The sequence below is a fragment of the Prauserella sediminis genome (assembly GCF_014195435.1).
GTDB lineage: Bacteria > Actinomycetota > Actinomycetes > Mycobacteriales > Pseudonocardiaceae > Prauserella > Prauserella salsuginis.
Genome location: NZ_JACIBS010000010.1, coordinates 1 through 56,571, shown reverse-complemented (window position 1 = coordinate 56,571; position 56,571 = coordinate 1). Strand labels below are relative to the sequence as shown.

The window sequence follows — 56,571 nt, the reverse complement described above, 5'->3', positions numbered from 1 at the left end:
CCCAGGCGACCGCCGTGGTCTTCGCCGCCGTCGTGGTGATCAGCTTCGCCGCGACCACGATGGACACCGGGGTGCGCCTGCAGCGCTACATCGTGCAGGAGATCGCCGAGATCGTCCGCATCCGTGCCATCTCACGCAACCTGACCCTGGCGGGGCTGATCGCCGTGCTCATCCCGCTCGTGCTGGCGCTGCTGCCCGGCGGCGGCGACGCGGGCTACACGTTCGGCGTGCTGTGGCAGCTGTTCGGCACCACCAACCAGCTCACCGCGGGCCTGGCGCTCGCCGTCATCGCGGTGTGGGTCACCAAGAACCGCCGCAACCCGATCGCCGTGCTGGTGCCGCTGGTGTTCCTCGTCGTGATGACGACGTGGGCGCTCATCCAGAACCTCATGACGTTCATCGCCGAGAGCGAATGGGTGCTCGCGCCGCTCGACGCGATCATCTTCGTGCTGGCCGTGTGGCTCATCGTCGAGGCGGCGCTCGCGCTGCGCCGGGCTCGCGGTGCCGCCGCCGACGCGGGTGATCCCGAGCCGACGGAGCTGACAGAGCGGTGACCGCAGGCGGGAGGTGGCGGCGGCTCGGCGCCCGGTTGCTCCGGTACTGGCGCCGGTTCGAACGGGGCCACGAGCTGCTGCTGGTCTCCCGCTGGCGGCAGGGTCTGCGCAAGGAGGCGCGCCGTCGCGACGACACCCTGCGCACACTGCTGCTGCTGGAATCGCTGGGCGTGGACAATCCGGTCGCCTACGAGACGCTCGATGCCGTTCCGTATCTCGTGGCCGACTTCCACGCCTGGCACCGGCGCATGGGACGGGACGAGTTCGGCGACGCCGGAGTGTGCTGTTGATCCGGTTCTTCGGCGGCAAAGGCGGGGTCGGTAAGACGACGCTCGCCGCGGCGTTCGCCGTCCGGCAGGCGCGCCGCGGTGTGCGCACGCTCGTCGTGTCGACCGATCCGGCGCATTCGCTGGGCGACGTGCTCGGTGAGTCGCTGTCCGACGAGCCGCGGTCGGTCGGCGAGTCGCTCCTGGCCGCCGAGATCAGTGGTGAGCGGCAGGCGAGCAACCGGGTCGCCGAAGTCCTCGAGGACGCCAGGCATGCGGTCCCCAGGGAGGTGCTGCCGGCCGTGGAGCGGCACCTGCGCAGGGCGGTCGACAGTCCCGGAACCGTCGAATCGGCGTTGCTGGACCGGCTCACCGACCTCGTCGAGCGCACCGGCCGGGACTGGGACCTGTTGGTCGTCGACAGCGCGCCGACGGGGCACATGTTGCGGCTGCTGAGCCTGCCGGAACTGCTCACGCCGTGGATCGAAGGCCTGGCCCACAACCGGAAACAGGCCCGCGACGTCGACCGGTTCGCCGACGGGCTGCTCGGCGAGGTCGGACCGCAAAATGACCCGCTGCTGGAACGGTTGCAGAACCGCCGCCGGCGGCTGGAGGCGTTGCAGAGCCGGCTGCGCGAGGACGCCCGTGTGCACCTCGTGCTCGTGCCGGAGCGGCTGCCGCTGGCCGAGACCGAACGGGCCGCCGACCAGCTGGCCGAGGCGGGAGTGTCGCTCGGGGCGGTGCTGGTCAACCGGGTCGCCTCCGGCGACGAGTCCGGGGTGCTCGCCCGCCGCCGGACCCAGGAACGCGCCGTGCTGGCACGCGTCAGGGAACGCTTCGGCGGTGAGGAGACCGGCGTGCTCACCGTGCCGCTGCTGCCCGGTGAGCTGACCGGCGTGGCCGACCTGGCCGAGGCGAGCGGCTGGTTGCAGTCCCTGGACCCGCCCGGTCCGCGGGAGGCGTGACGACCGCGCTGTGTCCGGGGAGCCGGTGGGCAGCACGCGCTTGCCTGCCCGCCGGTGGGACACTGGGGACGTGAGCACCCCGGACGATCTTCACCTGCCCGACTTCGCCCTGCAGGGGCTCGGCACGAGGCCGTTCGGGGTGTACGTGCACGTGCCGTTCTGTGCGACCCGCTGCGGCTACTGCGACTTCAACACCTACACCGCCGGCGAACTCGGTTCCGGTGCGGCGCCCGAGGACTGGCTCGAAGGACTGCGCAAGGAACTCGACCTCGCCGCACAGCGCCTCGGGAGGCCGCCGGCCGCCGACACCGTGTTCGTCGGAGGCGGCACCCCGTCGCTGCTGGGCGCCGACGGGCTGGCGGCGGTGCTGGACGCGGTGCGGCAGTCCTTCGGACTCGCCGCCGACGCCGAGGTCACCACCGAGTCCAACCCGGAATCGACGTCGCCGGAACTGTTCGCCGGAATCCGCGACGCCGGGTACACGCGGGTGTCACTGGGCATGCAGTCGGCCGCGCCGCACGTACTGCGCGTGCTCGACCGCACGCACACGCCGGGCCGTCCCGTCGCCGCCGCTGCGGAGGCCCGAGCCGCAGGATTCGACCACGTCAACCTGGACCTCATCTACGGCACGCCCGGCGAGCGCACCGAGGACCTGCAGGCGTCGCTGGACGCGGTGTTGGAGGCCGGCGTCGACCACGTGTCGGCCTACGCGCTGATCGTCGAGGACGGCACCGCGCTGGCGCGCCGGGTCCGCAAGGGGGAGATCCCGATGCCGGACGACGACGTGCTGGCCGCCGACTACGAACTGCTCGACGCGATGCTCGAGAAGGCGGGCCTGCGGTGGTACGAGGTGTCCAACTGGGCCGCCTCCGAACAGGCGCGCTGCCGGCACAACCTCGGCTACTGGCTCGGTGGCGACTGGTGGGGCGCCGGTCCCGGAGCCCACTCGCACGTGGGCGGGGTGCGGTGGTGGAACGTCAAGCATCCGGCCCGCTACACGGCGACGCTCGCCGACGCCGCGTTGCCCGTCGGCGGACAGGAGAGCCTGACCGCCGAGGACCGGCAACTCGAACGGGTCATGCTCGAACTCCGCCTCGCCGACGGTCTTCCGCTCGACGCGCTCGACGACGACGGTGCGCGGGAGGCCCGGCGCGCCGCCGCCGACGGCCTGCTGTCCACTCGGGACCTCGACGGCGGCCGTGCGGTACTCACCGACCGGGGCCGACTGCTCGCCGACGCCGTCGTCCGCCGCCTCGTCAGCTGAGCTCACTCGCTCCCGGGTCTCGCTCGCACCCAACCCTGCCGTCACCGCAGGATCACTCGTCGAGGACGCGGATGCGCAGCCCCGCGTTCTGCAGGCGTGTGACGAGGGAGTCGCCCATCGCCACGGCGGTCGTCACCTGCCCCGCGGTGTCGGGTAGTTCGTCGAAAGCCAGGCACAGCGCCGATTCGGACAGCATCTTCGCGGTCTCGTCGTAGCCGGGGTCGCCGCCCGCCACCTCCGTGACGACGCGCTGCCCGCCTGCTTCGCCGGTGAACCGCACCTGGAACCACGACCGCGCCCGGCGCTGTGCGCTCGGCCCGTCGCCAGGCTTGCGGATCTTGCCGAGCGCGCTGCGCACCGGCGGGATCTGCGCCGCGACCGCCAGCACGCCGAGGCCCGCACCGGTCGCCACGAGCGTCGTCAGCCGCTTCATCGCCGCGGACTGGCGATAGGTGAACGACGTGCCGTACCGGGGCAGCGTGGCTGCCGAGCGGGCCACGATCTGCGGGTCGAGCGTCGGCATCGGCACGAGCCACCTGCCGGTCTCGGAGTCCCGGGTGGGTGGCCCGGAGGGGGTGCGGATCTCACGGTCGGCGGGGCGCGGGTCGGCGCGGCGGCGGCGCTTGGCCACGTCCGTCATGTGGCGGGCACGGGAGAAGGCCGTCAGGGCCGAGGCGAACGTGCCGCCGGAGAACTCGGCGTTCGCGCGGATCTGGGCGTCGACCGTCGTCGGCGCGTCGTCGGGCAACTGGCCGACCGTGAAGTAGGCGCCCAGGTCGTAGGGGATCGAGTCCAGTCCGCACGCGTGGACGAGCCGGGCGCCGGTGCGCCGGGCGGTCTCGTGGTGGGCGAGGTACATGCGGTCGACGAACTCGGGTTCGCCGGTCAGGTCGACGTAGTCGGTGCCGGCCTCGGCGCACGCCGCGACGAGCGGTTCGCCGTAGTTCAGGTACGGGCCGACGGTCGTGACGACGACCCGTGCCGACTCGGCGACGGTGCGCAGCGACGCGGCGTCGGTGACGTCGGCCTGCAGCAGCGGCAGGTCGGCGCAGGCGGGATCGATGGAGCTCAGCCGCCGGCGCACGGCCTCGAGCCTGGTGGTGTTGCGGCCCGCGAGTGCCCATCGGCAGCCGTCCGGCACGTGGGCGGCGAGGTACTCGGCGGTCAGACCGCCGGTGAACCCGGTGGCGCCGAACACCACGATGTCGTATTGCCGCTCGCTCATGCGCATCCTCCGGCGTCGTCGCTGCAGTCTGGCCGGAGCGTACCGGAGGTATGTCGGGTCCGACCGAACCCGTGAGCGGCGGCCACGGGATCCGGGTGATCGAACCGTGATTGAACACCGCGCAGGCGGGGTATCACGTCGATCATGACGGAGAACCACGATCTCGCACCGGCCTCCGATGTCGACGAGCAGCGGCGTCCGGTCGTCGACGACTTCGAGCGCGGCGAGTTCACCGACGACACCGGCGCCGGGGACGAACCCGGACCGGCGGGGGTTTCCGTCCCATTGGACGCCGATCCCGCCGATGTCGCCGACCAGGCGGAACCGGTGGCCGTCGACGACGACGAGTACCGCTGACGTACGGCAGGTGTGATTTCCGCACCGGCCGGGTACACCGCGCATCGCACATCTTCACGGAGGTGATCACCATGGCCGACACGTCCCGGCTGCCGACCCCGGTGGCTGAGGTCTGGGAATGGCAGCGCAACGGAAATTGCCGCAATCTGGACAGTGCAGTGTTCTTCCATCCTGACGGCGAACGCGGTTTCGCGCGAGCCGACCGTGTGGCGCGGGCCAAGGAGGTCTGCCGCACGTGCCCGGTGATCGTCCAATGTCGACACCACGCGCTGACGGTGCAGGAGCCGTTCGGAGTGTGGGGAGGGCTCGACGAGACCGAACGTCGTGAGGCCATCGCCCGCCGCAAACGGATCGGTGTCGAAGAAGAGCCCGAGCCCACACCGGCGCTGCGCTGACGCCGGCGGCGCCGATATCCGCAGCGCTGACGTTTGCAGTGCCGAGACCGCAATGCCGATCTCAGCAATGCCGATCTCAGGAGTGCCGATGTCAGTGCCGATACCTGCTGTGCCGATGTCCGCTCCAACCGGCCTCGCTGTGCCGCGGGCGGCACCAAGGCCCGCGGCACTACAAGGCCCGCGGCACCAAGGCTCGCAGGACGCAGGCCCGCAGCACTGAGGAACGCAGTATCGGCCTGCGCTCCCACGGCCGCCCGTGCGGTGCAGAGGCCGCTCGGGCGGGTGCCGGCGTGGCTGCCGGTGAGGGCCGGGAACCGTCGTGACGATGAGGAGGGGCCGGCCACGGCCGGCCACAGGGGAGACGTGTGCGTTTCGGTTATACGTTGCTGACCGAGCAAGCCGGCCCGCGCCGGCTCGTTGCCGATGCGGCGCGAGCCGAGCGGGCCGGTTTCGCGTTCGAGGTGATGAGCGACCACTTCTCGCCGTGGCTCGACGAGCAGGGCCACGCGCCGCACGCGTGGTCGGTGCTCGGCGCGGTCGCGGAGGTCACCGGCGACGTCGAGCTCATGTCGCTGGTGACCTGCCCGACGATGCGCTATCACCCCGCCGTGGTGGCGCAGCAGGCGGCGACCGTGCAGGAGCTGTCCGGCGGGCGATTCCTGCTGGGCCTCGGCTCCGGCGAGAACCTCAACGAGCACGTGGTCGGCCGGGGATGGCCGCCGGTCAACGTGCGGCACGACATGCTCGCCGAGGCGCTGCAGATCATCAACGATCTTTTCGACGGCGGGTACACGAACCGGGCGGGCGAACATTTCCGCGTGGACTCGGCGAAACTGTGGGACCTGCCGCAGCGGCGGGTGCCGATCGGGGTCGCGGTCTCGGGCGCCCAGTCGGTCGAGAAGTTCGCGGCGGCCTCGGAGGCGCTGATCGCCGTCGAGCCCGCAAACGAGTTGTGCCACCACTGGGACGACGTGCGTGGCCAGCTCGGGTTGTCGCCGTCCCGGAAGATCGGCCAGCTGCCGGTGTCGTGGGGCCGGGACACAGGGGAGGCCGTCAGGCGCGCGCGGGAGCAGTTCCGATGGTTCGCCGGCGGTTGGAAGGTCAACGCCGAGCTCCCAGGGACGCAGGCGTTCGCGGCCGCGACGCACTACGTGCGTGAGGAGGACGTGGCCGCGGCGATCCCGTGCGGCGGGTCGGTCCAGGCGGTGGTCGACGCCGCACGGCCGTTCCGCGACGCGGGGTTCACCGATCTGGCCCTGGTGCAGGTCGGCGGTGACCACCAGGACGAGTTCCTGGACGCCGCCGAGTCCGAGTTGCTGCCCGAGTTGCGCCGCCAGCTGCGGTAGCAGGGCCGCGGATCAGTGGCCGATCGTGAGCGCGGCGAGCAGTGCCGCGAGGCTCACCACGGTCGTGGCGGTGACGAGCAGGGCGGCCGTCGCGGCGAGGGACAGCGGCAGTGGGGCGGTGCTGCGGCGCAGTCGTCTGCCCCGGCTCGTTCCCGCGGCGGCGAGGACGACCGTGGTCACGAGCGAGACCGGGAGGGCGATCGCCGGTGCGGCGTGGCCGGTCGTGAGCGCGGCGTGCAGCAACAACCCGCTGCACGCGGCCGAGGCCAGCGCGGTGCGCTGCCACGCGAGGCCCGTGCGTTCCGGCTGGTCCCCGTTCATGCCGTGATCACCAGCACGAGTGCGAGCGCCGTGATCACGGCGATGCCGAATCCGAGCACCGGCAGCAGGACGTTCCGCGGCAGCGGCCCGCCACGGGACATCGCCCGCTGCACCGTCCGCCAGCGCGGATAGGCGGCCGCGGCGATCACCAGGGCCAGCCCGATGCACAGCGCCGCGAGCACGGTGCGGGTCACCTCGGAGGCCAGCCCGGGCACGAGCTGCTGAATCGCGACGCCTCCGGCGACCAGCCCGAGTGCCGTGCGCAGCCACGCGAGGAACGTGCGTTCGTTGGCCAGCGTGAACCGGTGGTCGGGCTCGCCGGCGGTCCCGTCGTCCTCGTCGTGGGACGCGTGGTCGGGCGGCTGCTGCATCCTCACCGGGTCACCTCGGGGTCACGGCTCCAGACGAACACCCACGAGCGCAGCACGAGGAAGCGCAGCACTCCGCCGACGAGGCTGGTCGCGACCAGCACCGTCGTCTCGGTCATCGGCGACGGGTGTTCGGCCAGCAGATGCAGCAGGCCGAGCGCCGTCGTGCCCGCGCACGCGTAGAACAGGAACGTGCCGACGGTCTGCAGGTGCTGCCGGCCTCGAGGCCCCGTGACGTCGGCGAACGTGATCCGCCGGTGGAACTCGGTGTTGAGCACCGTGGTGACGCCGATGGCGACGGGATTGGCGGCCGCCGGGGTCAGCGGATCGCGGAGCAGGAGGAACAGCAGGGCCTGCAGCCCGGTGCTGACGGCCCCGCCCAGCACATATAGCGGTACGTGCCGGGCGAGTTCCGGCTGATCCCTGGCACTCGTCCGGGCGAGTTCCCACGCCGCCACGCGCGCCCTGGCCAGTACACAGCTCATACCCGAACGATACGTCGCCGACGGTGCCGGTCACGTACACCTCGCGCCGTGGCGATCGTCGCATTCGGCCGGGCGGCTGCGGGTGAGTGCGGACGCCCGGCCGTGACAGTGGGCCGGGGCCGTGGCGGGTGTGCTTCGCGCGGCCGGATCACACGGCCGATACCGCCGAGTCGACGCCGTCGTGCACGGGGATCTGCTCGGCGAGGCCGGTCGCCTCCAGCGGGCGCAGCACGACGCGGGTGCTCGCGACGATCGCCCAGTTCAGTTGGTCGCCGGCGGCCTGTTCGGACAGCTCGGCGAGTACGGACAGGCCCGCCGAGCCGAGGAAGTCGACGCCGTCGAGGTCGAGCACGAGCCGTGCGGGTGCCGGGAGCTCCTCGTGGATCCACTTGCGCAGATCCGGTGCGGACAACAGATCGAGTTCGCCGCTCACGCGGGCGTGCACGATGCCGTCGGCGCGCCGTTCGGCCTCGATACGCATGCCGGAGGTGCCGACGGTGTCCACGGGGCCGGTCTGCTCGTGAGGCGTGCCTGCCGGGGTGAGCGCCGGTCCGAACGCCGGGTCACCGGCACCGGACGGGCCACTGGTCGGGCCGGTCAATGGGCCGCTGTCCTGGGAATGGCTGGGTCGCACTGCGGTATCCCTCCGTCGGGTCGGCGAGCGCGGGATGAGATTGGACATCCCGGTGCTGTGCATTCGTCCGGACGGGATCCATCCGGGCGGAAATCTGCGTCCGCCTTGCCTTTTCCACCGTAGGAACATCTGCGTGGGCTTTCAACAACAGGGTGGCGTCTGACGTGTGAGGTTCCTGTGGTGTGGCGGACGTTTATCGCGTCCGTGCGGGGGTATCGCGGAGCTGCCGGAAAAATTCCTGCCAGGAACTTTCGGAAAGTGCGCGGTGGCCGGGTGTCGAAGCCGGGTGCGAGGGGGCGATACCGGAAACTCGATCGAGTGACGGGTCGGCGGAGGCTCGTTGCCGCGTAAGGGTTTCCCGGTGGGCACGGACCTATTCCCGGGTTCGGCCGATGATCTCGCCACGTGCCCGCACGCATGGCTGCGGGGCTGCCGTGGGAAATCGCCAGGAATGGACGAGCACCGCCGTTCTCGTGGAATTTCCTGACGAGCCCGGGGGTGTGCCGAAATGGGCGTGCCGGTAGGGCGATCGACGTGGCCGACCTTTACGGTGGGAATGGCAGCCCAAGCAACCGAAGGGAAATAGCGACCATGCTTGCGATGACTGACGCTGCCGTGGAGGCGATCAGCGCGCTGACCGCCCAGGACGGTCAGGATGCCGCCGGTCTCCGGTTCGCGGTCCGGGAGGAGACGGAAGAGGGCGCTCAGCTCGCGCTTTCGGTCGCTCCTGGCCCCGAAGAGGGCGACCAGGTGCTGGGCACCGAGAGCGGTGCGCGGGTTTTCCTCGAGGAGAAGGCGTCGTCGTTCCTCGACGACAAGGTGCTGGACGTCCAGCAGGACGAACAGGGCCAGCTGAACTTCGCGGTGATGCAGCAGCCGGAAGGCGAAGGCTGACGCACCCGCTGTCGAGCGCGAGGCCGGCATCCGGAGATCCGTCCGGATGCCGGCCTTCGTCGTGTCAGGGGCGTCGTGTCAAGGGTGTCGTGTCGGGGGGCCGTGTCGTTGCTCGCCCGCGGCTCGCCGGGTCCGTCAGGGGTGTGGGTTCAGCCGGACCGAGCCAGGTCGGCGCTGTGGCGGCGGAGCAACGCGGCGGCATCGCGCACGGCGACCTCCACCGACGGTGCGTGGTCGGCGAGCGCGACCGCTGCCGTGATCCCCGCTGCGGTCAGCTCCTCGGACGGCAGCGCGACCCGGCCCGCGATGGCGGCGACCCGGGCGCCGTGGCGCCGCGCGATGGCGGCGATCCCGGCGGGCGCCTTGCCCGCGAGGCTCTGTGCGTCGAGCGAGCCCTCGCCGGTGATGACCAGGTCGGCGCCCACGATCGCGTCGGCCACCCCGGTGAGCTCGACGACGAGGTCGAACCCCGACTCTGCGCTCGCGCCGAGCGCAGCCATCGCTCCGCCGGAGATGCCGCCGCCGGCACCCGCGCTGGTCCGGTCCGTGAAGCCGAGTGCCTCCGCCCACCGCTCGAGATGTGCCCGCAGCGTCGAGACCTCCGCCGGGCCCGCGCCCTTCTGCGGGCCGAACACGGCGGCCGCACCGTCGGGGCCGTGCAGCGGGTTGGTCACGTCCGTCGCCACCCGCACCCGCGCGTCGCCGAGCAACGCGCGGGTCTCGGTCAGGTCGACCGAGACGACGTCGGCGAGCGCCCCGCCGCCGAGACCCACGGGATTGCCGGTGCTGTCGGTGAGGCGCGCACCGAGCGCCTGCAGCATGCCGCTGCCGCCGTCGGTGCTCGCGGTACCGCCGACGGTCAGCACGATCTGCCGGGCACCCCGCCGGAGCGCGTCGGCGATCAGCTCGCCGACACCGTGCGTGTGGGCGGCCAGCGCCACGTCCGGTGAGGGCGTGACGTGCTCGATTCCGCAGGCGCGGGCCGACTCGACGTAGGCGGTGCCGTCGAGCATGACGTACCAGGCGTCGACCGGATCGGACAGCGGACCCGACACACGCCGGTCGACGCGGGATCCGCCCGCCGCCAGCAGCACGTCGAGTGTCCCCTCGCCGCCGTCGGCGACCGGGCACAGCGCGACGTCGGCGTCGGGGAGCGCGTCGCGCACCCCCGCGCCGATGGCCTCGGCCGCCTCGACCGCGGTGAGACTGCCTTTGAACTTGTCCGGTGCGACGACTACGTGCTGGGGGATCGGTGCGGTCACGGTGTCACCTCGGTGAGCGGCGTTTCGCCCGCCAGCACGGCGAGCACGTTGCGGGCGGCCAGGGTTGCCATGGCGGTGCGGGTTTCGACCGTCGCCGACCCCAGATGCGGGGCCATCGCCACGTTGTCGAGGTCGAGCAGCCCGGGGTGGACGTCGGGTTCGTGTTCGAAGACGTCGAGCCCGGCGCCCGCGATGGTGCCCTCGCGCAAGGCCTCGGCGAGTGCGGCCTCGTCGACGACGGGGCCGCGGGTGGTGTTGACCAGGAAGGCCGTCGGCTTCATCGCCGCGAGCGCCTCGGCGTCGATCAGGTGGCGGGTCTCGGACGTGAGCGGGCAGTGCAGCGACACGACGTCCGCGGTGGCGAGCAGTTCGTCCTGTGGCAGGTATGTGGCGTCGAGGTCGGCTTCGACCTCGGCAGGCGCGCGGCGGCGTCCCGTGTAGACGATCGACATCCCGAACGCCCGCGCCCGCGTCGCCATCGCACGGCCGATCTGCCCCAGCCCGACGATGCCGAGCGTCTTGCCCTGCACACCGGAGCCGAGCATGAACCCGAGGTGGAACGACCACGGTGTGCGCGAGCGCAGCAGGCGTTCGCCCTCACCGAGGCGGCGCGTGACCGACAGCAGCAGGCCGAACGCGATGTCGGCGGTGGCGTCGGTCAGTACGCCGGGTGTGTTGGTCACCGTGATGCCGCGTTCGGCGAGCGCCGGGACGTCGATGTTGTCGTAGCCGACCGCGACGTTCGCGACGACCTTCAGCTGTGGTCCGGCGGCGTCCGCGAACGCGGCGCCGGCGTGCTCGCTCAGCGTTACCACCGCGGCGTCGGCCCCGGCGACGACCTCGTGCAGCTCCGCAGCGGGGAGCGCGCGGTCCGGTTGGGGAAGCCACACGTCACCCGCCTCGCGCAGCAGTGCCACGGCGTCGTCCGGGATCCACCTGCTGACCACGATCCGTGGTCTCGTGCCGGTCATCGCATCGCTCCTTCGTCGCACGCGCCCGCCGTAGCTTATCGAGGAGTGCGGCAGCCGTGTCGCCGCCGGTGCGATCCAGGGGGCGACGGACGGGAGCAACGCGGCTCAGGGGAGGTGTGTCGTCACCTCCGGGCCTCGTGTTGTCGATTCCGGGGGTCGTGGTGGCGATTCAGGGAACAGTGTTTCCGATCCTCGTGCTGGTGTCGTTCGACCGCATGCCGAGGGTGTCGACATGCGTGTGCCGTCACCCGCGGCGCAACACGGCCTGGTGGAACACGGAGGCGCCCCGGAAGGCGCAACACGAGGCCCGGGAGGCGCAACACGGGCCCGGGAGGTGCAACACGAGGCCTGGAAAGCGCAACACGGGCCCCCGGGGGTGCTGCACGGATCACCCGAGGCGTTCGATGATCGTGACGTTGGCCGTGCCGCCGCCCTCACACATGGTCTGCAGGCCGTAGCGGCCCCCACGGCGTTCGAGCTCGTGCAGCAGGGTGGCCAGGAGTTTCGTACCGCTGGCGCCGATCGGGTGGCCGAGTGCGATCGCGCCGCCGTTGACGTTGACGCGGTCGGGGTCGGCGCCCGTCTCGTCGAGCCACGCCAGCACCACGCTCGCGAACGCCTCGTTGACCTCGAACAGGTCGATGTCGCCGGTCGACAGTCCACTCCGGCGCAGCGCCCGCGACGTGGCGGGGATCGGGCCGGTGAGCATCCACACGGGGTCCGCGGCCGACACCGACAGGTGGTGGATCCGTGCCCGCGGGGTGATCCGGTGTTCGCGGACGTAGGCCTCCGACACGACGAGTGCCGCGCTCGCTCCGTCCGATATCTGGCTGGCCGTCGCCGCGGTGATCCGTGACTCCTCGGCAAGGGGTTGCAGCTGGGCCATCTTCTCCGGCGTGGTGCCACGGCGTGGGCCCTCGTCGGCTGCGAGGCCGGCCACGTCGGTGAGCTCGCGGTCGAAGACCCCTTCGTCGGCGGCGCGCAGCGCGCGCTGATGGCTGCGGTAGGCGTAGGTCTCCATCTGCTCGCGGGTGATGTCCCAGTGCCGGGCGATCATGTCGGCGCTGCGGAACTGCGAGATCTCGATGTCGCCGTAGCGCTTGTGCCAGCCCTCCGAGCCGGAGAACGGATCCTCGAAGCCGTACTCGCGGCCGGCCAGCATCGCGGCGCTGATCGGGATGGTGCTCATGTTCTGCACGCCGCCCGCGACCACCGCGTCCGCCGTGCCGGACAGCACCGCCTGTGCGGCGAAATGCACCGCCTGCTGACTCGACCCGCACTGTCGGTCGACGGTCACGCCCGGCACGTGATCCGGCATACCCGCGGCCAGCCACGCCGTCCGTGCGATGTTCCCCGCCTGCGGGCCCAGCGTGTCGGTGCAGCCGAGGATCACGTCGTCGACCGTCGCGGGGTCGATACCCGTACGTTCCACGAGCGCTCCCAGCACGTGCCCGCCGAGATCAGCGGAGTGCATAGTGGACAGTGCGCCGCCGCGTTTGCCCACGGGGGTGCGGACGGCGTCGACGAGGTAGGCCTCGGCCATGGTTCCTCCTACGGGTGCTGGCTCGACACGGACACGGTCTCGCCCGTGAGATAGGTGGCGTAGCCGGACGCGAGCCACACCATGACGTTGGCGATCTCCCACGGCTCGGCGGCGCGGCCGAACGCTTCGCGGCCCGCGAGCTCGGTCAGCAGCTCCTCACTGGTGACCTTCGCGAGAAACGGATGTGCGGCCAGGCTCGGAGCGACGGCGTTGACGCGGATGCCGTGTGCGGCGACGTCCATCGCCGCACAGCGGGTCAGCGCCATCACCCCGGCCTTCGCGGCCGCGTAGTGCGCCTGGCCCTGCTGCGCCCGCCAGCCGACGACGGAGGCGTTGTTCACGACGACCCCGCCGCCGCCCTGGGCGACGAACCGCCGGGTCGCCGCGCGCGTACAGCGGAACGTGCCGCTCAGCGTGATGTCGAGTACGCGGGACCATTCCTCGTCAGACATGTCCAGAATGGACTGCGTGCCGCCCAGTCCCGCGTTGTTGACCATCACGTCGATCCGGCCGAAACGGGTGCACGCCGCGTCCACGAGCGCGACGACCTGGTCGTCGTCGGTCACGTCGCACGGGACCGCGTCCACCTCGCCGAATTCGGCCAGCTGCTCGGCTTTCTCGGCCAGCCTGCGTTCGTGCCAGTCGCTCACGACCACCCGCGCGCCCTCCTCGAGACACCGCCTCGCCGTGGCCGAGCCGATCCCCGTGCCCGCCGCCGCCGTGACCACGACGACCTTGCCCGCCAACAGGTCATGGGGCTTCGGATACTCCGGTGGCTGTGCGTGCTCGGGTGGCTGTGCGTGCTCGGGCGGTTCCGTGTGATCGGCTGCCGTCGCAGGCCGTTCGGTCATCGGCGTTCCTCCGTGTTCCTGGGTTCCTTCGGCAGTCCGAGCACGCGCTCGGCGATGATGTTCCGCTGGATCTCGTCGGAACCGCCGTAGATGGTGTCCGCGCGGCTGAACAGCAGCAGCCGCTGCCACTCGTCGAGATCGCCGCCCGTGATCAGGCCGCGCGCGCCGCGCGCACGCATCGCCAGCTCGCCGAGCCGCCGGTGCCAGGTGGCCCACAGCAGCTTGCCCACGGCGACGTCCGGCCCCGGCTCCCGCTCGAGCGTGCGCAGTGCGTGGGCGCGCAGCACCCGCAGGTCGACCCGCGCGCGGACGAGATCGTCGCGCAGTACGGGGTCGTCGATCGTGCCCGTCGCGCGCGCCTGCGCGACGATGCCGTCCAGCTCGCGCCGGAATCCGATCTGCTGGCCCAGCGTGGAGACGCCGCGTTCGAAACCGAGCGTGCCCATCGCGACGCGCCAGCCGTCGCCCGGCTCGCCGACGACCATGTCGGCCTCGGTGCGGGCGTCGTCGAAGAACACCTCGTTGAACTCCGAGGTCCCGGTCAGCTGCGTGATCGGACGGACGGTCACGCCCGGCTGGTCCATCGGCACCAGCAGGTACGAGAGCCCGTGATGCCGGGTCGACCCCGGTTCGGTGCGCGCGAGGACGAAACACCAGTCGGCGACGTGCGCCAGCGAGGTCCAGATCTTCTGTCCGTTGAGCATCCACGCCTGCTCCTCGGCGCCGCCGCCGTCGGGTTCGAGCCGGGCGGTGGTCGACACCGCCGCCAGGTCCGATCCGGCTCCCGGCTCGGAGTAGCCCTGGCACCACAGCTGCTCCACCGCGCGGATCGCGGGCAGGAACCGGCGTTGCTGTTCCGGGGTGCCGAACGCGATGAGCGTCGGACCCAGCAGCTGCTCGCCGAGGTGGCTCACCCGCGCGGGCGCACCCGACGCCGCGTACTCCTCGTGGAAGATCACCTGCTCGGCCAGCGACAGGCCGCGCCCGCCGAACTCGGTGGGCCAGCCGACACACGTCCAGCCCGCCGCCGCGAGATGTCGTTCCCACGCGAGCCGTTCGTCGAACGCCTCGTGTTCGCGGCCCGGTCCGCCGAGGCCGCGCACGCCCGCGAACTCGCCGGTGAGGTTGTCGGCGAGCCAGGTGGCCACCTCTCGCCGGAATCGCTCGTGGTTCTCCACTCACACCTCCTGCTACCGTGCGCTAGCATAATAAGAACACGTTCTAGATTTCTCGTCCAGCAAGGGAGCGGGATGAGTGAGGCAGGAACTCCGGTGACGATCCCCAAGGCGCTCCAAGCAGCGTCGGAGCGGTTCGGTGACCGGGAGGCAATTGTCGACGGGCATGTGCGGATCACGTTCGATCGGCTTCTGGAACACGTTCGCGTCATGGCGCGCGTGCTGATGGCGCGCGGCGTCCGCAGCGGCGACCGGGTGGCCGTGAACTCGCCCAATACGCACCACTGGGTGATCGCCGCGCTCGGGGCGCAGTACGCCGGGGCGACCCTGGTGCCGATCAACACCCGGTTCACCGGGGCCGAGGCGGTCGATCTGATCCGCCGCAGCGAGGCCACGGCTCTGGTCGTCGCCGGGGACTTCCTGGACACCGACCGGCTCGCCGGCATCCGGGCCGCCGCGGCGGACGGTGACCTCGACACCCTCCGCCTGATCGTGCGGGTGCCGCTGCCGGGGCCACTCGCACCCGACCCGGTCGCCGTGGACTGGGACGACCTGGCAGACGTGGCGGCGGCCGTCGACCCGGCCGAGGCCGACGCCCGGGCCGCCGCCGTCACCGGCGAGGCCATCGCCGACGTCCTGTTCACCTCCGGCACGACCGGCCGCAGCAAGGGCGTCCTGTCGGCGCATCGGCAGTCGCTCGCCGTCGCCGCGGCATGGGCCGACCGCGGCGCCCTGACACCCCGCGACCGGTACCTCGTCGTCAACCCGTTCTTCCACAGCTTCGGCTACAAGGCGGGCATCCTCGTCGGCCTGCTGACCGGTGCGACGCTGCTGCCACAGGCCACCTTCGACGCGACCGCCGCGCTCGAGCTGATCGAGCGAGAACGGGTATCGGTGCTGCCCGCGGCACCGACGGTGTTCCAGACACTGCTCGACCACCCCGGCCGAGAGGCGGCGGACCTCTCGTCGCTGCGGTTGGCGGTCACCGGCGCGGCGACCGTGCCGGTGACGCTCGTCGAACGGATGGGCGGCGAGCTCGGATTCGACACGGTGCTCACCGCGTACGGCCTCACCGAAGCGGTCGTCGCGACGATGTGCGAACCCGGCGACGATCCGGCCACCATCGCGCGTACGTGCGGAAGGGCGGCCGCCGGCTTCGAGGTGCGCATCGGCGACCACGACGAGGTGCTCCTGCGTGGGCCGAACGCGATGCGCGGCTATCTCGACGACCCGGAGGCGACGGCGCAGGCGATCGACGCCGACGGCTGGCTGCACACCGGTGACGTCGGCCGGCTCGACGAGGCGGGCAACCTGTCGATCACCGACCGGCTGAAGGACATGTACATCTGCGGCGGTTTCAACGTCTACCCGGCCGAGATCGAACAGGAGATGTCCCGTGTGGACGGTGTGCGGGAGGTCGCGGTGATCGGTGTTCCCGATCCGCGGCTCGGCGAGGTGGGGAAGGCCTTCGTCGTGCGTGCGGACACGGCCGGAGGTGATCCGCCGTCGGAGGAGTCGCTGCTCGAACACTGCCGGCAGCGGCTCGCCAACTACAAACGTCCCCGCTCGGTGGAGTTCGTCGGCGAACTGCCGCGGAACGCGTCGGGGAAGGTCCTGAAACGCCTGCTGGGCAAGGAGAAAGTGGCATGACCGAGGAGAACAGCGCCGCGAGCACCGACGAGGAGACCGTGCGCTACGAACGCCGCGGCGCCGTCGCCGTGGTGACGATGAACCGGCCGGAGTACCGCAACGCGCAGAACTCGGTGATGACCTACGCGCTCGACGCCGCGTTCGCACGTGCGGTCGACGACCCCGACGTGAAGGTGATCGTGCTGGCAGGAGAGGGAAAGCACTTCTCGGCGGGACACGACATCAGTTCGCCGGGCCGCGACGTGGACGTCAGCTACGACCGCAAGGCCGTCCTGTGGTGGGACCACACCGACCGCGAGGGCGGGGACCGGCGGTTCGCCAGGGAGTCCGAGGTGTATCTCGGCATGTGCCGGCGCTGGCGGGAGATCCCCAAGCCGGTGATCGCGTCGGTGCAGGGCGCATGCATCGCAGGCGGCCTGATGCTCGCGTGGGTGTGCGACCTCATCGTCGCCTCCGAGGACGCGTTCTTCGCCGACCCGGTGGTGCGGATGGGCATCCCCGGTGTCGAGTACTTCGCCCACCCCTGGGTGCTCGGTACGGCCGCCGCCAAGGAGGTCCTGCTGACCGGACAGCGGTTCAGCGCCGCGCAGGCCAAGGAATGGGGCATGGTCAACCGGGTCGTGCCACGCGAACAGCTGCAGGACACGGTCTTCGGCCTCGCCGACACGGTTGCCGAGATGCCGGCGTTCGGCCTGACGTTGGCGAAGAAGGCCGTGAACCAGGCGCAGGACCTGATGGGCATGCGCTCGGGGATGGACGCGGTGTTCGGCCTGCACCACTTCGCCCACGCCCACAACGCCGAGACCGCGGAGGATCCGCTGGCGGGGCAGACGGCGAAGTCGATGCGGGACGCCGGGAGCCGCTGATGGACCTCGACATCGATCCGGAGTCGGCGGTCTTCCGCGACGAGGTCCGCGCGTGGCTCGCCGACAACGTGCCGCGGCAGGGCCTGCCGTCGATGGACACGGCCGAGGGGTTCGCCGCACACCGGGAGTGGGAGGCGCGGCTCGCCGAGGAGCGCCTTTCGGTCGTCACCTGGCCCGTCGAGTACACCGGCCGGGAGGCGTCACTGTTGCAGTGGCTGCTGTTCGAGGAGGAGTACTACGCGGCCGGCGCACCCGGGCGCGTGGGACAGAACGGCATCTTCATGCTCGCGCCGACGCTGTTCGCCCACGGCAGCACCGAGCAGCGGGACCGCATCCTGCCGGCGATGGCGCGCGGTGAACAGGTGTGGGCTCAGGCCTGGTCCGAGCCGGAGGCAGGCAGCGACATCGCGGCCCTGCGCAGCAGCGCGGTCCGCACCGAGGGCGGCTGGCTGGTGTCCGGGCAGAAGACGTGGAGCTCGCGGGCCGCGTTCGCCGACCGTGCATTCGGCCTCTTCCGCAGTGACCCGGACTCGGAGCGGCACCGCGGGCTGACGTACCTGATGATCGACCTGCGCGCCGACGGCGTGACCGTGCGGCCGATCCCGCAGCTGGACGGCGAGCCGGGGTTCGCCGAGCTGTTCTTCGACGAGGTGTTCGTGCCGGACGAGGACGTGATCGGCACGCCGGGTGACGGCTGGCGGGTGGCGATGACGACCGCCAACAACGAACGCGGGTTGTCGCTGCGTAGTCCGGGCCGGTTCCTGGCCTCGGCGGACCGGCTGGTGCGGCTGTGGGAAGCGTGTGGTGAGCCCGCGGCGACGGCCTCGCGGGTCGCGGACGCGTGGATCGACACCCGTGCTTACCAGCTCTACACCTACGGCACCGCGACCCGGTTGGCCGACGGCGAGCAGCTGGGACCGGAGTCGAGTGTGAACAAGCTGGCCTGGTCGAGCGTCGACGTCGCACTGCACGAGACGGCGCTCGACGTGCTCGGCGCGGACGGCGAACTGGCCTCGCCGTGGGTGGAGGGCTACCTGTTCTCGCTGGCCGGTCCGATCTACGGCGGCACGGACCAGATTCAGCGGAACACGATCGCCGAGCGAGTGCTGGGCCTGCCACGGGAGGAGCGTCGATGAGGTTCGCGTTGTCGCCGGAGCAGCGGGATTTCGCCGCGGCGCTGGACGAACTGCTGGCGGGCGCCGACACGCCGGGCGTGGCACGGGAGTGGGCCGAGCGGCGGTTCGAGCCCGGCCGGAAACTGTGGCGGGAGCTGGCCGACCTCGGGGTGTGGGGCCTGCTGGTGCCGGAGGAGCACGGGGGAGCGGACGCCGAGCCCGCGGACGCCGTGGTGGCGCTCGAGGCGTGCGGGTACCACGCGGTGCCGGGCCCGGTCGTGGAAACGACCGTGGTGGCGCCGCGGTTGCTCGGCGGTGACGAGCTGGCGCGCGTCGCCGCGGGGGAGTCGATGGTGACGGCCGCGATCCCGCCCGAGGTGCCCCGGGCCCTGGACGCCGACGCGGCGGATGTCGTGCTGCGGTTGGACGGGACCGCCGTTCAACGGATCTCGTCCGATATGGACTCCGGGGGCCGGATGCCGTCGATCGACGCGACGCGGGGCCTGTTCCCCGCCGCCGAGCACGGGGAAGTGCTCGGCGCGGCGCGGCCGCACGCGTTCGCGCTCGGCGTGCTCGGCGTGTCCGCCCAGCTGCTCGGCGCGGCTCGGCGGATGCTGGCGATGGCGACCGAGTACGCGTCGCAGCGGCGGCAGTACGGCAGGGCGATCGGGCAGTACCAGGCCGTCAAGCATCTGCTCGCCGACGTCACGGTGAGCCTGACGATGGCGCGGCCACTCGTCGACGGGGCGGCGGTGACGCTCGCCTCCGGCGCAGCCGAGCCCGTGGTGATGCGGGACATCTCAGCGGCGAAGGTCGCCGCGACCCGTGCGGCGTTGCTCGCCGCGCGCACGTCGCTGCAGGTGCACGGCGCGATCGGCTACACGGCCGAACACGACCTCGGCCTGTGGCTGACGAAGGTACGCGCGCTCGCGGGCGCATGGGGCACCGCGGACGCGCACCGCACCCGCGTGCTGACGGCCGTGCGAGGTGAGCATGCCGACTGACGACGGGGCGGCGGAACGCGAGGCGCTGCGCGAGGCCGTGCGCGGACTGCTGGAGAAACACTCCGAGATCCGCGACGTGATGGCCTCCCCCGGCGGGTACGACCCCGCCGTGTGGTCGATGCTGTGCGACCAGATCGGTGTCGCCGGACTCGCCGTCCCCGAGCGGTACGGGGGCGCGGGTGCCGGACTCGCCGAGATCGGCGTCGTGGCCCACGAGCTGGGCCGCACGTTGACGCCGAGTCCGCTGCTCGGGTCCTCGGTGCTGGCCGCTCGCCTCGTCAGGGAGGCCGCCGACGAACCGGCCTGCGCCCGGCTACTGCCGGGCCTCGCCGACGGGAGCCGCGTGGCCGCAGTGGTGTGGACCGGTGAGGACGGCACGTGGTCGGACCGGCCCGTCGTCACCGCCCGCCTGCGCGGTGCGGACGGCGCGGCGTCGACGGTGTTGCACGGCACGGCTTCGTACGTGCTGGACGGGGACGAGGCGGACACATTGCTGGTGCCGGTCGCCGAGAGCGACGACGGGCCACCGGCACTGTACGAAGTGGACGCGGGAGCTGCCGGAGTCAGCCGCCGCGACGCCGAGGCGTTGGATCCGCTGCGCCGTCTCGCCACCGTCACATTGTCGGAGGTGGCGGGGACGCGGCTGGGCGAGCTGCCGGGGGACGCGCTCCGGCGGGTGCGAGCCGAGGCGGTGGTCGTGCTCGCCGCGGAGCAGACCGGTGCGGCCGAGCGGGCCCTGGAACGGACGGTGGAGTACACGCTGCAGCGCCGCCAGTTCGGCAGGCCGATCGGAAGCTTCCAGGCGGTCAAGCATCGGCTGGCCGATGCGTTCGTCCGGTTGGAAACGGCTCGCTCTGCCTGCCATGCCGCGATCGCGTCCGCGGCGCGCGGTGACGGTCCGGACGATGAGGACGCGGCGGTGGCCAAGGTCGTGTGTTCGGAGAGCCTGCAGCACATCGCCGCGGAGATGATCCAGCTGCACGGCGGTATCGCGATCACGTGGGAACACGACGCCCACCTGTACCTCAAGCGTGCCCACGGCAGTGCCGCACTGTTCGGCCCGCCGCAGCGGTACCTCGACGAGCTGCGGTACCTCGACGACCCGGACGCGGACGACCCGGCTCCCGGCGCACCGCACGCCGGAAGCCGGGACACGGCGAACGCGGCGTCCGGCGTCAGCGGCGGTTGAACGTGTCCGGGTCCGGACCGGTCCGCTCGCCGCGGTCGAGTCCCGCCAGCCGTGTCATGTCGTCGGCGTCGAGCGCGAAGTCGAACAGCTGCAGGTTCTCGGCCATGCGCGAGGGCGTGACGGATTTCGGGATGATCACGTTCCCGAGCTGCAGGTGCCACCGCAGCACGACCTGCGCGGGAGTGTGCCCGTGCTTGGCGGCGAGCGTGGTGACGGTTTCGTCGGTGAGCAGGTCACCGCCTTTGGCGAGCGGGCTCCATGCCTCGGTGACGATGCCGTGGGCGGCGTCGTACTCGCGCACCGCGGCCTGCTGCAGGAACGGGTGCTCCTCGATCTGGTTGACCGCGGGCACGACGCCGGAGTTCTCGGCGAGGGTGTCCAGGTGGTGCGGCTGGAAGTTCGACACGCCGATGGCCCTGGCCCTGCCCTCGGCGTTGATCCGCTCCAGCGCTCGCCACGTCTCCGGGTACAGACCTGCCCCGGGGACGGGCCAGTGGATCAGGTACAGGTCGACGTAGTCGGTGCCCAGCGCGGCCAGACTCGCGTCGAACGCCTTCAGCGCCGCGTCGTAGCCGTGCGCGTCGTTCCACAGTTTCGTGGTGAGGAACAGCTCTTCGCGCGGGATGCCCGCGTCGCGGACGGCCCGGCCGACGCCGGACTCGTTGCCGTACAGGGTGGCGGTGTCGATGCTGCGGTATCCGGCTTCGAGCGCCGCCGTCACCGCGACGGCCGTCTCGTCGGGCGGCACCTGGAACACCCCGTAGCCCACCTGCGGCATGGTCACGCCGTTGTTCAGTTCGACGGTCGGAATGTCGATCTCGGTCACGTCACTGAGTCCTTTCCTGGGGATGCAGGGGCGAGTCTCGCCCATTCGGTCGCGGCCGGCACGGTGCGGGTCCCGGTCGACGGCGGTGCCGAATCGCGCCCGCTGCCGTACAATTCGCGACCCGGCGCAGACGTGACGTGCACGAGGAGGCCGCTGTGCGAGACGACGTGGAGCCGCAGCCGACGGTCTTCGGGACGCTGCTCGTCGACGGTGCGGCGACGCGGGGTGAGGCCGACACCGTGCTCGCCGCGCTGGAGCCGGTCGTGCCGTCGCGCTACACCCTCGAGGCCGGTCCGCGCCGGATTCGCAACCGAACCCACCTCGACACCGCCGACTGGCGACTGCGGCGCAAGGGCGTGCGGCTGACCCACGACCGCGCCTCCGGCCCCGGTTCACTGACCGCTACTCGTGGCGACGACACTGCGAGCACTCCGTTGTCCGGACCACCCGAGTGGCCCGCACTCGCCGGCGAATTGCCCGACGGCGACGTCCGCGAGCTCGTCGCCGGACCGATGTGGGTGCGTGCCGTCGCGCCCGTGTTGCGTGCCCGCACGGTGACCCGCGAGGTGCACGTGCGGGACGAGGAGGCAAGGGTGGTCGCCGGTCTCGTCTGGCGGGAGACGACCGTGCAGGAGCCGGTGCGTACGGAGCCGCTCATCCGTGTCGACGTGCTCACCACGGGCGTGGGCAAGCACGCGAAACGGATCAGGAAGGCCCTCTGCGCTTCTCGGTCGCAGGGCGGTGACGACGCGGGCAGGACGTTCCGCAAACAGTCCGGTGACCTCTACGAGGAGTTGCTGGCCGCGGCCGGTCTGCCGGATCGGCCCGAGCCCCCGGAACTGTCGCCCGACATGCCCGCCGACGTGGCCGTCGCGCTCGCGCTGCGGGCGCACGCCCGTGCGATCGCAGCCAACGTGGACGGCACGATCGCCGACGTCGACACGGAGTATCTGCACGATCTGCGCGTGGCCGTGCGGCGGACCCGGTCACTGCTGAAACTCGCAGGCGACGTACTGCCGGCGCGGCCGGTCGAGCGGCACTCGGCGGCGTTGACGTGGTTGGGCGAGGTGACCGGGCCGACGCGCGACCTCGACGTCTACCTGCTCGGATTCGACGACCTCGCCGGCAGGCTCACGGCAGGCGAGTCGGACGACCTCGCGCCGTTCCGCGACCATCTCCACCGCGAGCGCGACACTGCCCGGCGCGCACTCGTCCGCGCGCTGCGCACCCGCCGGTTCACCCGGCTGCTGGAGGAGTGGCCCGCGACCCTGACGGACGTCATCGGTGACGGCGACACCGGTGCGGCCGAGGACACAGGTGCGGCCGAGGGCACCGGGACGACCGAGGACACCGGGGCGGCGGGCGGCGACGCCGGCCGGGTTCCCGACGTCAGGACGTTCGTGCGGGACCGGCTGGCGCGCACGGCGAAGAAGGTGACCCGCAAGGCCGCGGCGATCACCCCGGAAACGCCTGCCGAGGACGTGCACAACCTGCGGAAGCGGTGCAAGGAGTTGCGGTACCTGCTGGAGTTCGCGCGGCCGCTGTGCCCGGCCGCCGAGCACGCGGCGGTGCTGAAACGGCTCAAGAAGCTCCAGGACATCCTCGGGGCGTTCCAGGACGGTGAGGTGCAGAGCGACGGGCTGCGCGAACACGCCGCGCGCATGCACGAAGCGGGGCGCGCGCCCACCGGAACGCTGCTGGCCATGGGCGAGCTGGCTGGCGCGTTCGCGGCCGATCAGCAGCAGGCTCGCCACGAGCTCACCGCCGCGCTGCGCCGATTCCTCGGTGAGGACATGCGCACCCGCATCACCGGGCTCGTCCGCTGATCGGCCCCGCGTGCGCGGGTGGGCCCCGCGCGGGTGGGACGAGGCCCGGAACCGGGCACTCCGCGCGGGATGGGAAGCGGCCTGCTCCCTCGGTAGGGTGACGGCGGCGGTTGATCAACGATGCGTCCGCGGGGACGACGAGGAGGAACGATGGCGCCGAACGACCAGGGCTCCGTACCGGAGGGCGTGGATCTGGAACGCCCGAATCCCGCGCGGATCTACGACTGGTTCCTCGGCGGGCACAACAACTGGGCGATCGACCGCGAGTTCGGCGCGAAGGCCGTCGAGACCTTCCCGATCGTGCGGACGATGGCCCGCGTCGGGCGGGAGTTCCTCGGCCGCGGTGTGCAGTACCTCGCCGATCAGGGCATCACCCAGTTCCTCGACCTCGGATCCGGTGTGCCGACGGTGGGCAACGTCCACGAGATCGCCGATTCGGTCAACGCCGACAGTCGCTGTGCCTATGTCGACAACGAGTCCGTGGCGGTGGCGCACTCGCGGGTGTTGCTCGAACAGGAGGGTGATCCGACCCGCCACGCCGTGATCCACGCCGACCTGCTCGACGTCGACGAGGTGTGGGAGGCGGCGCTCGACACCGGCGTGCTCGATCCCACGAAGCCGATCGGCCTGATCGCGGTCAACGTGCTGTACTTCTTCGGCCCGGACGACGATCCGCGCGGCGTCATCCGCGACTACCTCGACCGCCTCCGGCCCGGCTCGTACCTGCTGACCTCGCACCTGACCGACGACGGGGTACCGGACGAGGGCCAGAACGAACGGGAGGCGATCAGGGCGCAGTACGCCCGCTCGAGCTCGCCGCTGTTCCTCCGGTCCCGCGAGGAGTTCGCGCAGTTCTTCGACGGCCTCGAACTCGTCGAGCCCGGTATCACATGGACGCCGGAGTGGAAGCCGGAGCTGCGCGCATCACCCGCATCGGAAGAGTTCCGCGCGAACCCGGCCACCTCGAGCGGCATCGTCGGCCTCGGCCGCAAACCCTGACGAGCGGCGTCGTGCCGTCGGAAAATCGGTCGACACCGGGATGGGGTGCCGGTAGGACACCGGCATGATCGATCCTCGTCTTGCGGGGCGGAACGTCCTCGTGACCGGCGGGGCGGGCAACATCGGCGCGGCGATCAGCCGTGCTTTCGCGGCTCAGGAGGCTCGCGTCGCGATCCATTACCTGGAAGCCGAGTCTCCTGCGCCGGCCGAGACCTCATGGGCTCATGTCACGCCGCCGGCCGAGCAGGCGTGGCGGCTGGCCGACGAGCTCGACGGCGCGATCGCCGTCGAGGGGGACCTGTCGGCCGAGGCTGCGGCCCGGGCGCTGGTGCGGGAGGTGGTCGAGCGCCTCGGTTCGGTAGACGTTCTGGTCAACAACGCGGCGCACTGCGAGACGCCGGACACCGTGGACACGGTCACCCGCGGGTCGCTCGAGCGGCATTACCGCGTGAACGCGGTTGTTCCGGCACTCCTGACCGCCGAACTCGTCCGGGAGCAGCAGGGTGGCGATCCGCCGTGTGTGATCAACGTGTCGACCGATGCCGCGCGGGCGTTTCCCGGGCAGGTGGGCTACGGGACGTCGAAGGCCGCGCTCGAGGCGGTCACGCGAGCTACCGCGCTGGATCTCGCACCGTCCGGGGTTCGGGTGAACGCCGTCGCACCGGGCCCGGTGCAGACCGGTTGGCTCGACGGCGAACTCCTGGAACATGCCACCCGCGCCGTGCCCATGGGACGGGTCGGCGAGCCCGACGACATCGCGGACGCCGTCGTCTTCCTGGCCTCGCACCAGGCCCGCTGGATCACCGGCCAGGTTGTGCAGGTCGCCGGTGGCCACGCGCTCTGACCTCGCCCGCGCACGCGAGCGGGCCGCTCGGGGATCCGTCGCGAATCCCCGAGCGGCCCGACGAGACCGATCGGCTGCGGCTGCGCCGCGTGCTCAGTAACCCTGGTAGTCACCGCCACCGGCCATCGAGGCGAGGCCGGGGTGCTCGTCGAAGTTGCCGTAGCGGTCCAGCGTGTACCGGACACCGGCGATGATGTTGTCGACCGGGTTGTAGATGTCGTCGTGGCCCGCCAGCTTGTGGGCGTCGAACGTCGGGTCGATGGTCTGCATCAGGCCCTTCGACGGGATGCCCTTGGCCGCGTTGCTGTCCCACAGGTTGATGGCCCGCGGGTCTCCGCTCGACTCCTTCTCGATGATCGTGCGGATCTCGTCCCGCTTCTCGTGGGTGATCTCGACGTTGTTCTGCCGCAGGATGTCGATCGCACGGTTGATCCAGCGGTCGACCTGGTCGAACTGCGGCTTCGGCGCAGGCTTGGGCTTGGCCTTCGGGGCGGGCTGGTTCTGCGCCTGCTTGTCGGCCTGCTGCTTCTGCTGCGGCTGGGCCTGCTGCTGATCGGCCTGCTGCTCATCGGCCTGCTGCTTGCTGTCTTCGTCGGCCTGGCCCGCGGGCTGGGCCTGGCCACCGGAACCGCCGTTCTGCTCGGACTTCCCGGAATCGTTGGACTTCTGGGAATCGGAGGCCTTCTCGCCGAGCTGGGCGACGCCGAAGTGGCTGTGCGCACGGACCACGCCGGCGTTCTGCACCGCCGAATCAGCGGTGCGCTGGGTTGCGGCCGGGTTGACCTCCTCGTCGGCGAACGCGGCCTGGCCGACCACTCCGGCGAGGGCGGTGGCGAGGAGTCCGACTGCGGCGTAGCCGCGGACACTCTCCTTCAAGGAGGCGTTCAGCTTCGGGGAACTCGGGGTCAGGGCCTTTCGCGCGAAGATGTTCTTCGCGTTCCGGGGGATGTCGTTCCACTCCACGGGGTGGTTCTCCTTTTTTGTTTCGCGTGCCGACCGGTCGGGGTTCCGGATCGGCAGGGTCGCGACCGTGCTGGGGAACACGCGGGGTTGTCGCGAACACCTTCCGAGAGATTACGAAACAGCAACGGAAAAGTCACGGATCGGTGTCGTGGAACACAGATCGTTTTCCGGGAGAAGGTTTAGGCGCCCAGGAGTCGGCTTTCTTTGACTTGCGCCAGACAACTGCGCGAACGTATCAGAAACACGGGTCGATTGGCCAAGTCCGCCGGTCAAAACGCTGTGACCAGCGAAAATAATGGCACGTGTGAGTGACTGTGCCGGCGGCGACGGCCATGGTGACGGCATTGTGTGGGTGTCCGGTCACGGCTCGTCGATATCGCTCGGACGTGTCACTGTGCTCGGCGTGTCACGTCGAATACACTGCGTGATAACCGGATACGGAACGTGAATGCCACTCGTGATTCATTCGCGAAAATGTATTGGTAGAGACATTTCACGAAACCGAAAAATGATCACAGAGATCGGCCGGACACCTGCCGGCGACGATCGGTAACCGTATCCGTGGTGCGTACCGGCAGCCGGGCCCGTGGGACTGCGCTGCGGCACGAGGTCGCGGCGAGGGCCGGTCGCGGCGGTACGAGGTCGCCGCGGGGACGGGCGGTGTGGCGAGAGAAGACACTGCGGTGCACGACGACACCGCGGTGCACGACGACACCGCGGTGCAGGAAGGCACTGTGGTGAACGACGCCGCCGTCGGTGAACGACGCCGCCGTGAAGGCGCCGCCGCGTCGGTAGAAACTGCCGCGACGACGGCACCACCGCGGTGAGACGTTGCGGCCGACGGCCGCGGTGGGGCGGTACAGTTCGGCCGCGTACGCCCGTGGATCGGACGGGTCGCCGGTGAGGACGAGCACACCAGGAGGTTGGAGAGTTGCCACGCATCGCCACCGCCGAACGGGTCGGCAGGGACACGCTCCTGGAGTTCGTGCGGCCGCGCCACCGCACGGTGCTGATGACGACGCGAACCGACGGCAGGCCACAGCTGTCGCCGGTCACCTGTGGTGTGGACGAGAGCGGCCGGGTCGTCATCTCCACGTACCCGAGCCGAGCGAAGGCCCGCAACGCGCGGCGGAACCCGACCGTGTCGTTGTGCGTGCTCTCCGAGGAGTGGAACGACGCCTGGGTACAGCTCGACGGCACTGCCGAGGTGCTCGACATGCCCGATGCGCTCGACGGTCTCGTCGAGTACTTCCGCTGCATCTCCGGGGAACACCCCGACTGGGACGAGTACCGCGAGGCGATGCAGCGGCAGGGCAAGTCCCTGTTGCGGATCACGATCGATGACTGGGGTCCGATCGCGACCGGCGGATTCCCTCCCGAGCTGGCAGGCGACTGAGCCCGCCCGGCCGCTCGCCCGTCCAGGGCCGCCCCGCCGTGGCCCCGCCGCGACCTGCGCGAGGGGACCACGGCGGGGGCGGCCCGGTTCCGCAGGGGCGGGTGGCGTCCGGCTGCGGCGTTCTCCGCGCCGTCCCGTGTTCCCGCATGCCGTTAGGCCGGGATGGCGCGCCGGCCCCGCTCCCGTAATCGTGCCGTGCGGCCCGCTTACAGGTACACCGCGTCGTGGAAGCTGATCTCGGCGTCGAGCATGCCGGTGAACCACGCGGCGAGACGATCGTCGGGTACGTCGGCGGGCAGTTCGTCGACGGCTGCGCCGAGCGCGTCGACGCCGGAGACGAACGGGTCGCGGGTGTGCAGGGCGACCCAGTCGGCGATCGGACCCGCGGGGGGCGTCCCGTCGCGGTGGGCACGGGTGCACCAGGTCAGATACAGCGTCTCCGCGGCGAACAGAACCGTGGTGACGGCCGGGTAGCCGCCGTCCTCGGCGGCCGCGACGGCGTAGTCCGACAGCACCGACGCGGCGCGCCGTGCCGCGTCGGACACCTCGGCCGCGAGGGGCCACGCCGCGCGCGCGGCCGCGAAGTACTCGGTCTGCTCGGTCGTCAGTCCGTGCAGGGCGCCGGCGTTGCGGGTGACGGCCCGCCAGTGCGGTGCCTGCCACACCGCGAGCCCGTGCAGTCGTGCCGCGGTGTCGACGAATCCGGCCTCGAACTCCAGATACCGTGCGTACTCCGGCTCGCCGATCGTGCCGTCGTGGACGTCTCGGACGAACCGCATGCCGGCCGCCCGCTCGAGTGCGGGTTCGCAGGTATGCAGGAGGTGACGCGACCGGCTCACGCCGCGAGCCAGTCGATCAGGCCGCCGAACACGGCCGCGTAGCCGGGCCATTGTTCGCAGAACTCGGGTGGGGCCCAGTGCGGCGAGCAGTCGGAGGTGAACACGGCGGTGCGGCCCTCGCCGTAGCCGCCGACAGCGACGAGCGGGTCGTCGCCGATCGTCGCGAGGATCTCGGTGGCAGGCCGTGGGCGCACCCGGTTGTAGCCGAGCAGGCGCGGCCACTCGCCACTCACGTCGCCGAGGGCCGGATGCTCGGCGACGACCTGCCCGTGGGCGCCCGCCGGCAGCTCCACCCGGTCGTCCTCGGGCAGCAGGTCCACCGGCAGCACCTCGTGCAGGACCGTGTTGCGGTAGGCGGCCTTCGCCTCGAACCCGGTGAACGACAGGTAGCCGCCCACCATCAGCAGGCCGCCGCCCGCGTCGACCCAGTCGCGCAGTGCGGCGAGACGGTCGCCGCCGGGGCGTGCCCCTTCGAAGACCGCCGGTGCGAGCTGCACCGAGTTCGCGCCGATGTCGGACAGCACGACGACGTCGTAGGCCTCCAGCGCCGCCTGGTCGTCGGGGAAGTCCGACGGCACGAGGTGCGCGGGCAGGTGCACGACGTCGTGCCCCCGTGCGGTCAGTGCCGTCCGCAGCGGAGCGACGCCTTCCACGTACGAACTCGTGACGAACGAGTCCACTCCCTTGATGTGGGTGGACTGCGTGATCCAGCTTTCACCGGCGATCAGTACTCGTGCCACGGAGATTTTCCCTTTCTGGTTGCTGGTTGACGCACCGTCTCGGGGTCGGGGTGCGGGTCGATGGGACAGCGGGTCGATGGGACAGCGGTTTCGGTGGAGAAGCGCGCCGGTGGGCCCCTCAGCCGCCCGCGGCGGCCTCGAACAGCCGCGGCGGGTTGGCGCGCAGCAGCGCCGACGTCACGTCGGCGGGCACGCCGAGCTCGTGCAGGCGCGCGGTGAACAGTGTCGGGACGTACCGGAAACCGTTGCCGCCGTGCACGGTGAGCATGCTCTTGAGGAACACGTCGTGGCTGAGCAGCAGCCGGTCGCCGAATCCGTCGGTGATCAGTCCGGCGACCGCCCGTGCCGTGTCGGCGGGCGCGGGCGACTGGCCTTCACCGGGGTAGCGGAACGGCATGCCGATCATGTCGAACTCCAGCCACACGCCGCGCCGTGCGACCGACCGCTGGTAGTCGACGTCGTGGCCGGACGGGTCCATGTGGCACAACACGACGGCCCCGGGTGCCGCGCCGACCTCGTCGAGGACGATGTCGAGCACCTCGTGGGCCCGGCGCTGCCATCCCGGCAGGTGCACGTACAGCGGGACGCCGGCCTCGCGTTGCGCGACGGCGGCTGCGCGCAGCGCGAGACGTTCGGCGTCGGTGAAGGCGGGGGAGACGCCGATCTCGCCGATGACCCCGGGGGAGATGCCCGTGCCACCGGCCCCGCTCCGGAACTCGTCGAGCAGCGCTGCCGCCAGTCCAGATTCGTCCGTTGTGGACAGTCCGGGAGGATGGAAGTTCTCCAGGTACCAACCCGATCCCATGATGATCCGCACTCCGGTGCGTTCGGACAGTTCCTTGAGTACCAGCGGATCCCTGCCCAGGCCCGGTGGCGTGACGTCGACGACCGTGCCGCCGCCCGCCGCGGCGAACGCGGCCAGGTCGTCGGCCACCGGTCCCGGATCGTCCAGCGTGCAGTGGTCCAGGCACGCGTAGGGCTCCTCGCGCAGCAACCATGCGATCCGAGAATCGGTCTCGGCGTCACGCAACCACGCCAGCCCGGGGTCGGCGGGAGGGCCGACGGCGGCCCGCACGTCGTTGTGCAGATGCTCGTGCGTGAGGGTCAGCCCGAGCTGGGCGGCGGGCACCGGGCCGGTGACCGTGGTGACGGCGGTCATGTGCGCCGCGCCGTCAGGTGGGAGAACAGCTGGGCCAGCGACCGCCCGCGCAGGTTGATCCAGATCGCTGCGATCAGCACCAGACCCGTCACGATCGGCGTGAGGAACGGGCTCACACCCATCAACGTCAGGCCGTTGGCGATCATGCCGGTGATCAGTGCGCCGATCACGGTGCCGACGATCGTGCCGCGACCGCCGAACAGGTTCGTGCCGCCCAGCACCACCGCCGCGATCACCGTGAGCTCGAAGCCCTCCGCCGCGTTCGCGGATCCGGAACCGAGCCGCGCCGCCGTGAGAATGCCCGCCGCTCCCGCCGCGAGTCCCGTCAGCATCAGTGTGATCATCTTGATGCGGCGGGTGTTCACACCCGCACGGCGCACCGACTCCTCCTGCGCGCCGATGCCGTTGACGTAGCGGCCGAAGCGCATGCGCGACAACAGGATCCCGCCGACCACGGCGGTGGCCAGCGCGATCCACGCCAGCGCCGAGAACCCGAGGAACTCGGCCTCGCCGATTTTCGCGACGAACAGCCGCCGGTCGATGGGGACCGAGAATCCCTCCGTCCACAGCAGAGCGAATCCGCGGATGATCGACATCGCGGCGAGGGTGACGATGAACGGCGGGATGTTCTGGTACGCCGACAGCCAGCCGTTGACCGAACCCCAGAACAGGCCGGCCAGCAGACCCACCACGATGACGAGCGACGAATCGAGACCCAGCTGCAGCAGCTCGGCGGTCATCGCCGCGACGAACGCGACCGTGGAGCCGACCGACAGGTCGATCTGCCCCGTCGTGATCACGAATGTCATCGCGATCGCCACGATCAGCGTGATCGCCACCTGCGTCGCCAGGTTCGACATGTTGTCGAACGTCAGGAAGTTCGGCGACGCCAGGCCGAACCCGATGAACAGCGCCACCGTGACGCCGAGCATCGCGACGGTCGCCTTGTTCACCCGTTCCCACCACGACGGCTCCGCCGCCAGGTCCCGCTGCGGCGGGGACTCGACCTGCGTCGTCATGCGGCCTCCTCGGTCGTCGTGTTCGAGCGGGTGATCATTCCGACGAGCGTCTCGATGTCGAGGTCGGCGATCGCGGCGTCCTCCACGCTCCGCCCCTCGTACATCACCGTGATGCGGTCGCACACCTCGAACAGGTCCTGCAGCCGGTGGGTGATGAGGATGACGCCGACACCGCGGGCGGCGACCTCGCGGATCATGCGCAGCACCTGCCGCACCTCGGCGACCGCCAGGGCGGCCGTTGGCTCGTCGAGGATCAGCACCTTCGGCTGGAACGACACGGCGCGCGCGATCGCGACCGCCTGCCGTTGCCCGCCGGACAGCTCGCCGATCTCCTGGTGCGTCGAGCGCACCCGCACGTGCAGTGTGGACAGCATCTCGGCGGCCTGCCGGTGCATCTCGCCGCGGTCGACGAACGGCCCCCGGCGCGGTTCCCTGCCGAGGAACAGGTTGCTGGCGACGTCGAGCGTGTCGCACAGGGCCAGGTCCTGATAGACGATGCCGATGTGCTCGCTGCGGGCGTCGGCAGGGCTGTGGAACCGCACCTGCCTGCCGCCCACGGTGATCGAGCCCGCGTCGTGCCGGATCGCCCCGGCCAGCACCTTCATCAGGGTGGACTTCCCCGCGCCGTTGTCGCCGACGAGGCCGAGCACCTCGCCTGCGCCCAGCCGGAGATCGACCCCGCGCAGTGACTGCACCGCGCCGAACGACTTCGTGATGCCCTCGAGCGTGACGAGCGTGTCGCCGGTCCGGGCATCGGTGCTCTCGTGACTCATCATCCCCGCTCCAGGTAGTAGAGGTACTCGGACACGTTCTCCGGGGTGACGATCTGGGTCGGCACCGGAACGTCCGCGGGCACGTCGCGTCCGCAGACCAGGTCGATCGCCGCGTTCATCGACTGATAGCCGAACTCGAACGTGTTCTGCTGCACGACGCCCTTGATCCAGCCTGCGCGCAGCCCGTCGACCGCCTGTGCCGACAGGTCCCAGCCGACGACCTCGATGTCGTCGCTGCGCTGTTGGCTCGCGACCGCCGCGGCGAGGCCGATGAGTGCCGGTTCGCCGGTCGCGTAGGCGTACGGCAGATCGGGGTTGCCGGTGAGCAGGTTCTCGGTCACCGTCTGGGCCTGCTCCTGGATGTTGCGCCCGTCCACGACGTGCCGGATCGCCATGCCGCCCTCGGTCACACGGTCGGTGAAACCCTTCTGCCGTTGGAGCTGCACGGTGCTGTTGAGCGCACCCACGATCCCGACGTCGCCGTCGCCGCCGCTGAGTTTCAGCAGCTGCTCGCCGAGTTGCCGGCCGCCTTCGACGTTCGCCGTGCCCACCTGCGTCGAGACCGCCTCGTCGTCGACGACGGCGTCGACGGCGACCACCGGCACCCCGGCGGCGTCGGCCCGGCGGATCGCGGGCCTGATGCCGTCGGTGTCGACCGCGTCGACGATGATCGCGTCGAAGTTGTTGGCCACGAGGTCGTCGATCGCGTTCGCCTGCTTCTGCGAATCGTCGTCCCCGTTGACGACCTGCACGTCGACCCCAGCCTGCTGGGCGACGTCCTCGGCGCCGGTGATGATCTGGTTGAAGAACAGCGCCTGCAGGTTGATCGGCACGACGCCGATCTTCGGCCGGCCCCCGTCGACCTCGCAGGATTCGGCCACCTCGGACGGCGGGGGCGGGCCCTGCTGCTGCGCGCGCGCCTCTGCCGCCATTTCGCGCCTCGCCGCGGTGTCGCAGGCCGTGGCGACGAGCAGTACCCCCAGTGCGGCGAGCGCGATCAGCTTGCGTCGCATGGTGTTCGCTCCTTTCCGGGTGAACCGGTGTCCGGGCCGGATCCGCCGGCTTCGAGACGGGACAGCACCGCGGCGCGGTACGGAAGTCCGGCGCGCGCACCCGCGCGCGTGCAGGACAGGCCCGCGGCCACGGCCGCGAACCTGGCGGCGCTCGCGGGCGAGGCGCCGTGTGCGAGTTCGGTGCAGTAGGCGCCGACGAAGCAGTCGCCAGCGCCCGTCGAGTCCACAACGGACACGTCGATCGGCGGTATCTGCTGCGGCGGTCCTTCCGGCGGGACGAGTAGCGCCCCGCGGCCGCCGTCGGTGACGACCACGTGGACGTCGTGGCGCTGGGCCAGCTGCGCCCAGGCGTCGTCGTCGCCGAGCAGCGCGGTCGCCTGGGTGCGCCCGAGCACGACGTGCTCGGCGGCGCCGAGCGCGGCGATTGCCGCGGACCGGGTCTCGCAGCCGTCGAGATCGACCACCACCCGCGCCCTGTCCGGCAGGACCGATGTGGCCCCGTCCGGCAGGACCGACGCGGCGCTGTCCGGCAGGACCGACGCGGCGTCGGGAAAGCGGTAGCCGTCCAGGTAGAGCCAGCCGCCGGCCGCTTGCCTGGCCGCCTCGGCGATGTCGGTGCCGTCGAGGTCGTCGTCCTGGCTGATGATCGACCGTTCCCCGTCCGGGGTGAGCAGTACGAGCGCGGTCGTCAGCTGCGCGTTCCGGCGCGTCGGGCTCACGTCGACGCCGTCGGCGGCGAGGGTGTCGAGGAAGGCCGTCGACAGGGCGTCGGCACCGACCGCACCGGCGAACCGGGCGTCGGCGCCGAGGCGGGCGGCGGCGGCCGCGGCGTTGGCCGCCATGCCGCCGTCGCCCCGCTCGACCGCCACGGCCTGGATCCGCTGCCCTGCGGCGGGCAGGGCCGGCACCGCTGCCGTGACGTCGCTGTTGGCGTACCCGCAGAACACGATCACGGCAGAACCGCGCCCGCCCGCTCGGCTGCCGTGGTCAGTTCGCGGACCTTGGCCGGATCGACCCGGCCCCACCAGCGGCCGTTGTCTTTCACCGACGAGGCCACGATGACGCCGTCGCAGGCGGGCAGCAGCTCGCCGATGTTGCCCGCGGTGATTCCGGAGCCGATGACGACGGGCAGGCTCGTGTGCTCCTTGATGCCGGCCACCTCGTCGACGGCCGCGGCGTCCCCGGTGCGGGAACCGGTGGCGATGAGCACGTCGGCGTCGAAGAACTCGGCGTCCTCGGTCTGCTCGGCCAGTGTCCGGTCGGCGACGATCGCATGGGCGCCGTGCTTGACGTGGACGTCGGCGAACACCTTGACCGGGCCCGCGCCGATGCGGCTGCGGTAGCGCGTGGCGTCGGCAGCCTGGCCTTCGATGATGCCCTCGTTGGCGACGTAGGCGTTGGCCCACTGGTTGACCCGCACGAACCCGCCGCCGCCGGACCAGGCGGAGGCGATCGCGCACTCGGCGGCGTTGGACAGCACGCTCACGCCGACGCCGCCGTCTGTCGCGTCGCGCACCGCGGCGGTGACGACGGCCATCGCGGCCGACGTTTCGTAGCCGTGTCTTCCGGGCTTCGGGAACGGGATGTCCCAGTGGTTCTCCACGATGACGCCGTGGCATCCGCCGTCGAGGTAGGCGCGGGCCTCTTCCACGGCGAACGTGCGGATGTCGGCCATCGGGGTTCCGGTGTAGTGCGGACTGCCGGGCAGGGCGGGCAGGTGCACGACGCCGATCACGACCTTGTCGGTGCCGAACAGCTCACGCAGGGCGTGCGGTTTGGGAGGGAAGACTCCGAGAGTGCTCATCTGTGCTCTCTGTGCTCGGTGGGCGGGGATGCTCGGGGAAGTGGGTTCGGCGACCACGGCTTCGACACGGCCGCCGACGGGTGTGCACCGCGGGAACGGTGACTCGGGTGTGCAACTGACTTCGGTCTGCAACTGACTCCGGTGGGCAAGTCGTGTAATCGATTGCCAGCGAATTGCGGAGTACGTTAGAGAGGCTTTCAGTGGAAGGTCAATGGTCTAGCCTGGACTCGTGCCAGGGGAACCGATTAAGTTCCGGTTTCACCCACGACGGAGAGGTAAACGATTGCACCGGGTCACCATCGCGGACGTTGCCCGCCGCGCCGGAGTCTCGACGGCCACGGTCTCCCGTGCGCTGTCGGGCGGGCGCAAGGTCTCGTCGGACGTCGCCGAACGGGTCCGGGCGGCCGCCACGGAGCTCGGCTACGAGGTGAACCCGATCGCGCGGGCGCTGCGGGTGAGCCGCACCGACACCGTCGGCATGGTGGTGCCGAGCATCCGGAATCCCTTCTTCACCGCGCTGGTGGAGAGCGTCGAGCATGCGCTCGGGGCCGACGGCAAGGAACTACTGCTCTGCGACGCCCAGTCCGACCCCGACACCGAGGCCAAGCGCCTGGACGCCCTCGTGACCCGCAACGTCGACGGCATCATCGTCAGCCCGTGCCACGGCACCGACAGCACCGCCGCGGTGCAGCGGACCGCCGAACGCCTGCCACTCGTGCAGCTCGACCGCTTCGTCGGCGGGACCAGCACCGACTGGGTCGGGGTGGACGACATGGCGGCGATGCGTGCCGTCCTGGACCACGTCCGGGCCGGCGGCGCGCGCTCGGCCGCCTACCTCGGTGCGCGGCTGACGAACTCGTCGAGCGAGTTGCGCCACGCCGGGTTCGGCCGGCACGCCGAAGAGTTCGACCTCGCCACGGATCCACAGTGGACCTTGCTCGGCGACTACAGCGTGGAGTGGGGCGAACGGGCGGTGGGCCTGCTGCACGACGCCGGGCAGCTGCCGGACGCGCTGGTGTGCGCCGACGACCTGATCGCGCTCGGTGCCGTGCGTGCCTGTCGCACCAGGGGAATCGCCGTCCCCGATCAGGTCCAGGTCACCGGGTTCGACAACATCGAGTTCACCCGCCTGGCCGAGCCGCCGCTGACCACTGTGGACCAGCCGACCCGGCGCATCGCCGACGAGGCGGTACGGCTGCTGGCCGACGCAGCCGGCGGCGGGTCCGCCACGCGCGACGCCGCACACGTCGCCCTGGTGCCGAAGCTCGTCGTGCGGGACAGCACGCGCGCAGGCTGATCGCGCCCGTGTGACGGCCGAACCACCGGCGAACCACCGGGAAACCACCACGCCCCGGCAGCATCGCGCGCAGCGCGGCAACCCACGGGTCCGCCGCGCCAGGCGGAGCCGACGAGGCACAGGGGATGGCATGGCTGGTTTCGGGGCGGTGCCCGACGAACTGCGGCTGACCGCGGGCCGGATCGCCGAGACGGTGGAGCGGGCGGCGGACGTCGCCTGGCACGGACCCGGTGGCGACTACGGGCACAGCGACATCCAGTCGGCGTGGGCCGGCTTCATGGCGGACGTCGAACAGCAGCTGCGCTCGCTCCGGGAGCGGGCCGACGAGCACGGCAGCGGATTGCGCGATGCCGCCGACCGGTACCTGGAGCAGGAACAGGAAGGCCTGAGCTTCTTCTCCGGGTTGCAGGAAGCCGTGGCACAGGCTCCGCAGGCACCCGCGTCCGGCGGGCAGCCGGGCCGGATCGCGAGTGTGCTGGACGGGGGACGGTAGATGGTCGCTCAGCTCGGGCAGACGACGGATCCGAAGCAGCTCGTTCCGGGGCACCCGGAGCAGATCGCCGAGGATCTGCGGCAGATCGTCGGCAACCTCGGCACCGTCGGCGAGGTCGGCGGCCTGCTGGGGCAGATCGATCCGCAGCACTGGATCGGCGAGGCGAGCACCATGTTCCGCGACGCGTTCGGCGCCGAACCGCCGAAGTGGACGGAACTGGTCGACACGGTTGCCAGGGGAGGGCAGACGCTCGCGGACTTCGCAGACGTGCTGGCCTGGGGGCAGGGCGAGGCGCAGCGCGCGATCGAGCTGCACACCCAGGCCCAGGCGGCCGGGCGCGCCGCGACGGCGCAGCACCAGATGCACGCTGCGGCGGGCGCGCCGGCGCCGCAGGCCGACCCGGGCGGCGGGCTGTTGGCCGAGGCGCAGGCCGTGCTCGACCACGCGCGGCAACGCGTCGACGCGGCCGGCACGCAGCTGGCCTCGACGCTCGGGCTGCAGCCCGACGGGCAGGGCGGCTACAGCCGGGAGCATGAACGGGTCCGGGAACGTCGGATCGATCGGCCGTGGGGCGGTCAGCAGGGACTGAAAGAGGATCCCGTCGCGCGGCTGGTCGACACGCTCGGCATCCAGCTGCCCAGTGCGAGCGCGCAGGCAGCAGCGGGCGTGAGTGTCGCCGAGGGCGAGATCGGCGGCGAATTCGACACGAGCGTGGTCGGGGGTCAGGGCATGCTCGGCGGTTCCCTGCTCGGAGCATCCGCCGATGCCGAGGCGACGGCCGACGCCACCGGTGCGTCGCTGGGCGCCGGGGCCGAGGCACATGCCGCCCGGGGCAGTGCCGAAGGCGGCCTCGACGCCGGTCCACTCGGCGTCAACGGCCACGCCAACGCGGCGGTCGAGGCGGCGGCCAACGCCAACGCCGACGTCGGCCTGACCGGTATCGACATCGGTGCCGACGCGTTCGCCGGCGGACGGGCGGACGTCGGCGCCGCCGTCGAGGTCGCCGGTGTCGAAGCCGGTGTCAACGCCGAGGGCTGGGCCGGCGCGGGCGCCGAGGCCGGTGCCGCGTTCGGCATGGGTGAGGACGGCAAGTTCCACGTCGGCGGCGACCTCGGGATCGGGCTCGGACTGGGCGGCAGGCTCGGCGGCGGGATCGCCATCGACCCCGCCCAGGTCACCGAATCCGTCACCGGAGCGGCCGACACCGTCGGCTCGATGGTGCGCGACCTGGGCTGGTGACGATGCTGCCGGTTCCGATCGAATTCATCCTGCCCGACGGGTGGCGCTCGGTGCCGCCTGCGCAGGCCGGCGCCCCGGACACGGAATTCCTGGCGGTGCACCCCGGTTCGAGTGCGGGCTTCACCGCGACGATCGCCGTGACCGGCGGGGTGCGCGAGGACGGTGCGGGTCTCGACGAGCTCGCGGACGAGACCGCGCACCGTCTCGCCGGGACGGCGGCCGCGGTCACGGTCGGCAGGCGCGAACGTGCCGGCGGCCGCACCAGCGGCAGCCTCACGCAGGCGCTCGGCGTGCGGGTGCGCACCGGTGGCGAGCTCACCGACCTGGCTCAGCTGCAGACCTTCCTCACGGTCGCCGAGCGCACGGGTACCGGACGGCTGCTCGTCGTGAACATCGTGCTGACGGCCACGCCCGCACAGTTGGCCGAACTGATCGGCGACTTCCAGGCCTTCGTCGCGGGCATCCGGCCGGACCTGTCGGGCTCGCCCCGTTCGTCGGCTGCCCAGGGGCCTGCCACCGCGCCGGGTCCGGCCGTTCCCGAATCGCCGGCTCCAGGAACACCGCCTGCCGAGCCACCGTCTCCGGGGTCGCCGTCCGCCCGGCCCCGACCTCCGGCGCCGCCACGACCTCCGGCGCCGCAGCGGCCCCCTGCCTCGCCACGGCCACGACCGGCTCCCGGGGCGCCGGGTGCGCCCGCCCAGCGGCCGTCACCCCAGCGCCCCTCATCCCAGCGCCCCTCATCCCAGTCCCCGTCTCCGCCGGCCCCTCCGCAGCCGCACTTTCCGCAGCGGCACTCCACCCCGCCGCAGAGCACCGGAGAGGGCAGGCACCGCGCGCCCGACGGGCCGGGGGAGCGCGGGATCCCGCGACCGATGCCGCGTCCTCCCGCGCCTCGCGACCGCCCCGCCGCGGCGCCGCATCCGCCGCCGCGGCGGCCTGGCCGGCATCGCAGGGACCCCTGACCGGCGGGCCACCGTTGCCGTGCCGGTCCGGCACCCGCAGGTGGCATTCGGCAAGGACAGGACTGCGTGGATCCGCCCACGCGCGACCCCGGCACACGGCGAGGAGGTACAGGGACGTGACCGATCCCGGGCAGGATCTGATGCGCCGCATCGAGGCGATCGACACGGCGGCGGCCGACAACGCGCGGGCCGCGGAGGCGTACCGGCAGGTCACCGAGGAAATCGCCGAGGTGACCGGCACGGCGACCTCGGCGGACGGCGTCGTCACGGTGGTCGCGACCGCGGACGGCGGCGTCAGCCGCGTGACGTTCACCGGCGGTGTCGGCGACGTCGCGCCGGAGGCGCTGTCGGCGTCGGTGACACACACGATCGCGCAGGCCCGCTACGCCGCGGCGCGGCAGCAGGCCGAGGTGGTGCGACGCGGTTTCGGCGACACCGACCTGCTCGACCGCGTCCTGGACGCCGACGAGCGGGTGTTCGGCGACCGCAGACCCGCCGACCCGGGGCCGTCGCCGGAACCGCAGCACGTCTCGCAGGCACCGCCACCGGTCCGACCGGGTCGCCGTGACCGCCGACCGGAACCGGATGACTACTCGGAGTTCTCCTACCTGCGCCGTGGTCGCTGATCTGGACGATTTTGTAGGCAGTTCTACCGACAAACCCTTCCGGTGCGTGTCGTTAGCGTCGGCGACGCACCGGGCGACCGGCCGGTGGCCATCACGTTCAGGTGGGGGACACGATGACGTCGATCGACATCGGCATGCTCGGGGAACTGGATGTGCGCGTGGCCGGCGCACCGGTGCTCATTCCGGGTGGCAAACAGCGACTCCTGCTCGCGGCGCTCGCGCTCCGCGCGGGGCGGCTGCTGACCACCGAGGAGCTCATCGACCGGGTGTGGGACGAGGATCCCCCGAGACGGCGCGCACGACCCTGCGCGGCTACGTCAAACGGTTGCGGACCGGGTTCTCCCGCGCCGGGTCCGGCACCGCCATCGAGGCGGTCTCCGGTGGATACCGGCTCTGCGTGTGCCCGGGGGACATCGACCTGGAGCGGTTCCGGGCGTCGCGGCGGAAGGCGGCCGAGGCGTCCGCTCCGGCCACGGCCTGGCGGAACGGAGCCGGCGATCACGCGGCGCGCGGTGCGGCCGCGGGCAGGCGCGGCCGCACCGAGGAACTCGGACGGTTGCAGGACGCGCTGGGACAGTGGCGCGGACGGGCGTTGAGCGGACTCGAACCGATGCCGTGGGTCACGAGCGCGGCCGATGCGGCGGAGGAGGAGTACCTCCAGGTCTGCGAACGCCGCGCGGAACTGCGGCTCGAACTCGGCCAGGCGGAGCGCGCCGTGTCCGAACTACGTCCGCTCACCAGTGCGCATCCGCACCGGGAGAGCCTGTGGACGCGGCTGCTGCTGGCGCTGCACCACAGCGGCCGAACCGCCGAGGCGCTGCTCACCTACGACGAGGTGCGGCGCATGCTGGCCGACGGCCTCGGCGTCGAACCCTGTGCGAGCCTGCGGGGCGTGCACGAGCGGCTGCTCCGCGAGGACGGCCCGCAGCGTGCCCCGTCCGTGGGGAGCGGCAGGCCCGCCACGACCCCGCCCGCCGAAACCCCGCCCGCCGCAACGCCGCCCGGTCCGAACTCGCCCGCCGCTGCGGCGCCTGCTCCGAAGCCGCCCGTTCCGGCATCGGCTCCCGCGGCGTCGCCGGGCAGTGACCACGACCCCGCCCTCACCGTCGGCACGGCCATCCCCGGCGGCACCGGCACCTCAAGCAACACCGACACCCCCGGCGGCACCGACACCGACGTCGCCGCCGATGCCTGGACCGGCTCGCTGAGCGGGGCGGTCGCGGTGGCCGATGCGGCTCACCCGTTGCCCGGCAGGCGAAAGGAACTGGCCGTGCTCGATGGTGCGCTCGGCCGGGGGAGAGCGCGGCTCGTCGTCGTCGACGGTCCGGCAGGTGTCGGCAAGACGGCGCTGGTCTCCCACTGGGTGAGCGCGGCAGCGGCGGAGACGTCCCAGCCACGCTTTCCGGGCGGCGTGCTGCACGTGGACCTGCGCGGATTCGACACCGAACCCCCGCTGACGACGGCCGAGGCGCTGACCGATCTGCTCGTCCAGGTCGGCTGCGAGGTGGGTGAGCTCCCCGCCGAACCGGTGGCGCTAGCCGCGTTGCTGCGCCGGGTGACCACGCGGAACCGCACGCTCGTCGTGCTCGACAACGCCAGGGACGCCGAGGCCGCCCGGCCGCTGCTGCCGGGCGGCACGTCGGCCGCGGTCGTCACCAGCCGGAACCAGCTGCGCGGGCTGGTCGCCCGTGAGGGCGCGGTGCGGGTGAGCGTGCCGCCGCTGGGACCGCAGGACGGGGCGCGCGTGCTGGCCGCGTGCACCGGTGCCGCTGCCGGGGACCCGGCCGACGTCTACGAGTTGGTGGACCTGTGCGACGGACTGCCGTTGGCGCTGCGGATCGCCGCCGAGGAACTCACCCACGGTGGGGACTCGGATCCGGCGCGGCTCGTGGGCAGGCTGGCGGCCGAAGCGACCCGGCTCGACCAGCTCGACGCAGGGGACGAGGCCACCAGCATGCGTGCGGTGCTGACGCGGGCGCACGCGCAGCTCACCCCGCAACAGGCCGAACTGCTGCACATGCTGGCAGCCGGGGGGAAGCTGGACTTCGACGTCGACGACGTCGCAGGCCTCACCGGTCGTGGCCGGAACGAGGCGCGGACGCTGGTGCGCGGACTCGTCATGGTGAACCTCGTCGCCCAGCGCGGCCCGGACACCTTCCGGCTCGGTGACCTGAACCGGCTCGCCACCGTCGAGTGGCGGCCGTCGGACGTCCGGTGATCGTGCGTCTGGGGGTGGCACGATCACCGGACGGTCCGCCTCCGGTACCGGCTCGGCCGGATCAGAGGTCGTCGACGTTGATCAGGCCGTCCTGAATGGCCCGCGCGACCAGGGCGGCCTTGCTGCGCGCGGGCCTGCCCGCGTTGGCGTATTTCAGCCGCACGCGGTCGAGGTAGGTCGTGACGGTCTTCGGCGACAGGTTCAGCCGCTGGGCCACGAGGTCCCGTGACTCGGACTGGAACCACTCGACCAGCACTTCCTCCTCGCGGATCGACAGTTTCGGCCGATCCGAGCTGGTGTTGGCCGACAGGGCACCGGCCAGCGCGGGTGGGGTGTACGGGCGGTTCCGGGCGGCGGCCAACGTGGCGGACACGAGGTGATCGGCGCCCTCGGTCTTGGTCAGGAAGGTCACGGCGCCCAGATCGAGGCAGGTCAGCGCGGTCTGCTCGTCGTCGCGCATGGTGTAGACGATGACGTTCCTGCCCGCGTCGACGAGGCGGCGCAGCTCACCGAACGCCGGCGTGGTCTGGCCCGCCAGCTGCAGGTCGAACACCACGACATCCGCGGCGTCGCCCGGCGGCAGCCACGCGGTCTTCGAGGTCGCGCCGCTCGCCACGACCCGCAGCGGCTCCGCGGCGGCGGCATACCACTGCTCGATGCCGACCAGCATCGCAGGATGATCGTCCACGACCGTCACGGTGATTTCGTCCGCCATACCGCCTCTACCCAGAGCTTCCCGTTCTTCGTAGTGGTCGTGGTCTCGGTGCGGGTCCGTTGTTCGGCGTCGATCGCCGCGCCGATCTCGGCGGGGGCGTCGGCCACGACACTCACGCGGACCGCTGCCTGCGTGCGCATCACTGTGGCACGGGCCGTGGTGCGCGCCGACGCGAGCACCGCCGCCGCGGCCGCCACCAGTTCCTGCCGCACCGGCTGCGGCACCGGCCGGATCTCACCGCGTACCGCGAGCTGCACCGACACGCCCTGCCGCTCGGCCACGTCGATTCCCGCACGCAGCTCATGGAGCAGCGGGTCGGACACCTCGTCGGTCTCGGCGAACAGCTGGCGCATGCGGGCCGTTTCGATGGCTGCGCGCCGGCGCACCGTCTCGTCGCCCGGGTCGAGCGCACCGTAGGCCAGGCCGGTGAGCAGTGGGACGGTCGTGTCGAGCAGCCGGGCGTAGCGGGCCTGGTGGTCGCGGTGCGTGGCCTCGGCGACCTCCTCCGCGGTGCGGGTGCGCTCCTCGCGTTCGGCAGCCTCGCCCGCGTCGGACGCGGTGTGGTGCAGCACCACGGCGAGCAGGGCCACTGCGAGCTCCAACCCGAACACCGACACCGCCACCATGCCCATCTGGACCGTGATGTACCGCTCGGGCACGCCCTTGAGCAGCACCTCGATGAGAGTGACCAGCGCATGGCACGCGAAGAACGCCGCGATCGTGCGCATGCGCATGCGCAGCAGCAGGGCGAGGATGTACCAGCCCGCGATGCCGAACGACCAGTCGTCGGCGACGAGGAGCAGGTCGGGCGGAATCGGTATCGACGCCAGGGCGGAGGCGGCCACGCACACGCCGCACAGTGCGAACGCCAGCGGACGGGGCATCGGCCTGGGGCGCAGCAGGCCTGCCGCGGCAGTCACGGCGACGCCCGCCAGCATGACGAACGCGACCAGCTCGGTCCACCACGGACCGAAGCGGTCGCGGTTGGCGATCAGCTGGGGCAGGCAACTGGTGAGCTGCACCGCCACACCGACGAGCAGCACCGCGGATTGTGCGCCCCGTACCAGCCGGTCCCGCACCTGCTCGGCCGTCTGCCCGAGCGGCGGGGACGCCTCCGGCGACGGCGGATCCGGTGGGTGCGCAGTCGAGGCGGGCCAAGGAGCGGGTACCGGACCGGTCGCGGACGTGGCGGTGGCGTGGTCAGTCATACCAGCTCCAGCGGACCGTCGTGCCGTGGCCGGGAGCGGATTCGATCACGGCGGTGCCGCCGGCGTCGGTCATGCGCCCTGAGATCGACTCGCTCGTGCCGTGGTGGTGGTCGCCGACGGTGGCGGGATCGAAGCCGCTGCCGGCGTCGGCCAGTGTGACCTCGACCGCGCCCGCCGAACGCTGCACCCGCAGGTGGGCTTCGGTCACGCCGGAGTGGCGGGCCACGTTCTCCACCGCTTCGCGTACCCCGTGGGAGATCGCCAGGGCCGGCCGCGCGGGCAACGGCAGTGTGTCCGGAACGTCCCAGCTCACGTCGACGAGTGGGTGCGCGGTCGCCTGGCGGAGCAGGACCGGGAGGTCGACGGTGCCCTGGCGGGTTCCCGGCGGCGTGGGAACGGTGGTGATCGCGTCGAGGTCCCGGCGTGCGCGATCGGGCAGCCACGAGCCCTGGGGCGCACCGGCGCCGAGGGACACCATCATCAGCGTGGCGCTGGCCGTGTCGTGCAGCGTGGCGAGGTACTCGCGTTCGGTGCTGCGGCGGGCCGCGGCGACCTGGGCGGCGCGCCGTTGCGCGGCCGCCCGTTCCCGCCCGCGATCGGCCGCACGGGCGCGGGACCGGATCAGCAGGAACACACAGCGCGACAGCAGGGCGTCGAGCAGCAGCCTGACCCCGAACAGTGCTGCGTCGGCCAGCGGGCGCACCATCGCCGCACCGGCGACGTAGGAACCGGCGGCGACGACGGTGACCAGCAAGGCGAGCCGGGGCCGGGTGGGCAGTTCGAACTGGATGCTGATACTCGTGATGCTCGCGACCGCGAACGCCCAGCCGTTGTACGCGCCGATGGCCGTCCAGGGCTGGGTGAGTTCCACGGCCGGCAGCGCGACGAGCGCCGCGGCGACGACCCTGGCCGGTACGGCGTGGTGCGGGGCCCGCCACGTCCACCACGCAGACAGTCCGCACCATGCCGTGACGACTGCGGCGACCAGCACCGCCGGTTCGTAGCGGTCCGGCACGCCGATCATGGCGAGCGCGGTGCAGGCGAGTACCACGGCGATCCGCACGCCGACGGCGTAGCGGCGGAAGGCGGCGTACAGCCTCGCCTCCGTGGGGCCCGCACTGGCCGGGTCGCTCGTCGTCGCCTGCCGGATCGGTGCTCACCTCGTCTTGCGCCGTCTGCGCGCGCGTGCCGCGCGGTCCCAGGTCTCCCCAAAAGTGCGAGCGGAGGTTATCGCTCCCCACCGACTGCCGGTCAGCCGTATGCGCTGCCACCAGCGGAAACCGGGACAACAGGGACGAATCGCCGCGGCTCGCGGAGCGCAGAGCCAAGGCCGGGCACGGCGACGTTTGGGGGACGGGCACGGCGAGGCCGGGGCGCAGCGACGTCGGGGCACGGGGACGTCGGGCACGGGGACGACGCCACGGATCGGACACCGAGTCCCACGGTCACCGGGGTCGGTGACAGCGGCGCCGAGTCCTGCGCCGGAACCGGGGTCAGGGCAGCGGCACGGTCACCGGGGCCGACCCGTTGATCGAGAACCAGCACACGAACTCGCTGACCAGGTCGAACTCCACGGCGACCGGCGCGGCGCCGGTGGCGTCGCCGAGCTGCCCGGGCACGTCGAGTCGTACCGCGACGGTCACCTCCTCGCCCGGGGCGACACCGCGTCCGGGCAACGGAGTCCGGCCGCCGGAGTCGGCGAGCCGGTCGCTCAGCATGCCGTCGGCCGTGCGCAGGCGGGCGCCGAGGAACACGGGACCGTGCGCCGCGTCGGACGGCAGCCAGGTGCGGGTGCCGGAGTTGCGCAGCAGGCACGTCCCGCGGACGGTGGTGCCGCCCACGCCGGAGGTGGATGCGGTGACCTCGAGGTCGGAGAACGTCAGCTCGGCGCGGAGCCCGTCCGCGGCGCGGCTGTCGGGCGTCTCGACGCCGTCGCGGCGGAGCACGAACATGCGCCGGTCGCCGATCGCCGCGCGCGTGGGCTCCGGGAACACCGAGCCGTCGGCGTGGGCGGCCAGCACGTCCTGGAACGTCGGCAGGTCGACCCACTGCGGTGCCGAGTCGAGCAGGCAGAGCCGCAGGTCGGCGAACCCGATCCGGCGCGCCCGGTCCCACACCTGTTCGATCACCACGTCGTTCTCGAGTACCCCGAAGTGCCGCATCTCGTACTGCGACTGCGGTTGCAGCGAGTGTTCGGGGCCCGGTTCGGCGAACGCGGCCAGGCCTCCCGGCCGCAGCACGCGCGCGAACTCGGCGAGTACCTGGTCGGGGTTCGGCACATGGTGGAGTGCGTCGTAGGACAGGATCCGGTCGACGCTGCCGTCGGGCAGGTCGATGCGGTGGCCGTCGAACGTCAGGAACTCCGGTTCCGGCCGGTCGCCGAGCACGGGCTGGCGGGCGTACAGCTCGCGGCCGAGTGCGAGCGCCGACGGTGAGACGTCCGCGGCGATCACGTGGCAGCCGAGCTGGGTGAGCAACCGGCTCGTCCAGCAGGTGCCCGCGCCGAAATCCAGCACCGTCATGCCCGCCGCCGGTTGCAGCCCGCGCAGCACCTGGCCGAACGTCACCAGCAGATCGGCGGCCTCGCCGGGCTCCTTCAACGGCTTCGTCAGCAGCAGCTCGGCGTCGTCGAGCGAGGAGAAGTACTCCTCGGCGGTGGCGGCCAGGTCCTCGACCGTCGTGGTGCGGAGGAGTTCGGCGGCGTCGACGAACTCGGGGTCACGCGCGGCCGCCGCCCGGGCCGCGCCGGCTTCCGGCGCCGCCTGCTCGGGGGAGAGCCTGCCGGCGAACTCGTCCGAACTCGCGAGCGCTGCGCACAACTGCGGCTTCGACAGTTCTCCGCAGCGCAGCCGCTCCGTGTAGTACGCCAGCCCGTCGGCGTCCGGGGCTCTGCCGAGGATCAGCCGGTAGGCGCGATCCACGACGGCCGTCGCGGTGTGGGCGTCGGTCGCCGTGTCGGTCGCGTTGTCGGTATCGGCGGCGGTGGCTCCGGGCGTGCTCATCGCCTTCGAGGCTAACGAACGAGGGTGGCGGCACCGGGCGTTTCCCTCACGATCGCGGGCGGCCGCCGTCGCCGCCCGCCCGGCCGCCTGGTTACGCCGTCGGGTCCACCACGACCTTGCCGAGCACGGCGCGGTCCTCGAGTTGGGCGACGGCTTCGCCCGCCCGGGACAGCGGATAGGTCGCCGCGATCGGCGGATCGACCACACCGGACTCGAGGTAGGGAAGCAGCACGTCCCACTCCGCGCGCAGGCGCGCCGGATCGGCCATGACGTAGGCGCCCCACGCGACCCCGCGGACGTCGATGTTGTTCAGCAGCAGGCGGTTGACCTTGACAGTGGGGATGTCACCCGCGGTGAAACCGATGACCAGCAGCCGGCCCAGCGGGGCGAGGCTGCGCAGGGAGTCGGTGAAACGGTCGCCGCCGACCGGGTCGACCACCAGGTCGACGCCGCGGCCGTCGGTGAGTTCGGCGACTGCGTCCTTGAACCCGTCGGCTCCGGCGACGTCGTGGGAACCGACCGACGACACGAACCGCGCCTTGTCCTCAGTGGACACCACGGAGACGACGTGTGCGCCCATGGCCGAGGCGAGTTGGATGGTGGCCGTGCCGATGCCACCCGCCGCGCCGTGCACGAGCACCGTTTCGCCCTGCTGCAGCTGCCCTCGCTTGAGTAGCGCGAACGTCATGGTCAGGTAGTTCATCGGCAGGCAGGCGCCCGCGGCGAAACTCATCGCATCCGGTAGTGGGAACACGTTGGTGACCGGCGCGACGACCTGCTCGGCGAAGGCGCCCGTGGTGGTGCTGGCGGCGACGCGATCGCCGGGGGAGAAACGGGAATCGGCCGGGGCCTCGCGGACGACCCCCGCCAGCTCCCCGCCGAGCGTGAACGGCGGCTCCGGCTTGTACTGGTACATGTTCTTCGTCAGCAGCAGGTCGGGGAAATTGACCCCGGCCGCCTTGACGTCGATGAGGATCTGGCCGTCGCCGGCTTTCGGCGCGGGAGTGTCGATGACCTCGAGAGCTGCCGGGCCATCGGTGCGGGTGACCGTTGCTGCGTACATCCTTGTGCGCGCCTTTCGCCGTTGATCATCGATCGCGGGCGAGTCTATGGCGGTGGCGGGACCCCGGGACACCCCGAGGACCCGCCACCCGATGTGACACCGACGACCCCCGGCGCGCCCCCGGGGGACAGCCCTGGCCCAAGCCTCCGGTGCTTTTGGGGCGCACCAGGAGCGCGGCCCGGCGGTCACTTCTGCGAAGTCAGTGCCCTCAGGAACAGCGCCAGATTGGCGGGTTTCTCGGCAAGGCGGCGCATGAAGTAGCCGTACCACTCGGTGCCGTAGGGCAGGTACACGCGCAGGTGCCGCTGCTGCCCGACGAGCCGGAGCTGCTCGGTGTCGCGGACGCCGTAGAGCATCTGCATCTCGTACTCGTCGGTGCCGCGGCCCGACTCGGTGGCCAGGCGAAGTCCGGCCTGCACCATCGCCGGATCGTGCGTGGCCACCATCGGGTAGCCGCGGCCGTTCATCAGCACCCGCAGGCACCGCACGTACGCCTCGTCGACCGCATCGCCCTGGTAGGCCACGCTCGCCGGCTCGGCGTAGGCGCCCTTGCACAGCCGGATCCGGGACCCCGGTCCGGACAGGTCGGCGCAGTCGGCCTCGGTGCGTTTGAGATAGGCCTGCAGCACCGTGCCCAGCTGCGGGAAATCGCTGCGCAGCTCGCGCACGATCGACAACGTCGAATCGGTCGTCGTGTGGTCCTCGGCGTCGACCGTGACCCACACGCCGGCCTCCTCGGCCGCGGTGCAGATCTTGTGCGCGTTCTCCAGCGCGATCCGATCTCCGTCGGCTCCCACGAACTGGCCGAGGGCCGACAACTTCAGCGAGACCTCCACGGGACGGGGTCCGCCCGCCGCGGCCTGCTCGCCGGCCAGCGGCGCGAGAGCCGACAGGAGCGACAGGTAGGCCTGCACGGTCGCGGTCGCCTGCGAGGTGTCCGTGGTGTCCTCGCCGAGGTGGTCGATCGTGATGAACCGGCCCGAGTCGAGGATGTCCCGGGAGGTGGCGAGCGCCTGCTGTTCGGTCTCGCCGGCCACGAAGCGGTCGACGACCTTGCGCGTGAGCGAGAGCCGGGAGGCCATCCGTTCGAGGCGCTTCGACCTCGCCGCGGCGAGCAGGCTCGTGCGCAGCGGAGACGGCATGGTGATCACACCCCCTGGTGCGGGTAGCGGTGATCGGTCGGGGCCACGAAGGTCTCCTTGATGGAGCGTGCCGAGGCCCACCGCAGCAGGTTCTGCGGCGAACCCGCCTTGTCGTTGGTGCCCGAGGCGCGGGCACCGCCGAACGGCTGCTGACCCACGATCGAACCGGTCGGTTTGTCGTTGATGTAGAAGTTGCCCGCGGCGAACCGCAGCTTTTCGGACGCCCTGGCCACGGCGTCGCGGTCGTCCGCGATCACCGCGCCGGTCAGGGCGTACGCCGAGCCGGAGTCCACCGTCTCCAGGATCTCATCGAACGCGCCCGGCTTCGAGTCGTCGTAGACGTGGATCGCCAGGATCGGGCCGAAGTACTCCTGCTGGAACGCCTCGTCGGTCGGGTCGTCGCCGAGCAGGATCGTCGGCTCGATGAAGTAGCCGACGCTGTCGTCGGCGCCGCCGCCGGCGGCGACCGTCAGGCTCGGCGTCGACTTGGCGCGCTCCAGTGCGGCGGCGTTGCGGTCGAACGAGCGCTTGTCGATGACGGCTCCGCCGTAGTTAGACAGGTCGGCCACGTCGCCGTAGGAGAGGGCGCTGGTCTTGGCGATGAGGTCCTCGCCCATCTTCGCCCACACCGATCGCGGGATGAACGCGCGCGAGGCCGCGGAGCACTTCTGGCCCTGGTAGTCGAACGCGCCGCGGATCAGCGCGGTCGTGAGGACGTCGGGGTTGGCCGAGCTGTGTGCGACGACGAAGTCCTTGCCGCCGGTCTCGCCGACCAGGCGCGGGTAGGAGCGGTAGCGCGAGATGTTGGTGCCGACCTCGGCCCAGAGGGTCTGGAACGTCTGCGTGGAGCCGGTGAAGTGGATGCCGGACAGGCGCGGGTCGGGCAGCACGACGTCGGAGATGTCGGGGCCGGGGCCGGTGACGAGGTTGATGACGCCCTTGGGCAGGCCGGCCGCCTCGAGCAGCTGCATCGTCAGGTACGCCGACACGGCCTGGGTGTCCGACGGCTTCCACACGACCGTGTTGCCCATGAGCGCGGGTGCGGTGGGCAGGTTGCCGGCGATGGCGGTGAAGTTGAACGGCGTGACCGCGTAGACGAATCCTTCGAGCGGCCGGTACTCGACGCGGTTCCACACGCCGGGCACCGACAGCGGCTGTTCGGTCATCAGCTGACGTGCGAAGTGGACGTTGAACCGCCAGAAGTCGATGAGCTCGCACGGGGCGTCGATCTCGGCCTGGTAGGCGGTCTTCGACTGGCCCAGCATCGTCGCGGCGGCGATGGTCTCGCGCCACGGACCGGACAGCAGGTCGGCGGCGCGCAGGAAGATCGCGGCCCGCTCGTCGAACGGCATGGCCGCCCATGCGGGCGCCGCGGCATCGGCCGCCTCGACGGCGTCGCTGACGTCCTGCCGCGTGGCGTGCGTGAACGTGCCGAGCACGGAGGCGTGCTTGTGTGGCTGCACCACGTTCTGCACGGTCGTCGCGCTGCGGCGATGCTCGCCGCCGATGACGTGGTGGACCTCGGTGGGGTTCGCGTCCAGCTCGGCCAGCTTCGCCTCCAGCCGGGCGCGTTCGGGTGTGCCGGGCGCGTACGAGTTGACCGGTTCGTTCGCCGGCTGCGGAACGTTGGTGATGCCGTCCATGGACCTCGAGACCTCCTTCGCGGACGTGCGAGCGGGTTCGCACACGTGGGTAGTGAAGCAGCGCGTGAGCATCCGTAAACTGAGCCGATCGGACAAAGCGAGCGGGAATACTTCGTCCAATCGGACAACGACCGCGTGAGGGAGGTATCCGATGGCCGACAGCGGTCGCGCGAGCACGCTGCGCGAACTCGTCGACGCCCTCGACACCGCCGTCGTGGGCGCGGTCGTGGGCGATCCGTCCGCGGTGGTCTCCTCGGTGGCGCTCGTCGACGGCGCGGAGCTCGCCGATGGCGGGCCGGCGGAGGAGAAGACCTCCGCCCCCGACGTGTGCGTGCACGTGGGGGTGCGCGATGACGAGGAGCTGGCGTACTTCGCCGCGCTGACCGGGAGGCCGGCGAGTCTGCGGCCCCGAGCCGTGCTGTCGAAGACGGCGTCGCCGGAGGTGCACGAGGCGGCCCGGAGCGCAGGGGTGGCGTTCGTCGAGGTGCATCCTCGGGCGCGCTGGGACCACGTCTTCCCGCGGGTACAGCGCATGCTCGACCGCAGCCACCGGCAACCCACCGCACCCGCCGACCCCGACCTGCTCGCCGCCGACACGGACCTGTTCGACCTGGCACAGAGCGTCGCGCGCAACGCGGGCGGCATGGTGTCGATCGAGGACGCCGCCTCGCGGGTGCTGGCCCACTCGCCGTCCGACGAGACCGCCGACGAACTACGCACCCTGTCGATCCTCGGGAGGGAAGGCCCGCGCGACTACCTGCGGGTGCTGCACCGATGGGGCGTCTACGACCGGCTGCGCACCGGCGACGAGGTCGTCGACGTGCCCGAGCACGCCGAGCTCGGCACGAAACGACGGCTGGTCGTCGGTATCCGTGAACCGGCTGATGACGGGGAGACCGGGCGCACGCTGGGATCGATCTGGCTGCAGCAGGGTGAGCAGCCGTTCTCGCCGGATGCCGCGGACGTGCTGCGGGGCGCCGCGGCGATCGCGGCACGGATCATCGTGCGCACCCACAACGCGCCGTCCACGGAGGAGATGCTCATCCAGCGGCTGTTCGGGCTGCACGGCGAGGGCGTGGACGTGCCGTCACTGGCGGGTGCGCTGAACCTGCCGTCGGCCGGTCCGGTCGCGGTGATCGGGTTCGCGGCCTCGGAGCCGGGACGTCTCGGCCGGACCGGCAGCGTGCTGCGGCTGCACGCGAGCGCCTTCCGCCGTGACTCGGTGACGACGATGCTCGGCGACCGTGCCTACGTCCTGCTTCCCGGGTACAGCTCGCAGCAGGCGGTCGCGGCGTGGGCGCGGCAGCTGGTCGGGGCGCTCGAGGAGACGCGGTCGGTGGTGTTGCGCGCGGCGATCGCGGGCGGGGTCGCCCGGCTCGGGGACGTCGCGGCGGCACGTGCCGAGGTGGATCGGGTCCTGGACGGCACCGCCGACACCCCGCCGCAGGGGCGGGTGACGACGCTCGCCGAATCCCGGACCGCGGTGCTGCTGGGCGAGATCCTCGACATGGTCGGCTCGCGTCCGGAGATGCACGACCCGCGGGTCGACGCGTTGGGCGAGTACGACGACCGCCACGGCACCGAGCTGCGCGCGAGCGCCGCGGCGTTCCTGGCCTGCCACGGCGACGTCCGCAGCGCGGCCGAACGCGTGCGGGTTCATCCGAACACGCTGCGGTACCGCCTGCGCCGCGTGGAACAGCTGACGGGGCTGGACCTGCGCGACCCTTCGGACCGGCTGTTGCTGGAACTCCAGCTGGCCGTGCGCCTCCGCCACCGATGACGGCGTCCGGCCGGTGGTCAGGTCGCCTCGCTCGCGTGCTCGGCATGGTGGGACCGCAGGAGGGCGAGCACCGCCGCGGGATCGCCGGCGAACCGTTCGATCGGCAGCAACGCCAGGCACGCGCCGTCGCGGCCGGTCACCGCGATGTGGTTGCGGTAGTGGCGCGGGAACGTCCACCGCCTCCCGACGAACGTCCAACCGCGGTCGATCGAGGCGATGTCGGGCCACGGTGTCTCGCCGTACCCGTCCACGTCGGGTACGGCGAGCCCTTGAGCGGTGACCAGGAGCGGCGCGGGCCTGCGGGCGCGCGGATGGAAGGCCGTGGCGGCACCGGCGAGAGTGACGAGCCCGCCGAGCACGGCCATCACGGGTTCCGCTTCGCCGTCGACCCGCCAGGAGCCGACGGCCGCGACGACGAGCGTCACTCCCAGCACGAGCGTCGCCATCGCCGAGGACAGCCGGATGCCCCGCCGAGGGACGGCCGTGGCAGCAACGCCGTCGTGGATCGTCGGATACGGTGCGCGCCTGCCGCGGCGGCCGTTCGGCCAGGCCAGCAGCAGGAGGACGGCGCCGAACCCGGCGAGCAGGACACGGGCGCCCGGCGGCGCGCCGATCACGGGCAGCGCGGCGCAGACCACCATCGAGAGCCCGAACAGGCTGAGCAGGACCGGCACGACCAGATTCGCGCGGGTGCGCCAACCGCTGCCGTCGGGTGCGCGGCGGGCCGGTCGGCGTTCGGGCGTCGTCACACCTGCCATCGTCCCAGCCGAGGTAGGGCCGCCGGACCGGCCGGGTTCCACGATCTGGGACGAGGAAGACGGCGGGGGCCCGCCGTGTTGTCGATACCGGATCTATCGGCAACCCCGTCTTCGGAGCGGCTTCGTGTCCTTGCTGCGCGTGTATACGAAACCCGCGGTCTTCGCGTCCGCGGTCATCGGTTCTCTCCTCCTCGGTGCCGGGCTGGGCGCGTTGGCCCGCGTCACAGGGACGACCTGGCTCGCCGAGGTGCTGGACCACATCGGTTCGGTGTTCACCACCCTGCTGCAGATCGCGGTGGTGCCGCTGGTGTTCACCGCGATCATCGTCGGTATCAACAGCCTCCGCGGACTCGGCGGCGGGCGCACCGCGGCGCGGCTCGGCGGGAAGACGGTCGCGTGGTTCGCGACGACGTCCCTGATCGCCGTACTGATCGGCATCGGAGTGGGCCTGCTGTTCAACCCGGGCAGCGGTGGTCTCGGCGGGGTCGAGGCCACGGCCGAGAACGCCGAGAAGGCCGCCGGCAGCGTCGGGGAGTGGGGTTCGTGGACGGCGTTCCTCGACGGCATCGTGCCGGACAACTTCGTCGCCGCGTTCGCCGACGGGCAGACGCTCCAGGTGCTGTTCCTGGCGCTGGTGATCGGCGCCGCTGCCTACAGTCTGGGCGAGCGCGCCGCGCCGTTCATCGACGTCGTCACGAGCGTGTTCGAGATCATCCAGCGGTACCTCGGCTGGATCGTGCGGCTGGCTCCGCTGGGCATTCTCGGTCTCATCGGCTCCGCTGTGGCCGAGTACGGCGATTCGCTGTTCCGGCCGCTGCTGTCGATGACGGTGGCCGTGTACGTCGGCAGTGGACTGGTCATGTTCGTCGTCTACCCCACGTTGCTCCGTCTGGTGGCGAGGGTGAGCCCGGGACGCTTCTTCGGTAAGGCGTGGACGGCGATCCAATTCGCGTTCGTGTCGCAGTCGTCGGGTGCGACGCTGCCGTTGACGCGGCAGACGACGGTGAATCTGGGTGTCGACCCCGGCTACGCAGCCTTCGCGACGCCGCTCGCGAGTGCGACCAAAATGGATGGTTGCGCTGCGGTCTTTCCCGCCATCGGCGCGATCTTCATCGCCAACATCTCCGGGGTTTCGCTGAGTGTCGGGCAGTACCTCGGCATCGTCGTGGTGGCCGTGTTCGGCGCGCTCGCCACGGCGGGCACCACGGGCTGGCTCACCGCGCTGACGCTCACCGGGACGGTCATCGGGCTCGACCCGGCGCAGGTCGCCACGGGCATCGCGCTGATCTACTCGGTGAACCCGATCATGGACATGATGCGCACGGCGACCAACGTCGCGGGCCAGATCGCGGTGCCGACCGTGGTCGCTCGCACCGAGGGGCTGCTCGACGACGAGGTGCTCGACGCTCCGAGTGCGCCGCCGCTGTTGACGGACACGGGTGCCAGAGCGAGCGAGGAGAACGTCAAGGAGGGCGCGCCGGTCTGACGCACCGTTCCGGCACGTGCCGACCTGCGTGTGCCGGCACGGCACGGACACGGTGCCCACCTGGGGCGAGGCGCGCGATCCCACGGCGCGACATGGGATCGCGCGCCTCGCTGTCGGTGCCGCATGCTGCGGTGCACGGGGTGACTCGCGTTCGGTGGGTTACTGCGGTCCGGCGTGGCCCGTCGTTCGGTCGAGTGGTCTGTACCACGTTCGGTCCGTCGGCCCCCGCTGCAGACACGCGTACTACGGCGGGCTGGCGGGTCGGGGTGCCGCGTTTCGATCGCGGGCTTGGGAGGGTGCGCATCGGCTCGCGCCGGACCGGCGGCGAACGCGGAGTGGCTTCGTTCGAACCGATAGTGACTTCGACCCGAACGGAGAAGGGGCCTGAAAGAAACGGGCCGGAATGAAGAAGAGCCCCAGACCGATGGCCTGGGGCTGTGGTGCGCCGTCAGGGACTCGAACCCCGAACCCGCTGGTTAAGAGCCAGCTGCTCTGCCTATTGAGCTAACGGCGCGTCACGCGAATGAAAACCCGGTCGCTTCGGCCTGTCCGGCGCGGCGTCCTCGGTCTCCCTTGCGACGGGAAAAAGATTAGCACGGTGTGTACCGGCCCCGAACGACCCCCCTCCGGTTCCGCATCATCGCACGTCGGCGCTGGGGCGGAGGTGGAAGTGACGGCACCAGCAGACGACGCAACGAATCGGGGTGCTCGTACGTCTCACTCCTATTAACTCCGCCCTGCACACGGGGTGTGATCCGGCAGACTGGCGGTATTCGCACGAAGGACTGACAACGTCAACTGAAAGGTTGTCGATGGGGCGTTGGGGGATGGCCGCACCGGGCAGCTGGGCGCGGCTGGCAACGATCATGATCGTCGGGGGCGTGCTCGCCGCGGGATGCACGTCGACGGCACAGGAACGCGGCGCGAGTGGCGGTGGGGATGGTTCCGGGGACACGACGCGGCCAGCGCAGCCTGCCGAGCTGGACCTGTCGGTGAGACAGGGAGCCGACGACGTCGCGCCCGGCCGCGCGTTCACGGCCACGGTGCAGCACGGCACGATCACCGAGGCCTCCCTCGTGGGTGAGGACGGCACCGTCGTCGACGGCGGCACGACACAGCAGGACACCGCGTGGCGGGCGTCCGAACCGCTCGGGTACGGCAAGACCTACACGCTGAAGGCGACCGCCGAGGGGGACGACGGCGAGACCGTCACGGAGAAGGCGACGTTCACCACGCTCGTCCCACAGGGGCAGGCCGAGGTCTACCTCAACGTGCAGGAGGGCCAGAAGGTCGGCGTCGGTATGCCGCTGGTGTTCACGTTCAGCACCGACGTCCCCGACCGCAAGCTCGCCGAGCGGGCGTTGCGCGTCCGCACCGACAACGACACCGAGGGTGCGTTCCGCTGGCGCAGTGACTCCGAGGTGACGTGGCGGCCGAAGGCGTACTGGGAGCCCGGTACGAAAGTCACCGTCGATGCGGCGATCTACGGCAAACCGCTCGGCGGTGGCCTCTACGGAGCCGAGGATCAGCAGGCCTCGCTGGAGATCGGCCGCAAGGTCACCGCGATCGCGGACGGGAAGTCGCATCACATGTCCGTGTTCGTCGACGACGAACGGGTCAGGCGAATGCCGATCTCGATGGGCAAGCCGTCCTCGCCGACACCGAACGGCACCTACACGGTGATGAGCGAGCACAACGGCTACACGATGGATTCCAGCACCTACGGCGTGCCGACCGACAGCGGTGACGGCTACCGGCTGTGGGTCGAGTACGCGACTCGGATGTCGTACTCGGGCATCTTCTACCATTCGGCGCCGTGGTCGGTGGGGTATCAGGGCAATACCAACACCAGTCACGGGTGCATCAACCTGTCCACGGAGAACGCCGCGTGGCTGATGAAGAACTCGAAACCCGGTGATCTGATCACCGTGCGGAACGCGGGTGGGCAAACACTCGAACCGACCGACGGCTGGAGTGTGTGGCAGATGTCGTGGGACGAGTGGACCTCCGAGGACGCCTGAGGATCCGACGTCCGTGT

53 protein-coding genes, 1 tRNA gene and 1 pseudogene (1 of these 55 only partly in view) are annotated in these 56,571 nt (G+C 71.5%); 26 read left to right on the top strand and 29 right to left on the bottom strand.

Going from position 1 to position 56,571, the window contains the following annotated elements; translation table 11 throughout:
* From FB384_RS24700 to hemW, 4 genes are all read left to right on the top strand, one after another.
* A protein-coding gene (locus FB384_RS24700; RefSeq protein WP_183787247.1) for a carbon starvation CstA family protein crosses the window boundary here: on the top strand, positions 1–554 show its 3' portion. It extends 1,174 nt beyond the left edge of the window; only the last 554 of its 1,728 coding nucleotides appear in the window; the start codon falls outside the window, past its left edge; its stop codon occupies positions 552–554.
* A complete protein-coding gene (locus tag FB384_RS24695; protein ID WP_183787246.1) occupies positions 551–844 on the top strand; it encodes a cory-CC-star protein in 294 nt (97 codons plus the stop codon). The genes FB384_RS24700 and FB384_RS24695 overlap by 4 nt, the downstream gene beginning before the upstream one ends.
* Positions 835–1,785, top strand: a complete 951-nt coding sequence (locus tag FB384_RS24690) for an ArsA family ATPase (protein ID WP_183787245.1) — start codon at positions 835–837, stop codon at positions 1,783–1,785. Before FB384_RS24695 ends, FB384_RS24690 begins: the two co-directional genes overlap by 10 nt.
* 70 nt (positions 1,786–1,855) lie before the next feature.
* Complete coding sequence (gene hemW, locus FB384_RS24685; protein ID WP_183787244.1) at positions 1,856–3,049, top strand: radical SAM family heme chaperone HemW; 1,194 nt, start codon at positions 1,856–1,858, stop codon at positions 3,047–3,049.
* Between the two features lie 52 nt (positions 3,050–3,101).
* Here the strand turns inward: hemW and FB384_RS24680 are convergent, their stop codons facing one another.
* The gene (locus FB384_RS24680) at positions 3,102–4,274 is read right to left on the bottom strand and encodes a saccharopine dehydrogenase family protein (protein WP_183787243.1); all 1,173 of its coding nucleotides are present in this window, start codon (positions 4,272–4,274) and stop codon (positions 3,102–3,104) included.
* 144 nt (positions 4,275–4,418) lie between these two features.
* On the opposite strand from FB384_RS24680, the gene FB384_RS24675 reads away from it, so the two are divergent.
* The 3 genes from FB384_RS24675 to FB384_RS24665 all read left to right on the top strand — a co-directional run bounded on the left by FB384_RS24675 (position 4,419) and on the right by FB384_RS24665 (position 6,372).
* Positions 4,419–4,631 (top strand): hypothetical protein, encoded by a 213-nt coding sequence (locus tag FB384_RS24675; protein WP_183787242.1) that lies wholly within the window; start codon positions 4,419–4,421, stop codon positions 4,629–4,631.
* Between the two features lie 71 nt (positions 4,632–4,702).
* A complete protein-coding gene (locus tag FB384_RS24670; protein WP_183787241.1) occupies positions 4,703–5,026 on the top strand; it encodes a WhiB family transcriptional regulator in 324 nt (107 codons plus the stop codon).
* Between the two features lie 365 nt (positions 5,027–5,391).
* Positions 5,392–6,372, top strand: coding sequence for a TIGR03557 family F420-dependent LLM class oxidoreductase (locus FB384_RS24665; protein WP_183787240.1), 981 nt, complete (start codon positions 5,392–5,394; stop codon positions 6,370–6,372).
* Positions 6,373–6,384: 12 nt separating this feature from the next.
* On the opposite strand, the gene FB384_RS24660 is transcribed toward FB384_RS24665, so the two are convergent.
* The 4 genes from FB384_RS24660 to FB384_RS24645 all read right to left on the bottom strand — a co-directional run bounded on the left by FB384_RS24660 (position 6,385) and on the right by FB384_RS24645 (position 8,180).
* The gene (locus tag FB384_RS24660; protein ID WP_183787239.1) at positions 6,385–6,693 is read right to left on the bottom strand and encodes a DUF202 domain-containing protein; all 309 of its coding nucleotides are present in this window, start codon (positions 6,691–6,693) and stop codon (positions 6,385–6,387) included.
* The gene (locus FB384_RS24655) at positions 6,690–7,064 is read right to left on the bottom strand and encodes a YidH family protein (RefSeq protein WP_183787259.1); all 375 of its coding nucleotides are present in this window, start codon (positions 7,062–7,064) and stop codon (positions 6,690–6,692) included. Before FB384_RS24655 ends, FB384_RS24660 begins: the two co-directional genes overlap by 4 nt.
* 2 nt (positions 7,065–7,066) lie before the next feature.
* Complete coding sequence (locus FB384_RS24650) at positions 7,067–7,546, bottom strand: GtrA family protein (RefSeq protein ID WP_183787238.1); 480 nt, start codon at positions 7,544–7,546, stop codon at positions 7,067–7,069.
* A 148-nt stretch (positions 7,547–7,694) separates the two neighbouring features.
* The gene (locus FB384_RS24645; protein WP_323985427.1) at positions 7,695–8,180 is read right to left on the bottom strand and encodes an STAS domain-containing protein; all 486 of its coding nucleotides are present in this window, start codon (positions 8,178–8,180) and stop codon (positions 7,695–7,697) included.
* Between the two features lie 591 nt (positions 8,181–8,771).
* On the opposite strand from FB384_RS24645, the gene FB384_RS24640 reads away from it, so the two are divergent.
* A complete protein-coding gene (locus FB384_RS24640) occupies positions 8,772–9,074 on the top strand; it encodes an iron-sulfur cluster biosynthesis family protein (RefSeq protein WP_183654643.1) in 303 nt (100 codons plus the stop codon).
* A 149-nt stretch (positions 9,075–9,223) separates the two neighbouring features.
* Here the strand turns inward: FB384_RS24640 and FB384_RS24635 are convergent, their stop codons facing one another.
* From FB384_RS24635 to FB384_RS24615, 5 genes are all read right to left on the bottom strand, one after another.
* Positions 9,224–10,336 (bottom strand): glycerate kinase, encoded by a 1,113-nt coding sequence (locus tag FB384_RS24635; RefSeq protein WP_323985426.1) that lies wholly within the window; start codon positions 10,334–10,336, stop codon positions 9,224–9,226.
* Entirely contained in the window at positions 10,333–11,307 is a 975-nt protein-coding gene (locus FB384_RS24630) for a 2-hydroxyacid dehydrogenase (RefSeq protein ID WP_183787237.1), read from the bottom strand. Before FB384_RS24630 ends, FB384_RS24635 begins: the two co-directional genes overlap by 4 nt.
* A gap of 388 nt (positions 11,308–11,695) precedes the next feature.
* The gene (locus FB384_RS24625; RefSeq protein WP_183787236.1) at positions 11,696–12,850 is read right to left on the bottom strand and encodes an acetyl-CoA C-acetyltransferase; all 1,155 of its coding nucleotides are present in this window, start codon (positions 12,848–12,850) and stop codon (positions 11,696–11,698) included.
* Between the two features lie 8 nt (positions 12,851–12,858).
* Positions 12,859–13,701: an SDR family oxidoreductase gene (locus FB384_RS24620; protein WP_183787235.1), complete on the bottom strand. Its 843-nt coding sequence runs from the start codon at positions 13,699–13,701 to the stop codon at positions 12,859–12,861.
* Positions 13,698–14,879, bottom strand: a complete 1,182-nt coding sequence (locus FB384_RS24615) for an acyl-CoA dehydrogenase family protein (RefSeq protein WP_183787234.1) — start codon at positions 14,877–14,879, stop codon at positions 13,698–13,700. Before FB384_RS24615 ends, FB384_RS24620 begins: the two co-directional genes overlap by 4 nt.
* 72 nt (positions 14,880–14,951) lie before the next feature.
* Between FB384_RS24615 and FB384_RS24610 the strand changes: the two genes are divergently transcribed.
* Genes FB384_RS24610 through FB384_RS24590 form a run of 5 tightly spaced genes read left to right on the top strand, consistent with a single transcriptional unit; the run spans position 14,952 to position 20,700 of the window.
* Entirely contained in the window at positions 14,952–16,526 is a 1,575-nt protein-coding gene (locus FB384_RS24610; RefSeq protein ID WP_183787233.1) for a FadD3 family acyl-CoA ligase, read from the top strand.
* Positions 16,523–17,392 (top strand): enoyl-CoA hydratase, encoded by an 870-nt coding sequence (locus FB384_RS24605; protein ID WP_183787232.1) that lies wholly within the window; start codon positions 16,523–16,525, stop codon positions 17,390–17,392. Before FB384_RS24610 ends, FB384_RS24605 begins: the two co-directional genes overlap by 4 nt.
* A complete protein-coding gene (locus FB384_RS24600; RefSeq protein ID WP_183787231.1) occupies positions 17,392–18,528 on the top strand; it encodes an acyl-CoA dehydrogenase family protein in 1,137 nt (378 codons plus the stop codon). The genes FB384_RS24605 and FB384_RS24600 overlap by 1 nt, the downstream gene beginning before the upstream one ends.
* Entirely contained in the window at positions 18,525–19,511 is a 987-nt protein-coding gene (locus tag FB384_RS24595) for an acyl-CoA dehydrogenase family protein (RefSeq protein WP_183787230.1), read from the top strand. Before FB384_RS24600 ends, FB384_RS24595 begins: the two co-directional genes overlap by 4 nt.
* Positions 19,501–20,700 carry an acyl-CoA dehydrogenase family protein gene (locus FB384_RS24590; RefSeq protein ID WP_183787229.1) on the top strand — a complete coding sequence of 400 codons (1,200 nt, stop codon included), beginning with the start codon at positions 19,501–19,503 and terminating at the stop codon, positions 20,698–20,700. The genes FB384_RS24595 and FB384_RS24590 overlap by 11 nt, the downstream gene beginning before the upstream one ends.
* Here FB384_RS24590 and FB384_RS24585 read toward each other — a convergent pair.
* Complete coding sequence (locus FB384_RS24585; RefSeq protein ID WP_228726675.1) at positions 20,687–21,478, bottom strand: aldo/keto reductase; 792 nt, start codon at positions 21,476–21,478, stop codon at positions 20,687–20,689. The two genes, FB384_RS24590 and FB384_RS24585, sit on opposite strands and share 14 nt — an antisense overlap.
* Positions 21,479–21,681: 203 nt before the next feature.
* Here FB384_RS24585 and FB384_RS27405 point away from each other — a divergent pair, with 203 nt between their 5' ends.
* The 3 genes from FB384_RS27405 to FB384_RS24570 all read left to right on the top strand — a co-directional run bounded on the left by FB384_RS27405 (position 21,682) and on the right by FB384_RS24570 (position 25,195).
* On the top strand, positions 21,682–23,352 hold the full coding sequence (locus FB384_RS27405) for a CHAD domain-containing protein (protein WP_183787227.1): 1,671 nt from the start codon (positions 21,682–21,684) through the stop codon (positions 23,350–23,352).
* Positions 23,353–23,502: 150 nt separating this feature from the next.
* Entirely contained in the window at positions 23,503–24,351 is an 849-nt protein-coding gene (locus tag FB384_RS24575; protein ID WP_183787226.1) for an SAM-dependent methyltransferase, read from the top strand.
* A 64-nt stretch (positions 24,352–24,415) separates the two neighbouring features.
* On the top strand, positions 24,416–25,195 hold the full coding sequence (locus tag FB384_RS24570; RefSeq protein ID WP_183787225.1) for an SDR family NAD(P)-dependent oxidoreductase: 780 nt from the start codon (positions 24,416–24,418) through the stop codon (positions 25,193–25,195).
* A 93-nt stretch (positions 25,196–25,288) separates the two neighbouring features.
* On the opposite strand, the pseudogene FB384_RS27625 reads toward FB384_RS24570, so the two are convergent.
* Positions 25,289–25,666 (bottom strand): annotated as a pseudogene (locus FB384_RS27625) (transglycosylase SLT domain-containing protein); the annotation flags it as partial.
* 1,423 nt (positions 25,667–27,089) lie between these two features.
* Between FB384_RS27625 and FB384_RS24560 the strand changes: the two are divergent.
* Positions 27,090–27,554, top strand: a complete 465-nt coding sequence (locus FB384_RS24560; protein WP_183787223.1) for a PPOX class F420-dependent oxidoreductase — start codon at positions 27,090–27,092, stop codon at positions 27,552–27,554.
* A 206-nt stretch (positions 27,555–27,760) separates the two neighbouring features.
* Here the strand turns inward: FB384_RS24560 and FB384_RS24555 are convergent, their stop codons facing one another.
* The 8 genes from FB384_RS24555 to FB384_RS24520 form a co-directional block, all read right to left on the bottom strand.
* Positions 27,761–28,333: a TenA family protein gene (locus tag FB384_RS24555; RefSeq protein ID WP_183787222.1), complete on the bottom strand. Its 573-nt coding sequence runs from the start codon at positions 28,331–28,333 to the stop codon at positions 27,761–27,763.
* 56 nt (positions 28,334–28,389) lie between these two features.
* Complete coding sequence (locus FB384_RS24550) at positions 28,390–29,133, bottom strand: glutamine amidotransferase (RefSeq protein WP_183787221.1); 744 nt, start codon at positions 29,131–29,133, stop codon at positions 28,390–28,392.
* Positions 29,134–29,251: 118 nt separating this feature from the next.
* Positions 29,252–30,292, bottom strand: coding sequence for a phosphotriesterase family protein (locus tag FB384_RS24545; RefSeq protein ID WP_183787220.1), 1,041 nt, complete (start codon positions 30,290–30,292; stop codon positions 29,252–29,254).
* Positions 30,289–31,311, bottom strand: coding sequence for an ABC transporter permease (locus FB384_RS24540; protein WP_183787219.1), 1,023 nt, complete (start codon positions 31,309–31,311; stop codon positions 30,289–30,291). Before FB384_RS24540 ends, FB384_RS24545 begins: the two co-directional genes overlap by 4 nt.
* A complete protein-coding gene (locus FB384_RS24535; RefSeq protein ID WP_183787218.1) occupies positions 31,308–32,084 on the bottom strand; it encodes an ATP-binding cassette domain-containing protein in 777 nt (258 codons plus the stop codon). Before FB384_RS24535 ends, FB384_RS24540 begins: the two co-directional genes overlap by 4 nt.
* On the bottom strand, positions 32,084–33,097 hold the full coding sequence (locus FB384_RS24530; protein ID WP_183787217.1) for a substrate-binding domain-containing protein: 1,014 nt from the start codon (positions 33,095–33,097) through the stop codon (positions 32,084–32,086). Before FB384_RS24530 ends, FB384_RS24535 begins: the two co-directional genes overlap by 1 nt.
* Complete coding sequence (locus FB384_RS24525; protein ID WP_183787216.1) at positions 33,082–34,050, bottom strand: carbohydrate kinase family protein; 969 nt, start codon at positions 34,048–34,050, stop codon at positions 33,082–33,084. The genes FB384_RS24530 and FB384_RS24525 overlap by 16 nt, the downstream gene beginning before the upstream one ends.
* Positions 34,047–34,901 (bottom strand): BtpA/SgcQ family protein, encoded by an 855-nt coding sequence (locus tag FB384_RS24520; protein WP_183787215.1) that lies wholly within the window; start codon positions 34,899–34,901, stop codon positions 34,047–34,049. Before FB384_RS24520 ends, FB384_RS24525 begins: the two co-directional genes overlap by 4 nt.
* Positions 34,902–35,184: 283 nt before the next feature.
* Here FB384_RS24520 and FB384_RS24515 point away from each other — a divergent pair, with 283 nt between their 5' ends.
* From FB384_RS24515 to FB384_RS24490, 6 genes are all read left to right on the top strand, one after another.
* Positions 35,185–36,198 carry a LacI family DNA-binding transcriptional regulator gene (locus FB384_RS24515; protein WP_183787214.1) on the top strand — a complete coding sequence of 338 codons (1,014 nt, stop codon included), beginning with the start codon at positions 35,185–35,187 and terminating at the stop codon, positions 36,196–36,198.
* A gap of 130 nt (positions 36,199–36,328) precedes the next feature.
* A complete protein-coding gene (locus FB384_RS24510) occupies positions 36,329–36,691 on the top strand; it encodes a hypothetical protein (protein ID WP_183787213.1) in 363 nt (120 codons plus the stop codon).
* Positions 36,692–37,930, top strand: coding sequence for a putative T7SS-secreted protein (locus tag FB384_RS24505; protein ID WP_183787212.1), 1,239 nt, complete (start codon positions 36,692–36,694; stop codon positions 37,928–37,930).
* A 2-nt stretch (positions 37,931–37,932) separates the two neighbouring features.
* Positions 37,933–38,892 (top strand): hypothetical protein, encoded by a 960-nt coding sequence (locus FB384_RS24500; RefSeq protein WP_183787211.1) that lies wholly within the window; start codon positions 37,933–37,935, stop codon positions 38,890–38,892.
* Positions 38,893–39,008: 116 nt separating this feature from the next.
* Positions 39,009–39,518, top strand: a complete 510-nt coding sequence (locus FB384_RS24495; RefSeq protein WP_323985425.1) for a YbaB/EbfC family nucleoid-associated protein — start codon at positions 39,009–39,011, stop codon at positions 39,516–39,518.
* A 268-nt stretch (positions 39,519–39,786) separates the two neighbouring features.
* Positions 39,787–41,736, top strand: coding sequence for an AfsR/SARP family transcriptional regulator (locus FB384_RS24490; protein WP_183787210.1), 1,950 nt, complete (start codon positions 39,787–39,789; stop codon positions 41,734–41,736).
* Positions 41,737–41,797: 61 nt separating this feature from the next.
* Here the strand turns inward: FB384_RS24490 and FB384_RS24485 are convergent, their stop codons facing one another.
* The 7 genes from FB384_RS24485 to pruA form a co-directional block, all read right to left on the bottom strand.
* Positions 41,798–42,424: a response regulator transcription factor gene (locus FB384_RS24485; protein WP_308216668.1), complete on the bottom strand. Its 627-nt coding sequence runs from the start codon at positions 42,422–42,424 to the stop codon at positions 41,798–41,800.
* 5 nt (positions 42,425–42,429) lie between these two features.
* A complete protein-coding gene (locus FB384_RS24480; RefSeq protein WP_183787208.1) occupies positions 42,430–43,659 on the bottom strand; it encodes a hypothetical protein in 1,230 nt (409 codons plus the stop codon).
* Positions 43,652–44,722: a sensor histidine kinase gene (locus tag FB384_RS24475; protein ID WP_183787207.1), complete on the bottom strand. Its 1,071-nt coding sequence runs from the start codon at positions 44,720–44,722 to the stop codon at positions 43,652–43,654. Before FB384_RS24475 ends, FB384_RS24480 begins: the two co-directional genes overlap by 8 nt.
* Positions 44,723–45,152: 430 nt before the next feature.
* Positions 45,153–46,661, bottom strand: coding sequence for a methyltransferase domain-containing protein (locus FB384_RS24470; RefSeq protein ID WP_183787206.1), 1,509 nt, complete (start codon positions 46,659–46,661; stop codon positions 45,153–45,155).
* Between the two features lie 91 nt (positions 46,662–46,752).
* On the bottom strand, positions 46,753–47,724 hold the full coding sequence (locus tag FB384_RS24465; protein ID WP_183787205.1) for an NADPH:quinone oxidoreductase family protein: 972 nt from the start codon (positions 47,722–47,724) through the stop codon (positions 46,753–46,755).
* Between the two features lie 185 nt (positions 47,725–47,909).
* Positions 47,910–48,866, bottom strand: coding sequence for a proline dehydrogenase family protein (locus FB384_RS24460; RefSeq protein WP_183787204.1), 957 nt, complete (start codon positions 48,864–48,866; stop codon positions 47,910–47,912).
* 5 nt (positions 48,867–48,871) lie between these two features.
* On the bottom strand, positions 48,872–50,509 hold the full coding sequence (gene pruA, locus FB384_RS24455) for an L-glutamate gamma-semialdehyde dehydrogenase (protein WP_183787203.1): 1,638 nt from the start codon (positions 50,507–50,509) through the stop codon (positions 48,872–48,874).
* 151 nt (positions 50,510–50,660) lie between these two features.
* Here pruA and FB384_RS24450 point away from each other — a divergent pair, with 151 nt between their 5' ends.
* Positions 50,661–52,289 (top strand): PucR family transcriptional regulator, encoded by a 1,629-nt coding sequence (locus FB384_RS24450; RefSeq protein WP_183787202.1) that lies wholly within the window; start codon positions 50,661–50,663, stop codon positions 52,287–52,289.
* Between the two features lie 17 nt (positions 52,290–52,306).
* Here the strand turns inward: FB384_RS24450 and FB384_RS24445 are convergent, their stop codons facing one another.
* Entirely contained in the window at positions 52,307–53,038 is a 732-nt protein-coding gene (locus tag FB384_RS24445; protein ID WP_183787201.1) for a hypothetical protein, read from the bottom strand.
* Positions 53,039–53,171: 133 nt separating this feature from the next.
* Here FB384_RS24445 and FB384_RS24440 point away from each other — a divergent pair, with 133 nt between their 5' ends.
* Positions 53,172–54,533, top strand: coding sequence for a dicarboxylate/amino acid:cation symporter (locus FB384_RS24440; protein ID WP_183787200.1), 1,362 nt, complete (start codon positions 53,172–53,174; stop codon positions 54,531–54,533).
* Between the two features lie 438 nt (positions 54,534–54,971).
* On the opposite strand, the gene FB384_RS24435 is transcribed toward FB384_RS24440, so the two are convergent.
* Positions 54,972–55,047 (bottom strand) — tRNA-Lys (locus FB384_RS24435).
* Positions 55,048–55,345: 298 nt separating this feature from the next.
* Here FB384_RS24435 and FB384_RS24430 point away from each other — a divergent pair.
* Positions 55,346–56,554, top strand: coding sequence for a L,D-transpeptidase (locus tag FB384_RS24430; RefSeq protein ID WP_228726668.1), 1,209 nt, complete (start codon positions 55,346–55,348; stop codon positions 56,552–56,554).
* Positions 56,555–56,571 lie beyond the last annotated feature (17 nt).

Bases quoted from the DNA above. Each gene is read 5' to 3' on its own strand.
- FB384_RS24680 (WP_183787243.1), bottom strand. From the start codon at position 4,274: ATGAGCGAGCGGCAATACGACATCGTGGTGTTCGGCGCCACCGGGTTC.
- FB384_RS24675 (WP_183787242.1), top strand. From the start codon at position 4,419: ATGACGGAGAACCACGATCTCGCACCGGCCTCCGATGTCGACGAGCAG.
- FB384_RS24670 (WP_183787241.1), top strand. From the start codon at position 4,703: ATGGCCGACACGTCCCGGCTGCCGACCCCGGTGGCTGAGGTCTGGGAA.
- FB384_RS24660 (WP_183787239.1), bottom strand. From the start codon at position 6,693: ATGAACGGGGACCAGCCGGAACGCACGGGCCTCGCGTGGCAGCGCACC.
- FB384_RS24655 (WP_183787259.1), bottom strand. From the start codon at position 7,064: ATGCAGCAGCCGCCCGACCACGCGTCCCACGACGAGGACGACGGGACC.
- FB384_RS24650 (WP_183787238.1), bottom strand. From the start codon at position 7,546: ATGAGCTGTGTACTGGCCAGGGCGCGCGTGGCGGCGTGGGAACTCGCC.
- FB384_RS24640 (WP_183654643.1), top strand. From the start codon at position 8,772: ATGCTTGCGATGACTGACGCTGCCGTGGAGGCGATCAGCGCGCTGACC.
- FB384_RS24630 (WP_183787237.1), bottom strand. From the start codon at position 11,307: ATGACCGGCACGAGACCACGGATCGTGGTCAGCAGGTGGATCCCGGAC.
- FB384_RS24625 (WP_183787236.1), bottom strand. From the start codon at position 12,850: ATGGCCGAGGCCTACCTCGTCGACGCCGTCCGCACCCCCGTGGGCAAA.
- FB384_RS24620 (WP_183787235.1), bottom strand. From the start codon at position 13,701: ATGACCGAACGGCCTGCGACGGCAGCCGATCACACGGAACCGCCCGAG.
- FB384_RS24610 (WP_183787233.1), top strand. From the start codon at position 14,952: ATGAGTGAGGCAGGAACTCCGGTGACGATCCCCAAGGCGCTCCAAGCA.
- FB384_RS24605 (WP_183787232.1), top strand. From the start codon at position 16,523: ATGACCGAGGAGAACAGCGCCGCGAGCACCGACGAGGAGACCGTGCGC.
- FB384_RS24600 (WP_183787231.1), top strand. From the start codon at position 17,392: ATGGACCTCGACATCGATCCGGAGTCGGCGGTCTTCCGCGACGAGGTC.
- FB384_RS24595 (WP_183787230.1), top strand. From the start codon at position 18,525: ATGAGGTTCGCGTTGTCGCCGGAGCAGCGGGATTTCGCCGCGGCGCTG.
- FB384_RS24590 (WP_183787229.1), top strand. From the start codon at position 19,501: ATGCCGACTGACGACGGGGCGGCGGAACGCGAGGCGCTGCGCGAGGCC.
- FB384_RS24585 (WP_228726675.1), bottom strand. From the start codon at position 21,478: ATGCCGCAGGTGGGCTACGGGGTGTTCCAGGTGCCGCCCGACGAGACG.
- FB384_RS24575 (WP_183787226.1), top strand. From the start codon at position 23,503: ATGGCGCCGAACGACCAGGGCTCCGTACCGGAGGGCGTGGATCTGGAA.
- FB384_RS24570 (WP_183787225.1), top strand. From the start codon at position 24,416: ATGATCGATCCTCGTCTTGCGGGGCGGAACGTCCTCGTGACCGGCGGG.
- FB384_RS24555 (WP_183787222.1), bottom strand. From the start codon at position 28,333: ATGCGGTTCGTCCGAGACGTCCACGACGGCACGATCGGCGAGCCGGAG.
- FB384_RS24545 (WP_183787220.1), bottom strand. From the start codon at position 30,292: ATGACCGCCGTCACCACGGTCACCGGCCCGGTGCCCGCCGCCCAGCTC.
- FB384_RS24540 (WP_183787219.1), bottom strand. From the start codon at position 31,311: ATGACGACGCAGGTCGAGTCCCCGCCGCAGCGGGACCTGGCGGCGGAG.
- FB384_RS24535 (WP_183787218.1), bottom strand. From the start codon at position 32,084: ATGAGTCACGAGAGCACCGATGCCCGGACCGGCGACACGCTCGTCACG.
- FB384_RS24530 (WP_183787217.1), bottom strand. From the start codon at position 33,097: ATGCGACGCAAGCTGATCGCGCTCGCCGCACTGGGGGTACTGCTCGTC.
- FB384_RS24520 (WP_183787215.1), bottom strand. From the start codon at position 34,901: ATGAGCACTCTCGGAGTCTTCCCTCCCAAACCGCACGCCCTGCGTGAG.
- FB384_RS24510 (WP_183787213.1), top strand. From the start codon at position 36,329: ATGGCTGGTTTCGGGGCGGTGCCCGACGAACTGCGGCTGACCGCGGGC.
- FB384_RS24505 (WP_183787212.1), top strand. From the start codon at position 36,692: ATGGTCGCTCAGCTCGGGCAGACGACGGATCCGAAGCAGCTCGTTCCG.
- FB384_RS24500 (WP_183787211.1), top strand. From the start codon at position 37,933: ATGCTGCCGGTTCCGATCGAATTCATCCTGCCCGACGGGTGGCGCTCG.
- FB384_RS24480 (WP_183787208.1), bottom strand. From the start codon at position 43,659: ATGACTGACCACGCCACCGCCACGTCCGCGACCGGTCCGGTACCCGCT.
- FB384_RS24470 (WP_183787206.1), bottom strand. From the start codon at position 46,661: ATGAGCACGCCCGGAGCCACCGCCGCCGATACCGACAACGCGACCGAC.
- FB384_RS24465 (WP_183787205.1), bottom strand. From the start codon at position 47,724: ATGTACGCAGCAACGGTCACCCGCACCGATGGCCCGGCAGCTCTCGAG.
- FB384_RS24460 (WP_183787204.1), bottom strand. From the start codon at position 48,866: ATGCCGTCTCCGCTGCGCACGAGCCTGCTCGCCGCGGCGAGGTCGAAG.
- pruA (WP_183787203.1), bottom strand. From the start codon at position 50,509: ATGGACGGCATCACCAACGTTCCGCAGCCGGCGAACGAACCGGTCAAC.
- FB384_RS24450 (WP_183787202.1), top strand. From the start codon at position 50,661: ATGGCCGACAGCGGTCGCGCGAGCACGCTGCGCGAACTCGTCGACGCC.
- FB384_RS24430 (WP_228726668.1), top strand. From the start codon at position 55,346: ATGGGGCGTTGGGGGATGGCCGCACCGGGCAGCTGGGCGCGGCTGGCA.